At 35.0% G+C, this 45180-nt stretch carries 39 protein-coding genes and 1 tRNA gene (1 of these 40 only partly in view); 23 read left to right on the top strand and 17 right to left on the bottom strand.

Annotation, left to right across the window (positions count from 1 at the left end; genetic code table 11):
• The first annotated feature begins 6 nt into the window (after positions 1–6).
• A complete protein-coding gene (locus H601_RS16925; RefSeq protein ID WP_425402337.1) occupies positions 7–168 on the top strand; it encodes a T9SS type A sorting domain-containing protein in 162 nt (53 codons plus the stop codon).
• A 120-nt stretch (positions 169–288) separates the two neighbouring features.
• Positions 289–1191: a T9SS type A sorting domain-containing protein gene (locus H601_RS15915; protein ID WP_051220775.1), complete on the top strand. Its 903-nt coding sequence runs from the start codon at positions 289–291 to the stop codon at positions 1189–1191.
• A gap of 112 nt (positions 1192–1303) precedes the next feature.
• Here H601_RS15915 and H601_RS0114805 read toward each other — a convergent pair whose 3' ends face one another.
• Both H601_RS0114805 and H601_RS0114800 read right to left on the bottom strand, forming a co-directional pair.
• Positions 1304–2647 (bottom strand): HTTM domain-containing protein, encoded by a 1344-nt coding sequence (locus H601_RS0114805; protein ID WP_026712221.1) that lies wholly within the window; start codon positions 2645–2647, stop codon positions 1304–1306.
• On the bottom strand, positions 2644–3573 hold the full coding sequence (locus H601_RS0114800) for a bifunctional riboflavin kinase/FAD synthetase (RefSeq protein ID WP_026712220.1): 930 nt from the start codon (positions 3571–3573) through the stop codon (positions 2644–2646). Before H601_RS0114800 ends, H601_RS0114805 begins: the two co-directional genes overlap by 4 nt.
• A 163-nt stretch (positions 3574–3736) precedes the next feature.
• Between H601_RS0114800 and H601_RS0114795 the strand changes: the two genes are divergently transcribed.
• Complete coding sequence (locus tag H601_RS0114795) at positions 3737–6382, top strand: zinc-dependent metalloprotease (protein ID WP_026712219.1); 2646 nt, start codon at positions 3737–3739, stop codon at positions 6380–6382.
• A gap of 43 nt (positions 6383–6425) precedes the next feature.
• Here the strand turns inward: H601_RS0114795 and H601_RS0114790 are convergent, their stop codons facing one another.
• From H601_RS0114790 to H601_RS0114770, 4 genes are all read right to left on the bottom strand, one after another.
• The gene (locus H601_RS0114790) at positions 6426–6935 is read right to left on the bottom strand and encodes a hypothetical protein (RefSeq protein ID WP_026712218.1); all 510 of its coding nucleotides are present in this window, start codon (positions 6933–6935) and stop codon (positions 6426–6428) included.
• A gap of 20 nt (positions 6936–6955) precedes the next feature.
• Entirely contained in the window at positions 6956–7579 is a 624-nt protein-coding gene (gene pth, locus H601_RS0114785) for an aminoacyl-tRNA hydrolase (protein ID WP_026712217.1), read from the bottom strand.
• A gap of 519 nt (positions 7580–8098) precedes the next feature.
• A complete protein-coding gene (locus H601_RS0114775) occupies positions 8099–8707 on the bottom strand; it encodes a 50S ribosomal protein L25/general stress protein Ctc (RefSeq protein WP_026712216.1) in 609 nt (202 codons plus the stop codon).
• 150 nt (positions 8708–8857) lie between these two features.
• Positions 8858–9799, bottom strand: a complete 942-nt coding sequence (locus H601_RS0114770; protein ID WP_026712215.1) for a ribose-phosphate pyrophosphokinase — start codon at positions 9797–9799, stop codon at positions 8858–8860.
• A 154-nt stretch (positions 9800–9953) separates the two neighbouring features.
• On the opposite strand from H601_RS0114770, the gene H601_RS0114765 reads away from it, so the two are divergent.
• Together H601_RS0114765 and H601_RS0114760 are read left to right on the top strand one after the other, a co-directional pair.
• Positions 9954–10033 (top strand) — tRNA-Leu (locus H601_RS0114765).
• Between the two features lie 148 nt (positions 10034–10181).
• Positions 10182–13250, top strand: a complete 3069-nt coding sequence (locus H601_RS0114760) for a CHAT domain-containing protein (protein ID WP_026712214.1) — start codon at positions 10182–10184, stop codon at positions 13248–13250.
• On the opposite strand, the gene H601_RS0114755 is transcribed toward H601_RS0114760, so the two are convergent.
• Genes H601_RS0114755 through H601_RS0114745 form a run of 3 tightly spaced genes read right to left on the bottom strand, consistent with a single transcriptional unit; the run spans position 13247 to position 15158 of the window.
• A complete protein-coding gene (locus H601_RS0114755; RefSeq protein ID WP_026712213.1) occupies positions 13247–13858 on the bottom strand; it encodes a hypothetical protein in 612 nt (203 codons plus the stop codon). The genes H601_RS0114760 and H601_RS0114755 overlap by 4 nt on opposite strands.
• A 52-nt stretch (positions 13859–13910) precedes the next feature.
• Entirely contained in the window at positions 13911–14615 is a 705-nt protein-coding gene (locus H601_RS0114750; protein ID WP_026712212.1) for a tetratricopeptide repeat protein, read from the bottom strand.
• Between the two features lie 6 nt (positions 14616–14621).
• Positions 14622–15158 carry an RNA polymerase sigma factor gene (locus tag H601_RS0114745; RefSeq protein ID WP_026712211.1) on the bottom strand — a complete coding sequence of 179 codons (537 nt, stop codon included), beginning with the start codon at positions 15156–15158 and terminating at the stop codon, positions 14622–14624.
• A gap of 128 nt (positions 15159–15286) precedes the next feature.
• On the opposite strand from H601_RS0114745, the gene H601_RS0114740 reads away from it, so the two are divergent.
• From H601_RS0114740 to H601_RS0114670, 15 genes are all read left to right on the top strand, one after another.
• A complete protein-coding gene (locus H601_RS0114740) occupies positions 15287–16588 on the top strand; it encodes an OmpA family protein (RefSeq protein WP_026712210.1) in 1302 nt (433 codons plus the stop codon).
• A 5-nt stretch (positions 16589–16593) separates the two neighbouring features.
• The gene (locus H601_RS0114735) at positions 16594–18744 is read left to right on the top strand and encodes a T9SS type A sorting domain-containing protein (protein WP_026712209.1); all 2151 of its coding nucleotides are present in this window, start codon (positions 16594–16596) and stop codon (positions 18742–18744) included.
• Positions 18741–19463, top strand: coding sequence for a hypothetical protein (locus H601_RS0114730; protein WP_026712208.1), 723 nt, complete (start codon positions 18741–18743; stop codon positions 19461–19463). Before H601_RS0114735 ends, H601_RS0114730 begins: the two co-directional genes overlap by 4 nt.
• A 2-nt stretch (positions 19464–19465) precedes the next feature.
• Positions 19466–20083 carry a hypothetical protein gene (locus H601_RS0114725; RefSeq protein ID WP_035656100.1) on the top strand — a complete coding sequence of 206 codons (618 nt, stop codon included), beginning with the start codon at positions 19466–19468 and terminating at the stop codon, positions 20081–20083.
• A 4-nt stretch (positions 20084–20087) separates the two neighbouring features.
• Complete coding sequence (locus H601_RS0114720) at positions 20088–20477, top strand: hypothetical protein (protein ID WP_026712206.1); 390 nt, start codon at positions 20088–20090, stop codon at positions 20475–20477.
• A gap of 9 nt (positions 20478–20486) precedes the next feature.
• Complete coding sequence (locus tag H601_RS0114715; protein WP_026712205.1) at positions 20487–20972, top strand: hypothetical protein; 486 nt, start codon at positions 20487–20489, stop codon at positions 20970–20972.
• Between the two features lie 189 nt (positions 20973–21161).
• Positions 21162–21785 carry a response regulator gene (locus tag H601_RS0114710; protein WP_026712204.1) on the top strand — a complete coding sequence of 208 codons (624 nt, stop codon included), beginning with the start codon at positions 21162–21164 and terminating at the stop codon, positions 21783–21785.
• Positions 21775–23655 carry a tetratricopeptide repeat-containing sensor histidine kinase gene (locus H601_RS0114705; protein WP_035656098.1) on the top strand — a complete coding sequence of 627 codons (1881 nt, stop codon included), beginning with the start codon at positions 21775–21777 and terminating at the stop codon, positions 23653–23655. The genes H601_RS0114710 and H601_RS0114705 overlap by 11 nt, the downstream gene beginning before the upstream one ends.
• A 119-nt stretch (positions 23656–23774) precedes the next feature.
• Positions 23775–25310 (top strand): T9SS type A sorting domain-containing protein, encoded by a 1536-nt coding sequence (locus H601_RS0114700; protein ID WP_084139994.1) that lies wholly within the window; start codon positions 23775–23777, stop codon positions 25308–25310.
• A gap of 43 nt (positions 25311–25353) precedes the next feature.
• A complete protein-coding gene (locus tag H601_RS0114695; RefSeq protein WP_026712201.1) occupies positions 25354–27000 on the top strand; it encodes a hypothetical protein in 1647 nt (548 codons plus the stop codon).
• 130 nt (positions 27001–27130) lie between these two features.
• A complete protein-coding gene (locus H601_RS0114690; RefSeq protein ID WP_026712200.1) occupies positions 27131–27757 on the top strand; it encodes a response regulator transcription factor in 627 nt (208 codons plus the stop codon).
• A 9-nt stretch (positions 27758–27766) separates the two neighbouring features.
• Positions 27767–29521, top strand: coding sequence for a sensor histidine kinase (locus H601_RS0114685; RefSeq protein ID WP_026712199.1), 1755 nt, complete (start codon positions 27767–27769; stop codon positions 29519–29521).
• Positions 29522–29767: 246 nt separating this feature from the next.
• Positions 29768–33487 (top strand): tail fiber domain-containing protein, encoded by a 3720-nt coding sequence (locus H601_RS0114680; protein ID WP_026712198.1) that lies wholly within the window; start codon positions 29768–29770, stop codon positions 33485–33487.
• Between the two features lie 15 nt (positions 33488–33502).
• Complete coding sequence (locus tag H601_RS15910; protein ID WP_035656096.1) at positions 33503–33934, top strand: hypothetical protein; 432 nt, start codon at positions 33503–33505, stop codon at positions 33932–33934.
• Between the two features lie 195 nt (positions 33935–34129).
• Positions 34130–35011: a DUF808 domain-containing protein gene (locus tag H601_RS0114670; RefSeq protein ID WP_026712196.1), complete on the top strand. Its 882-nt coding sequence runs from the start codon at positions 34130–34132 to the stop codon at positions 35009–35011.
• A gap of 14 nt (positions 35012–35025) precedes the next feature.
• Here the strand turns inward: H601_RS0114670 and H601_RS0114665 are convergent, their stop codons facing one another.
• From H601_RS0114665 to H601_RS0114655, 3 genes are all read right to left on the bottom strand, one after another.
• The gene (locus H601_RS0114665; RefSeq protein WP_026712195.1) at positions 35026–35460 is read right to left on the bottom strand and encodes a LexA family protein; all 435 of its coding nucleotides are present in this window, start codon (positions 35458–35460) and stop codon (positions 35026–35028) included.
• 79 nt (positions 35461–35539) lie between these two features.
• Positions 35540–36844 carry a Y-family DNA polymerase gene (locus H601_RS0114660; RefSeq protein WP_342663367.1) on the bottom strand — a complete coding sequence of 435 codons (1305 nt, stop codon included), beginning with the start codon at positions 36842–36844 and terminating at the stop codon, positions 35540–35542.
• Between the two features lie 80 nt (positions 36845–36924).
• Positions 36925–37428 (bottom strand): GNAT family N-acetyltransferase, encoded by a 504-nt coding sequence (locus tag H601_RS0114655; RefSeq protein WP_026712193.1) that lies wholly within the window; start codon positions 37426–37428, stop codon positions 36925–36927.
• A gap of 226 nt (positions 37429–37654) precedes the next feature.
• On the opposite strand from H601_RS0114655, the gene parS reads away from it, so the two are divergent.
• Positions 37655–38149, top strand: coding sequence for a type II RES/Xre toxin-antitoxin system antitoxin (gene parS / locus H601_RS0114650; RefSeq protein ID WP_156900424.1), 495 nt, complete (start codon positions 37655–37657; stop codon positions 38147–38149).
• Positions 38149–38619, top strand: a complete 471-nt coding sequence (locus H601_RS0114645; protein ID WP_026712191.1) for an RES family NAD+ phosphorylase — start codon at positions 38149–38151, stop codon at positions 38617–38619. Before parS ends, H601_RS0114645 begins: the two co-directional genes overlap by 1 nt.
• Positions 38620–38940: 321 nt before the next feature.
• On the opposite strand, the gene H601_RS0114640 is transcribed toward H601_RS0114645, so the two are convergent.
• From H601_RS0114640 to aspS, 3 genes are all read right to left on the bottom strand, one after another.
• On the bottom strand, positions 38941–39138 hold the full coding sequence (locus H601_RS0114640; protein WP_026712190.1) for a cold-shock protein: 198 nt from the start codon (positions 39136–39138) through the stop codon (positions 38941–38943).
• An 84-nt stretch (positions 39139–39222) separates the two neighbouring features.
• Positions 39223–39456 carry a hypothetical protein gene (locus tag H601_RS0114635; RefSeq protein ID WP_026712189.1) on the bottom strand — a complete coding sequence of 78 codons (234 nt, stop codon included), beginning with the start codon at positions 39454–39456 and terminating at the stop codon, positions 39223–39225.
• A gap of 4 nt (positions 39457–39460) precedes the next feature.
• Positions 39461–41212: an aspartate--tRNA ligase gene (gene aspS, locus H601_RS0114630; protein WP_026712188.1), complete on the bottom strand. Its 1752-nt coding sequence runs from the start codon at positions 41210–41212 to the stop codon at positions 39461–39463.
• 509 nt (positions 41213–41721) lie between these two features.
• Between aspS and H601_RS0114620 the strand changes: the two genes are divergently transcribed.
• Positions 41722–42075, top strand: coding sequence for a toxin-antitoxin system YwqK family antitoxin (locus H601_RS0114620; RefSeq protein WP_026712186.1), 354 nt, complete (start codon positions 41722–41724; stop codon positions 42073–42075).
• Positions 42076–42130: 55 nt separating this feature from the next.
• Here the strand turns inward: H601_RS0114620 and H601_RS16255 are convergent, their stop codons facing one another.
• On the bottom strand, positions 42131–42700 hold the full coding sequence (locus tag H601_RS16255; RefSeq protein ID WP_026712185.1) for a hypothetical protein: 570 nt from the start codon (positions 42698–42700) through the stop codon (positions 42131–42133).
• 81 nt (positions 42701–42781) lie between these two features.
• Positions 42782–45180, bottom strand: the 3' portion of a protein-coding gene (locus H601_RS0114610; protein ID WP_026712184.1) for an efflux RND transporter permease subunit. The gene runs 778 nt beyond the window's last position; only the last 2399 of its 3177 coding nucleotides appear in the window; its start codon lies beyond the right edge, outside the window — the gene reads right to left on this strand; it ends in the stop codon at positions 42782–42784.

Genomic DNA, 45180 nt, shown 5'->3' with positions numbered 1-45180 from the left:
ATTAGTGTGGCCATCTACGATATGGCAGGACGTTTATTAGAGACAAAAGACATCCAAGCAGATGATTTATCATCACAAAAAATCGGAGAACGTTATCCAGCAGGCGTATACAATGCAATTGTTACCCAAGGAGACGAAACCCGCGTAATTCGTGTGGTGAAACGATAATTTAAATTTTCGTAATAACATTAAAACCTCCGAGAAATCGGAGGTTTTTTTATTTACAATTTGATAACCTATTTAAATTAATTTTACTATACTTTTGTAAATAATTTAATTGTGAAGTTTATGAAAAAAAATTACAATCTTTTAACGTTTACATTTTTGCTATTAACTAGCTTAAGTGTTTGGTCTCAAATTACAGTAACACGTTGGAACTTTAATGGAACAGCTGCTGATGCTGTTGCAGGAGGAACAACTTCACCTTCACCTTCAGAAGGCAATGGTTCTGCTTCTTTGTTAAATGGAGTCACTGCTACTTTTGCATCAGGAACGGCATCAGGTGGTTCAAGTGATCCGGTAATAACAACTCCGGATAACTATGGTTGGAATACTTCAACTTATGCAGCAATAGGAACAGAAAACAAATTACGTGGAGTACAATTTAATGTAAGTACAGTAAACTATGAAGGTATCAAGTTTTTATTTGATCAACGTTTAAGTAATACCGCTAATAATACTTATGTGGTACAATACACAACAGATGGCTCAAATTGGATTGATGCTGAAACATTCACATTTACGCCTGCTGAAACAGGAACCGGTGATGTTTGGTACAACCAAAGAACCGTTAATTTAACATCAGTTTCAGATTTAAATAATAATCCAAATGTTGCATTCAGAATTGTTAGTGCTTTTGACCCTACTACAAATGATTACAGAGCAGCTAGATCAACTTCTACATATGGAACTGGCGGAACTGTACGTTTTGATATGATAACTGTAACCGCTGAATCTTCTTTAAGTTTACCTAGTTTTGAAAATCAAAACACATTATTGATTTCACCAAATCCTGCAACTAAAGGAATTGTGAAATTGAATCAATTGTTGTCTTTTGATGTGTATGACTATAATGGAAAGAAATTATTTAGTGTACAAAATTCTGATGAAGTTGATACATCAAACCTTTCAACGGGTATATATTTTATAAAAACTGATTCTGGTTTAGTTCAGAAAATTATTGTGAAATAAGATTATTCTCATATAGCTTTAAAACCTGCCTTGTGCAGGTTTTATTTTTTTAAAATCAAGCTAAATAGTGGTTCTTTTGAAATGAGAATTGAAATTATGCTAATAAGAAGCATTAATTCTCTTTTTTTGATTGTAGTTCACCTTTTGAGTCATACAACAAAATCCAGTCATTATGGAAAAAGTAATTCCATTCGGCTTGAGCAAAATCAACTTCAGGGTCGATAAAGCGTTTGTATGGTTTTCGGTTAACAGATAATTGTGAATCTACAAAAATTTTAACTAGGACGCCTTGTTGAGCAAATTCCTTTTTAATATGCTGTGCCATTTGCCAAATTCCATCAGGTTTACTTGTAACCAAAGACAATTGTTTCTTTGTTAATTTTTGACCAATATCATAAGGAATTTCCAAGTTTGTTTTTGCATCTATTACTTTAAACCGAGTGATACCATTTTTGTCACGTAACATCATTCTCCAGCTTAACCGATGACCTTCTTCAGTCCAAAGAACATCTCCTTTAATGAACCAATGTCTAACAGGTAAAATCAATTGAAGAACAAGAAGTGGAATAAAGAAAAAAGCAATTTTATTTTCAAATTGAAATGAAGTATGAAGCCCTTGATCAAGGATTGGTTTTTTTCTCAAAAAAAGAGCTCTGATTTTTTCAGGAGAATAAAAGAACAAAACAAAACTAAGTGCAAAATAGGGAAAAATACCTATTTTTAGAGTAACGGAGTTAAATAAATGAAACAACAACGAAGCTAAAAAGGCAACATTCCTTGTTTTTTTCCACAATAAAGCGGGAATAATCAATCCATCAAATAAGATACCTGCATAAGCAATAAACAGGTGAAACCATTTTTCTGTAAAAATTGTACCCAAAATTGGAAAGCCCGAAAGATTTGAAAATAAAATTCCGGTGAAGGTTCCATCAAGCCAATCTGGATAAAATTTTGCAATAGTTGCAAAAAAATACACAATGGTCATTTGAATAATCATTACCCAACTAGTCCATCGTGGCATACTGTAACGCTTTATTTCGGGTTTGATTTTTGCGTCTATTGAAGCATACGTATTAGCCGGTAAGAATAACATAATTATACTTACTAATAATAGTAAATAGTAGTGATTGTTATAAGAGGCTTTTTGCATAAAATATACCCCTGCCCATAAAATGGTAAACAAACCTACACTAAACCGATATTTGTATCCAATTGCAATTAAAATTCCTGTTAATCCCATCAAAATATAGTAATAGTACATTCCGTTACCTGGTAGCGGAACTAAAAAGTCCATTCCAATATGAGGAAGATTAACGATGGTGTCAACAAGGTTTTTTTTAACCCATCCTGTAGTTAAGGCAACCAAACTTTCAGCAAAAATCAAAAGCCCAAATAGAATTCTAAAAACTATTAATGGTGAATTGTCAATGGGTTGATATGCTTTTTTTAAAATCATTTAGAAGTGAAATAGTCTAGGGCTTTTTCTTTATCAAGCTGAATTTGCATTTTAAGTTTTTCCAATGATTCAAACTTAATTTCATCTCTTAATCGATGAATCACTTGAATTTGAATTTTTTTATCATATAGAATTTCATCAAAATCAAAAAAATGAACTTCTATGGATAGTTTTTCCCCATTTACCGTGGGGTTAAATCCAATATTCATAATCCCTTTAACAAGTTTGTCTTTCCATATGGATTGAATCACATATACACCTTGTTTGGGGATAAGTTTATACGATTCTTCAACAACAAGATTGGCCGTTGGAAAGTTAATGGTTCTTCCTATTCCTTTTCCTTTTTTAATTTTTCCGGTTAATAAATAGTTATAACCTAGATAAGAATTGGCTAAAGTTATATTCCCTTCTTCTAATGCTTTGCGAATTTTTGTAGAACTTATAGTCACATCATGTATTTCTTCGGCAGTAATTTGTTCCACATCAAAATGAAATTTTTCACCATAAACGATTAAGTCATCAATGGTAGCTGTTCTGTTTCTTCCAAAACGATGATCATAACCAATAATCATTTTTTTACAATTGAATTGTTCAACAATGATGGTTTGAACAAATTCTTCTGCCGTTAATCGCGAAAAGGCATGATCAAAAGGGTGTATGACAAGATTTTGCAATCCACAATCGGATAATAATTGTGTCCTTTCTTCAATCGTGTTCAATAACTTAAGTTCTTGATTATCCTGCAAAATCATTCTTGGATGAGGGAAGAAGGTGAGTACTAAACTTTCGAAGTCAGTATTTTCAGATGCTTGAATCAATCTTGATATGATTTTTCGATGTCCAATATGAACGCCGTCAAAGGTTCCAATTGTAACTACTGTAGGTTTCTGGCCGGAAAATTGAGAAATGGATTGAAATGTTTTCAAAAAATCTTTTTTTACAAAATTAAACAATCGATATCATATATCAAGAAAAGTAACCTATCGATTTCACATTGTTTTTTTGTTAAAAAGGAATAGAATGTAAAAAATATTGAAAATTTATAAAATTGTGATATATTTGTGTTTTAATTAATTACAAAAACTAAAAATGAAAAAAACATTACTAATTGCCTTGTTTTCTGTTTTTTCGCTATCCGGAATAGCACAAACAGATAAGTATTGGAAGGCAGCAACTTCTGTGAGTGAAGTGGCAAAAAATGCACAGAGAGAATCTTTTCCTTCTGATTTTAACTTGTATGAGCTAAATGTAAATGCTTTCAAACAAGCATTAAATAATGCTCCTGACCGTTTTTCTAACGAAAAAGGATTAGTTGTTACAATGCCTAATGAAAATGGAAAATTCGAGCGTTTTGAAGTGTTTGAAGCTTCAAACTTCGAGCCTGAATTACAAGCGCAGTTTCCTCAAATTAGAGCATATGTAGGAATCGGTATTGATGATGTTAAAGCACAAGTACGTTTTAGTGTGGATCCAAAAGGCGTTCAAGCAATGACGTTTAGATCAGGAAAAAGAACTGAATTTATGGAGCCTTACGCTGCAGACGGTAGTGTTTATGCTTTTTATGTTTCTTCAAGAACCAAAGGAAAAATGCCTTTTACTTGTTCAACAGTAGATCACAATACAGCTTCAGGTATTTTATCGGATAAAAATATTAATGTAGAACAAGCATCTAACTTAGTATTAAAAACATTTCGTTTAGCCCTTTCATGTACCGGTGAATATGGTGTTTACCATGGAGGTACAGTTGCAGGAGCTTTAGCAGCGATGAATGCAACTATGACACGCGTAAATGGTGTTTTTGAAAAAGATTTTGCAGTGAGAATGAATATTATTGCTAATAACTCTGCTGTTGTTTATATTAATGCAGCTACTGATCCTTATTCACCGGCTTCTGGAATGAATAACTGGAATAGTCAACTTCAAACCACACTTACAAACGTAATTGGTGAAGCAAACTATGATGTAGGTCACTTATTTGGTGCTACAGGTGGTGGTGGTAACGCTGGTTGTATCGGTTGTGTTTGCGTAAATGGTCAAAAGGGAAGCGGAATCACTTCTCCAGCAGACGGTGTTCCACAAGGTGATACATTTGATATCGATTATGTTGCTCATGAGTTAGGTCACCAATTTGGTGCAAACCATACTTTTTCTGTAAACGTTGAAGGTTCTGGAGTTAATATTGAACCGGGTAGTGGTTCTACTATTATGGGATATGCCGGTATTACGGATTATAATGTTCAAAATAACAGTGATGATTATTTTGCTTACAGAAGTATTTTACAAGTACAAACCAACTTGTTAAATAAAACGTGTCCAACAAATACAACACTTACTAATCCTGCTATAACACTTACATCAGGTGGTAACTGGACAATTCCTCAAGGAACAGCATTTATTTTAACGGGTACAAATCCATCAAATAATCCGGGTGCAACCTTTACGTGGGAACAAAATAATAATGCAGATAACTCAGTAACGGGAGCTAATAGTGTTTGTTTTCCAACAAAAGCGTTAGGGCCAAACTTTAGATCGGTAATTCCTTCTGACACTCCGGTTCGATATATGCCGGCATTTAGCTCTGTGTTAAACGGACAATTATCAACAACTTGGGAATCTGTTTCTACGGTTCAAAGAACATTAAGTTTTACTTTGACAGCTAGAGATAATATTGCAAATGGAGGTCAAACAGCTACCGCTACTGCATCAATTACGGTAAATGCTGCTGTTGGTCCATTCTCAGTATCCTCTCAAAACACTGATGGAATTTCTTGGAATCAAGGTTCAACTCAAACCATTACTTGGAATGTGAACAATACAACATCATTAGTTGGTTCTACAAATGTTGATATTTTACTTTCAACAGATGGAGGTCAAACTTTTTCAACTGTTTTAGCTTCAAACACAGCTAACGACGGTTCTGAAACGATTACAGTTCCAAATGTAGCAGCACCATTCTGTAGAATCATGATTAAACCAACAGGGAATATTTATTATGCCTTAAATAGTCGCCCTTTCGCGATTGGCTATACGATTACAAATACTTGTAATACCTATAACTTTACAACACCATTTGCTATTCCAGACAATACTACAACATTTACAACAAGAACAATTGCAGTTCCGGATAATGTAACCATTAGTGATGTAAATGTTGGTGTTAACTTAACGCATACTTATTTAGCTGATGTGCTAGTAGCGGTATTAAGCCCGGGTAATACTCAAGTAAATGTATTTAGCAGACAATGTGGTAGCAATGATAATTTAAATTCTACGTTTGATGATTCAGGTGCTGCGATTGTTTGTGCTACACCAACGCAAGGAACGTATGCTCCTTTCCAAGCGTTAAATGCTTATAATGGTCAATCTTCTGCCGGTAACTGGATAGTAGGTTTTAATGATAATGCAGCACAAGATACAGGAAATGTAACTTCTTTCTTTATTCAAATTTGTTCTCAACAAGTTACGTTATCTACACCAAATTATGGTTTTGATGATTTTGCAGTGTATCCAAATCCAAGTAATGGTAACTTTACAGTTCAGTTTAGCAATGCTACTCAAAACGAAGTAAAATTAGCAGTTCATGACATGAGAGGTCGTTTGGTAATGGAAAAAACGTATGAAGGTGGAAATTCATTTAGCCAAAACATTCAATTAGATAATGCTCAATCAGGAGTATATTTATTGAGTGTAACAGATGGTGAAAGAAAAGAAGTAAAACGTATCGTTGTAAACTAATTTAAGTTTAAATAACATAATAATAGCCTTGCATTTTGCAGGGCTATTTTTTTTGAGGTAAGGATACACGACGAATGAGTTGTGGCACTTTTTCGGTTTCAAATTCCAAATCAAATGCTAATGAAGAGTGTTGAATTAATTGCAAGCTTCCTTTGTTGATTTGAAAATATCCGGTTTGACCTTTACAAAAACAATGACGCCCAAAAATCAGTTTGGTTTGTTGAAGTTCAACATCACTTAAATTTAATGATTCATCTGAAGTTTTAATTTCAAAAAGAACATCTTCTCGATAATGACCATCTTGTAAATTAGCTTGTGTGGTTTTATTGTGTTGATAGTGAATTACAGTTGTTCCTTCATTTTCTTTAATATCATAATATAACCCACCCAAATCATCTTTTAGTAAAATAAGTTGCTTATTATTTAAAACAGAAAGGGTACATAAACCTTCAAGAGGGCATTCTTTTTGAATTGGAATATCAATAATGTCACTATGCTTTTGTGATGAACATGAAAGTAAAAGTAAACTAAATAAAACTCCTGTCTTTTTCATGTTTTTAACGCATTCTAATTTTATTTGCCATTAAATTCATTCATCGTATTATTCAGTCCCGCTAATGCAAAAGATTTTATGATTTCAGCCGATTTCTCCAATCGTTCAGGAAGTTTTGCATTTTCGTCCTCATTCCATTCGCCAAGCACATAATCAACTTGCTGCCCTTTTTTAAATTGGTCACTAATACCAAAACGAAATCGCGGATATTCAGACGTGTTTAGTAAGCTTTGAATGCTTTTTAATCCGTTATGTCCACCGTCACTTCCTTTGGTTTTGATACGGATGGTGCCAAAACTTAGGTTTAAATCATCGGTGATAACTAAGATATTTTCTTTTTCTATGTTTTCTTTTTCCATCCAATATTTCACTGCTTTGCCACTGAGGTTCATATACGTATTGGGTTTTAAAAGTAGTAATGTTCGTCCTTTGATTTTGAATTCGGCTACATCGCCCAACTTGGCGGTTTGAAAACTGATGCTTTCTTTTTTGGCAAAATAGTCGAGTATTTTGAATCCGATGTTGTGGCGAGTATTTACGTATTCGGCTCCAATGTTTCCGAGTCCGACGATTAGAAATTTTTTCATATCCAGTGCTGTGACGGTTTTTTGATTTTGAAAAAGTGACGTAAACCAGTTAATCATGTTGCAAAAGTACAAAAGTTTCTAATTCAAGCCGATTTTGATTTGAAGCACGTTCTACCCCTGATGGTAACGGATAGCCTTGTGCAGCCAAAACCGATTTTTTCTTGCTGACCCAAAGCGACCTTAGAAGCTCTTGGGGCGGCTTAGAAAAAACGGTTGTGGCAAACAAGCTTGTGTGAACAGCAGGATTAGGTTCTTGAAAAAGTGGACAGTTTTCAGTCTCAGTTTGGAGTTTGGAGTTTGTAGTTTTCAGTCACGGTTTCCCGTAATCTTGTCATCCTGACGAAGGAAGGATCTTCGCAACACAGTTTTCATTCACGGTTACCCACAATCTTGTCATCCTGACGAAGGAAGGATCTCAATGAAACGATTATAGTAAAACAGTCATAAATGCCGTATCATTTACGAAGAAGACCCGAGCGATTGCAAACAGACGAAGCAAATCACATAACGATATGTAAATATTCAAAAAAAAAGCACCGGCGTGAACCGATGCTTTTGATATTGAGAAAATGGATATTATTTTTTCTTTTTTGCTCCACCTTTTTCTGCTTTTGCAGCTTCTTGAGCAGCTTTCATGGCAGCACGTGAAATTCTCACTTGACAAACCACAGTGTTGTCAGGGTGCATTAATTTGAAATTGTTGGTTTCAATTTTAGTAACATATAATTTGTTACCCATTTCTAATTCTGAAATGTTAGCTTCTACATAATCCGGTAAGTTTTTTGGTAAAGCTTTCACTTTTAAACGACGTTGGTTTAAACGTAAAACACCACCACCTAATACACCAGGAGAAGTTCCGGTGATTTTAACCGGGATTTCCATCATGATTTCTTTATCGTCTTTTAACGCGTAGAAGTCAATGTGTAAAATTTTGTCTGATACCGGGTGAAATTGGATGTCTTGTAAAATCACATCCGCTTTTTTACCGCTATTTAATTCAATTACAACAGTGTGTGCGTTTGGAGTGTAAACCAAGCCTTTGAACGCTTTTTCTTCTGCTGCAAAATGTACTGGTTGATTTCCTCCGTAAATAACGCAAGGAACCATTCCAGCATCACGTAAGGCTTTTGTTGACTTTTTGCCTACGCTTTCTCTTTCTGATCCTTTAATCGTAATCGATTTCATTGTAAAATATATATAATTAATAAATAAAAATTCGTTTTCTGTTGTCGGTTGTCGGAAATTTGTTTTCTGTTATCAGTTGTCAGTTGTCAGTTGTCAGTTGTCTGTTTTTTACAATTACCTTTTACCAATTACCCATCACCATTCATAAATCTACATCAAAAATTTTCCACTAATGGAATTGTTGTGTTGCACCATGTGCATTACTTCTGCAAAAAGCGGTGCACAACTCACCACTCTTATTTTGTTTGATACTTTCTTTAACGGAATAGAATCGGTTACTATTAATTCGCTCAATTGTGACTTTTCAATTTTTTCGTATGCATCGCCGGATAAAATGGCATGTGTACAAATGGCTCGAACGCTCAGAGCTCCTTTTTCAATCATCAAATCGGCGGCCTTTGCTAAGGTTCCTCCTGTATCAATCATGTCGTCAACTAAAACGACGTTTCTTCCTTTTACTTCACCAATCAATTCCATTGTGTCAATTACGTTGGCCACTTTTCGTTGTTTGTAACAAATTACAACATCCGATTCTAAAAATTTAGAGTAGGCGTAAGCTCTTTTGGAACCGCCCATGTCGGGTGAAGCAATGGTTAAGTTCTCCAATTTTAAACTTTTTACGTATGGTAAAAAGATGGTAGAAGCAAACAAATGGTCAACCGGTTTTTCAAAGAAACCTTGAATCTGATCAGCGTGTAAATCCATCGTCATGATTCGTGTTGCTCCGGCAGTTTCCAGTAATTTAGCTACTAGTTTTGCTCCAATTGGCACTCTTGGTTTGTCTTTTCTGTCCTGACGAGCCCATCCGAAATAAGGAATTACTGGTGTAATGTGTCTGGCCGATGCTCTTTTTGCAGCATCAATCATTAACAATAGTTCCATCAAGTTGTCTGCACTTGGAAAAGTGGAACAAACGATGAACACCCGCAATCCGCGAATGGATTCTTCAAAAGACGGTTGAAACTCGCCATCACTATATTCAGAGAACGTTACTTTACCTAGCGGAATTCCATAGTGTTGAGCTATTTGTTCAGCTAAGTATACACTTTTTGAACAAGCAAAAATTTTTGCTTCCGGTTCGTTGTGTGACATTTTAAATGGTTGTTTTGTAGTTAGTTAGTTGTGTGTCGCCGAAACGAGGTGCAAATTTAGAAATAAAAATCAACTTAGAAAGGAATTTTTACACAAATTTCTTGAAAATGTCTCAAAAAATTATTTACATTTGCACCCACAAATAAGCATCCTTGCCCGGATGGCGGAATTGGTAGACGCGCACGACTCAAACTCGTGTACTTAGGTGTGTGGGTTCGATTCCCACTCCGGGTACAAAACCTCTCAGAAATGGGAGGTTTTTTGTTTTCAGAGAACTCCTATCAAAATTGTAACAAATCAAATTTTCTTCAAAAAAAAATAGTATTTTTAGCTGTTTACTTTTATCGAATAATGACACTAACGAATCTAAGCAGGTTTGGACATGAAAAAAATATTTTTTATCTATTTTATACTTTTTAACAGTTCCATTTTTAGTCAAAAAAGCGAGATTGATGAAATGGTGAAAAGAGCAGATTCGTTAGACCAGCTAAAAGAGTACGAAGAGTCTATGCTGCTATGGAAATCAATTGTTTTAAAAACTAAAGATGTTAATTTTGAATATTATTCAGGTAGGTATGCTTTTGTAAAAGGATTTTTACAATCAAACAATAGAGAATATGAACAAGCCAAACAGCTATTTTATCAAGCAGAAAATCATTTTTTAAAATGCAAGAAAACAAAAGAAATACAAAAATGGTTGAGCAATACTTATTTGCAGTTAAGCTATTGTTTTGGGGATTGGGAAGAAGCATTAAAAATCAATAAAAAAGGTTTAGAATATACTCAAAAATATCTTCCAAATGATCAAAATATGATTAGTTTTTTGGTGGATCAAGGAGATATGTACAGAAGATTGAGAAAGCATGAACAAAGCATTGTTGTGTTAGAAAAAGCCATCAAAAAAATCAATCGTTTAACACCAAAAGATTATGAAAATTTAGGCTATACACACAATTTACTCGGTATTGCGTATTCTGATTTGCATATTCATAATCAATCACTCTACCATTATACTAAAGGTATGGAATTTCATCAAAAAGCCAATTCTGAAGACAAAGCGTATTTGGTCAATTCGATGAACAATGTAATTTGGGAAAATTTAGATTATGGTGATGTGAACAAGGCTAGAGAAGTGTTAACTACGTTAAATAAAAATTTCTACCGTTGGTATAAAAACAAGAATTTTGCCACTACCGATGCGGGAAATTTTAAGGAGTATCATCTTCATTTTAGGGCATTAATGTATTTGTCTAATCTACGAATTCAGATGTATGATGAAAAGGTAGAAGAGTCAAAAAAATACTTGGATTCTATCGCATTCATATTTGATAAATATCCGGATAGCAGAAAAAAAATAGATAATACACTACTTTTAGCACGTTATGATTTTGATTATTTATATGCTACACTCGTAAAAAAAGAGCAAAGCAAGCAAGATGAACATATAAAATTTTTAAAGAAAACAATTGAAATCGCAAAATTTAGTGAATCAAAACATGATGAATTAGTGGCGTATTTAAAATTGGCAATTGCCTATAATCGCTATCAGAAATTGGATGAAGCATTAACCGTAATCGAAGCGTCAAAAAAAATTAATGAAACCTTCTTTAATGCTTCAAGGTTTACGATCGAAGTGCTGGAAGCTAACGTTCATGAAGCAAAAGGAAATAATGAAAAGGCTCGACAAATATTGGTAAACACCTTTCAAAAATTATTGCCGAAAGACAAAAAAATTCAATCGTTGAGGAAAATCAAATATACCGATTTCAAAAATTTCAATAGTAGCACATTTTTAAGGAACACAGTAAATGCGGCAGCAATTTATTTTTTACTGTATGAAAAAACGAAGAATAAAGAAGATTTAGTAGTCTCAAATACGCTTTATTTTTTAGCCTCTGATATGTTTACGGAATTTTATCAAAAAGGGAAATACAATGCTTCTTTAAAAATGTTTAACCAAGAAATTGCTTCCGGACTATTAAAAACGCAATTAGTAATAAATCCGAATGACCAACAAAAAATAAAATCCATTTTAAACCGAATTGAAAATAATGCTTCACAACATTTATGGAATGTTTTTGAGTCTAAAAATAGTCAACAACTGAAAATACCGGCATCACTAATCAGAAATTTGAATGAACTGGTTTTTGAACGAAATACAATAGAACAGCAGCTTGAACTTTCAAATGAAACGAAACAACTTAAAAACGAATTAGCGGTTTTAGATACAAAAATTGCTCAACTCAAAGCAAAAATTTCCCAAAAAGACCCTTCTTTTGAAACGTTTAAATCAGCTAATTTTTCGATTGACAACGTTCAAAAAAAATTGAAGAAAGACCAAGTAATCATCAAATATATAGTAACAAATAAAAAAGTGTATGCCTATTCCATTCAACAGGATGCTTTAAAAATGGTTGAAATAGGAGATACTCCCGAGCTAAATACGTTGGTTAAAAATCATTTGGCAAGCATCAATTCTATTCAAGCACATTATATAAAAACAGGAAAAAAACTGTATGATGCATGTATTACTCCGCTTATGCAATCAAGTTCAACTTCTAAGATAATTTTTATACCGGAAGATTTTTTAACGGCTTTGGCTTTTGAAACTTTGGTAGATAAAAAGGGGAAATTGTGTATTGAAAAACATCAGCCAAGTTATGCGTATTCTTTAAAACTATGGGAAATACTCAAAGATAAAAAAGGTACGGACGGCAAAAAACAAATGGTGTCATTCGCTCCGAATTATCCAAAAATCCCTTCTGAAACGCAAATGAGAGGTCTTCGAAGAGCCGATCTGTTCGATTTAGCCGAAGCAAAGAAAGAAGCGAAAAAGATCAGTGCAATGTTTGAAGGAAAACTTTATTTGAATGAAGAAGCGAATAGAGCAAATTTTTTACAAGCTACTACGGATTTTTCGCTTCATCATCTGGCCATGCATTCTGTTGTAGAGGAGGATTATACCAAATCTTCATTGGTTTTTTCCGGCAATCAGAAAGTGCTTTTTGATGAATTGTATCAATTGAATTTCCCTTCTGATTTAGTGGTTTTAAGTGCATGCAACACTGGAATTGGAGCAATGGAAAGTGGAGAAGGAATGATGAGTTTGTCAAGAGCCTTAACCTATTCAGGAGTGAAATCATCGGTTTACAGCCTTTGGCAAGTGCCCGACAAAGAAACGTCAGAAATCATGATTGCGTTTTATGAAAATCTAAAAGAGGGGCGGCCGAAAGATGAAGCCTTAGCCAATGCCAAACGTGATTTTATTCTAAAAAATCCATTGAAAAACCACCCGTTTTATTGGGCCGGATTTGTAGTAAATGGAGACATTTCGCCCATTGTAAAGGATTATTTTTGGTGGAAAATCGGGGGTGGAATTATCATTTTTATACTAATTGTTTTTGTCCTCATGGCAATAAAGAAAAAAAACAATAGTGATTCAAACACCTAATTCATTAATAAGCGTAAGTTTTTTTCTGAAATACTGTCAAAAGTTGCCTGATCGATGGCACCTTCCAACAATTCAATTTCTTTATCAATAATACCAATTGTTAGCTCCAATTGTTTTTTATAATCTGCCTTATCTTCTTTAATCGCTTCAATTTTTTTATTTTTAAAATCTGAACGCATCATTTTAATATCAAAAACTAAATTTTCTTTAATGATATTGAATTGTTCAATACTTGTGGGTTGAAGCATTTCAACTAAAAGCTGTGAACGCAATGTCTCTGAAAAAAAAGGTGGCACATCAAGGGCTAAAAATTGATCTCTTTTTCGGTTGGGTAAAGTATCAACAGTTTCGGCTATTACATCACATCTTTTTATCAACCACTCCAATTCTTCTTTTCCGGCTTGTAAAATTTTTACAGTAGCCTCCTCATCTGACTTTTGTTCTTGTATATCGGTAAAATAAAGCCCCAAAACAATACCTACAAAAGTTCCAACAAGGGAAAGAATATACCCAAAAGTATCCGGATATTTTTCTCTAAACTTTTTGGTCCAATTTAAAAATAATATAATGGGTAAAAAACAAATAAGAATGATAAAGGTTATACTCATAAAGCCTCTAATTTATGTAGCAAAATAAAACAAATCTTTACGGTAAAAAAAATTATTTTAACACATCCAGCAATTCTTTTGCTTTAAATTGTTGCGGATTTTCTTCTTTAGCCAATTCTTGCAAAAGAAGAACCGCTTTTTCTTTCTCATTTAGTTTGAGATATGACAATGCTTTATACCATTTGACAAAAGGGGAAAAAGCGTTGTTATCAGCCGTTTTAAATTGGTCAAATGAAGCAATGGCTTCCTCATGTCGCTCCAATTCCAACAACGACATGGCTTTATAAAAAAGTGCATAATCTACACCTTCATCAGCATAAATTTTAGAAAATAAGGTTAGCGATTTTTCATAATTCCCGCTGTCATATTCATAAAAAGCATCCGATTTTAGATTGCGTTCGTTGTCACCACGAACCGTTGGAGCCACCACATTCGGATAGGATTGATAATATTCTTGATACAGTTTTTCTGGAGAAGTACGTTGTAATTGAAACCAAGTTATTCCTCCTAAAAACAAAATAACTACTGCTGCACTATACCAATAAGCGGTGCGGAATTTCGGTTTTGCTTCATACGACTTCAGTTTTTGTTTAAGTGCTTCACGTTCGTTTAATGTAATGGCTTTCTTTACATTTTTTTGGTATTCAACTTCCTTTGCAAAGGCAGCATCATTTTGCAATAAAGAGGTAAACAACACTTTTTCTTCATCAGAAAGTTGTTGTTCAAAATATTTATGTAGTAAGGTTTCATTTTCCATGTTATTTTATTTTTTTGTGAAGTCTTTCAGTTGCTTCAAACAACGTGATTTTTGACTTTTTAAAACATCTTTGTTGCTATATCCTAATAGCGTTTGAATCTCGTCTAACTTTTTCTCCTCATAATAAAATAAGGTCAATACTTTTAAGCACTGTTCTCCTAATTTTTTTAAACTTTCTCGGAGTAAAATGAGTTGAATATTGATTTCATCTTCTGAATAGTCATCGTATTCCAATTCAAAATGCTCCAGTTCATCACTCGGTATGGTTTTGTTTTTTTTCTTTAATCGTTGAAAAATCATAAACTTTCCAATACCAAATAAATAAGTAGTCAAACTACTTTTCAACTCATCTATCTTTCCTTTTTTGGCATTTTCAATCAGGGCAATTACGGCATCTTGATAAATGTCAATCAATTCTTCTTTATCCAAAGCATACCGGCTCGCAAATAACAAAAAACCATTTTTATGGTCTTCATATATTCTACGAATGGTTTTTTCATCTCCGCTTTTCAACTGCTCAATCATGTTCGGGGCATCTATCATTAGTGTGCTACTTTTTTGAAAGTAAACAAAGCTAATTAAAAAAAAAATTTTTCATCAGCATGTTTACCTTTTTTAATTCTGTACACTAAATGGAAAAAAGTGGAATGTTTAATTAAAATTTGATACCAATGAAAAAATTTTTGACCGTGTTCGTTTTACTGCTTTTTATTCAGATTTCCTATACGCAAGAAACAGTAGGAGGAAGAGTAATTAAAAATGCTAAAGACAAAACCTATGGCAGAGGTGAACAAAAAAGCGATGAAGCTGTAGATAAAGCTTTGAGCAAAGTGGAAGAGGGGATAAACGGACTTTTCAAGAAAAAAGAGAAAAAGAAAAAAGGTGAAAAAGAAGCAGATGTTTCATCTTCATCAAAAACCGTTTTGTACGAACCACCAATTACCCAAACAGATGAATCCGGGAATACGGATTATACTACGTATAAAGATTTTGATTTTGTGTCAGGGGAAAATGTACTCTTTTTTGAGGATTTTGCCGATAATTCAAAAAAACGTTGGGGAGCGTATGATGCGAACGAAATGGCAGTCGTTTCAATTGATGGCAAAAATTGGATAGAAGTAAAATCGGGAAGTTTTTATCCGTTAGGGTTAAAAGTTTTACCTAAAAATTTTACCTTAGAATTTGAGGTGCATACACCGGATAAATATACGGGATCTCTTGGTTTACGATTTTTAGACAATTCACAAGCCAATTCCTTGCAAGATCCTTACTTAGACAATTGTACTGAAATTACCATAAGTCCAATTACACAAATGCCTAAAACGGGGTTGGCTACTTTTGCTATAAAAACAAATAATGAACAAATAAACCCGGAGAATGAATTTCAGTTTTATTCGTGGCAACCGGAATTGAATAATTTTTTTGCCAAAATAAGCATGAAGTGTGAGAGCAATAAATTGACACTGTGGATTAATAAAGAAAAAATCATTGAAAATGCGGAATTTTTAGTAGCAAGTAGAGAACATGTTTTGGCGTTTCATTTGCAAAATTATTTTGTTGCTGAAAACAGAATGTACTTAACCAATTTTAGACTGGCAACAGGTAGTGCAAATCCTAAAAATGAAATAGCTACTAAAAAGAAATTTGTTACCCAAAACATTTATTTTGATGTGAACTCAGATGTGATTCGTCCTAATTCGTATGCTACCTTAAAACAAATCGCTGAAAGTATGCAAGCTATCGATGGAAACATCAAAATTGTTGGGCATACCGATAGTGATGGAAAAGATACCGATAATATAATCTTATCTCAAAAAAGAGCCGAATCAGTTAAAAGAGCTTTGGTAAATGAATTTGGAATTGATGCCAACAAACTTTCTACAGACGGAAAAGGCGAAAGTGTACCGTTGAATAAAAACACTACACCTGCCGAAAAAGCCCAAAATAGAAGAGTAGAATTTATTAAAATCTAATTACAATGAAAAAAGTATTCACGCTTTTATTGGTGCTGATAAACCTATGTTTGTATGCACAAACAATTGATTTCACGGATATTAATTTTAAAAATTATTTGTTGTTGTCGAGTCCAACAGGCACCCAAATTGCTAAAAATCTATCAGGACAATTTGTAGCAATTGACGCAAATAATGATGGACAAATTCAAGTAGCGGAAGCTCAACAAATCAGCTATCTGAATATTTTATGTGGTTATAACATTTCAAACCTTGGTGGAATAGAGCACTTTACAAACCTTAAATTCCTAATTCGTAATTGTTCATCGGGTTTAATTCAATCAGTAGATATTTCACAAAATACCTTATTGGAAGAGGTCGTATTAAATGGTAGCCCCTTAACTTCACTGGATGTTTCTGCAAATAATTGGATTAAAATCTTGGAGGTTGATAACACGAATATCACAACTTTAAACGTTTCAAATTTAGCACAACTCAACCGTTTACGGGTAGTAAATACCCAACTCACGGAGATGAACCTTCAAAATAATCCGTTGTTGTATCATTTTGCCTCAACAGGAGCTCCGATTACAGAATTGGATTTTTCGAATAATCCAACTCTATATGTCTTGTATGCGGGTAGTCCTGAATTAACCTATTTAAACATAAAAAACGGTGCGTTTAACCAAAGTGCAGATACGATACTAGCGAACCTAACAAACCTGAATTACCTTTGTTGTGATGATTTTGAAATTCAAAATTTTCAAATTTATACTACTTTGTTTCCCAATATTCTGTTGGGGACTTATTGTTCATTTAATCCCGGAGGGGTTACATATGAAGTAAGAGGAAACAATAGAATGGATACAAATTCAAATGGTTGTGATGAAGAAGACGGAATTTACCCGAGAATGAAATTTAGTGTGTACAGCCCTTTTTTCTCCGGATTCTACTATGCTGATGCTACCGGAAATTATGTCAATAAACTACCGGCCGGAAATTATGCTATAAGCCCGATTCTGGAAAACCCAACCTATTTTAATGTGTCGCCTTCGAGTATCAGTCCACAATTTCCGGGAAGCAATAATCCTTTTGAACAAGATTTTTGTTTAACTCCAAATGGAATAAAAAGCGATTTGGAAGTCATAGTTGCTGTCGTAAGTCAGCCAAGTCCTGGTTTTGATGTGGAATATAAAATAATCTACAAAAACAAAGGAAATCAATTGGAGTGCGGAACCATAAACTTCATATATCAAGATGAATTGATGGATTTTGTTTCATCAAGTTTGTCACCCACTTCCAATACATTTGGTCAGCTTACTTGGAATTTTGAAGGCTTACAACCCTTTGAAACACGTGAAATCAATTTTGTGATGAATTATAATTCTCCAACAGAAACGCCTCCTTTAAACAGTTTAGATCAACTGAATCATACATGTACGATCACTTCATGTGCTTTTACAGATAGCACTCCGGAAGATAATACTAATCCGTTATGGGTTTTGGTGAGAAATGCATTTGACCCAAATGATATTACGTGTTTACAAGGTGATGTGGTAGCCCCAAGTTATATTGGGAAATATGTATATTACAAGATTCGTTTTGAAAATTTGGGAAATGCTCCGGCAAGAAATGTAGTGATAGAGAATAATTTGGACACTTCTAAATTTATAGTAGATTCAGTTATTCCACTTTATAGTAACTATGATTTTACCGTTCGAAATAAGAACAATAAATATGAATTCATTTTTGAAAATATTAATCTTCCGTTTGAAGATGACCTAAACGATGGATATCTGATTTATAAAGTAAAATTGCGAAATAATCTAACGGTGGGAACTACTTTTACCAATCAAGCAAACATCTTTTTTGATTTCAATTTTCCCATTCAAACCAATGTAGCTTCTACGATTATTCAAACGCTTTCTGTAAATGAGCAACTTGGAAATACTGAGGTGAGAATATATCCAAACCCAACAATTGATGTTGTGAACATCATGAATAGCAACCCGGAAGAGCTAAAAATAGAAGTTTTTAATGCTCTTGGTCAACAGTTACCGATAGCCTTACAAAATAACCAACTTGATTTTTCAGCCTTCAAAAATGGGATGTTTGTAGTAAAAGTTCACCATGTACAACAAAATAAAACAACACACTTTAAAATCATAAAACAATGAAAACCGTAAACGTAACGTTCTTGTGTTTCTTTTTATTGGCCTTTACGTGTAAGGAAGAAAATAAAGAAGAACTGGAAAGTCAATTGGAAACAGCAATAGCATCTTCCGGTGGCAAAACAGCCAAAGAATGGAAGGGAAAATTAGACCAATTTTTTACTTTGGAAATGGCAGCAGAAGCAACCGGTTATGATGCATCCGAAGCAACAAAAGAATACAACCAAGTGTTGAAAAGTCCTGAAACCCACAGTATGCAATACAAATGGGATAAAGGGAGGATTGAAATGTCAGATAAAATCAAAAATCCGATTACCGGAAAACCAATGGAGATACCAACAAATGATTATATAGAAGTTTCTTGGGTTCGAAATACAACTTTAGAACAATTTAAACTCAATTATCATACGCCAACCCCGAAAGAAATAGCCAATGCTTCTAAAGCCATGAAAGAGAAAATGCAAGAAATGCAAAATTCTGGTAAAGCAACTGCAGAACAAGCTAGTATGGCCAACGAAATGGCATCTGCTCTTGGTGAAGGATTGAGCTTTGATGAAATTCCAAACTTGGGAACTTATTCGGTTTGGAACAACAAAGACAAGCAGCTCAAAGTGTTTTTCAATGGATTAGAATTTCAAGTATATGCCAATTTAGGGGCTGAAACAAAAAATAAACAAGCCTGCATAAAAGCAGCACAATTAATAATAAATCAACAAAGTAAATAAACATGAAAACAATTCAATTCTCAATTTTGGTTGTAGTATTCTCAATTACAACTTCTTTTTCACAATCGCTGCCTCAAATGGTAAAATATGATTTCAAATTCGATTGGTTGGCGGCCCATACCATTAATCAAAATATAAATGTGGGTACAGAAAGTGTACACGGGATAGGCTGGTGTCGCTTATTCGTAAAAAATAAAATTACTGGAAACGAAGACCAAATTCAACCCACCGGATTCAGATACATTGGAAACTACGGTCGTGTTTTTGAAGTACCAAGAAACGGTGGAATGAGAGTAAGTAACGGCGATGTAAAATCGTTGATGAACACCAAAGTTCGTTTTCAATTTGAACCTGCAAAATACGGATACAAAACAATGAAAGAATTGGAAGATAATGCCTATTTCAAAGTCGTTTATGAAATAAAAGTGTATAAACCTATAAACGATGAAATTGTTGGAAAACAAGATGTTATAATTTTTCTTAAAGATGCTAAAATAAATCCGGTTTCATTAGCCCAAGCGAAGAATTCAGCCAATTCATCTACTCGTCCGGGTTACATTCGATTCAATAAAGCAAAATACAATTTAGGTATTTTATACAGTATTGTTCCTGTAAATTAAGAATATGAAAACAATAATTATTGCTTTTTTGTTTTGTTGGAATGCCAGTGCTCAACTTCAATTTTGGAATACAAACGCAACATCCAACATGCCTCTTTTTGAAGTAAAATGGGGTGAAAAAACGACCATACATACCAAAGTAGGTTATGAAGTCAAGCCCACTTATGTTTTCAATCAAACGGCTCAACAAGTGTTTAACGGCGATGGGAAAACCAAATATAAAATGACGGTTCAAACTACGGATAAGATAGCCAAACGTACCTTTGAAATGAGTTACACGCATTACCGGCAAACCAATTCTTATTTGGGTTATATCAAGGCAACGTATGTATATCATGACAAACGACCTACAAAAGTGTTGGAAGAAATTTTTAAAAGTGTTAAAAATCCTTAAACAATACGTATGAAAAAATTTACCTTACTTTTATTCATTATCGTTCAATTTTCCGGTTTTGCTCAATTAGTTCAGGGCGAAATAAAGGTGAAAGAACAATCAAAAATGGAGGTTCAAGCTCGAAACAATTTAGCCGTAAATCTTTATGCGGATTTTCGAGAAAATAAATATCCAATTCAATTTAGTTTTACCGGGAATGCCATTCCGTTGAACAGCGATAAAAAAATGGTGGTACAATTTGTGTTTACCACCATTGTTAAGAAGGATGGGAAAGTGGTGGGAACCTCCAAACGAAGTCCGATTCCGTTTTTTCCGGGTGATATGCTCATGCCGGTGGAAACATTTGATTTTATTTCGATACTATCAACACTTCAAACGGGTTCTGAAGACAGAATTTCTGAAATTCCAAAAGGAAATTACGAAATTATTTTAGAAGCAAAACCACTCAATGTGAAAGGTGAAATAACTTCAGCCAAAATGTTTTTGAAAATATAAGCAGCATTCATCTACTTGCAATTGTGGAAATTTAGTCAGTAGTTCATCCCCTTTCGTTTAATGGTTTCGAAAGGGGATTTTAGTTTTATAAAAAAACAAGTTCAATTTTTATACTTTAAAATCAACCCTTTGTACTATTTTTTATAGCTTTACTTTTTCTACTTTTATTGGCGTAAAAAAAAAGTTAGTATGATTTCAATTTGTATAGTGGAAGACACTATTGATATATTACAAGGACTCGAATGTATTATTCGAAAAAATCCCTCATTCAAACTTTTGAAATCGTTTACCAATGCTGAGGAGGCGATTAAGGAGATTCCAACTTTAGAACCGGATATTGTGTTAGCTGATATCAATTTGCCTCAAAAATCGGGTATTGAATGTATGCGGGAAATTAAAGAGAATTGTCCGGATATGCAGTTTATTATGTTTACAATTTATGAAGACAGCGATCAAGTTTTTGAAGCTTTAAAAGCCGGAGCGAGTGGCTATATTTTAAAAAATACACCTCCTGAAAAAATTGTAGAATCTTTATTGGAACTGAATGAAGGCGGAAGTCCGATGTCGCCAAAAATCGCCAGAAAAGTGCTGAATTCGTTTAACGTTGAACCGAAAAAAAATAAGTTCAATGATTTACTCACCAAGAAAGAAATTGAAATTTTAGAACAACTCAGTAAAGGCTATTTGTACAAAGAAATTGCAGAGAAGGAGCATATTTCCATTAGTACCGTAAAAACGCATCTCAATCATATTTATCAAAAATTACAAGTGCAAAACCGCACCGAAGCCATTAATAAATTATATGGGAAGTAAAAAAATTGCATTCATTCTGTTGCTGATTGGTTTTCAATGTAGCTTCGCTCAACAAGTCTTGAACAAAGACAGTTTATTGCGTTTATTGCCCAAAACGAAAGATAAAGAATTGGTTTTTCTATACATTCATATCGGGCAACAATATGAAGGTACAAGCTTAGATACGGCCAAAAATTATTATAAAAAAGCTGAAAAATTGAGCAAGAAACTTCAATTTGATGAAGGAATGATAAAATTTATTGCCAATTATACTTATGTTTTAAATATAGAAGGAAAACTTCAAGAAGCATTAGAGCTCAATTTAAAAAGCATTAAAATGGCTCAAAAAACCAAATCACCTGAATTACTTTTATCTGCTTATGGTAATACAGCTGCTTCTTATCAGTATTTGGAAAATTATAATGCAGCAATTCAATATAGTCTTCAAGCGATTGAATATGCCAAACAACTCAAAGATGAGGTAAAACTTTCGACTATTTATGGGAATCTTTCTGCATTATACGAGGATATTGGTCAAAACGAAAAAAGTATAGAATACGCCATTTTGGCGGAAGAAAATGCTCGAAAAAATAAATTATTGCACAGATTAACGAATGCATTAATCAATAAATCAATAGCCCTAACTAACCTCGGAAGATTTGATGAAGCGAATAAAGCCATCGAGGAGTCCTTACAGTTGTCCATTCAACTTGAAAATGATTATTTGAAATTGATGAATTTATTAAACAAAAGTGATGTTTTAGTAAAGTCCAATCAATCACAATTCATTAAACCTTATGCAGAAGAGGCTTTGTTGCTATCCAAAAAACTGGAAAATAAAGACGGAGAAATTTTTAGTTACCTGGGTTTAAGCAGTTATTATTTATACAAAAAAGATCATGCAAATGCTCATTATTATGCTTCATTAGCCTTAGAAAAAGCAAAAGTCTATGAATCCAAAGAGTTGTTGCAAAAGTGCTACAAGTTGATGGCTACAGTTTCTATGGCTGGAAACGAAGTTGAAAAATGGCATGCCTATACCATGTCTTCTGATTCGGTTAAGTCCATCATTGACATGGAAAAAACCAACAAAGCCATTGTGGAAGCAACGACCAAATATGAAACGGAAAAGAAAAATTTACAAATCCAAAACTTGGAAGCCCAAAATAAAAAGCGATTATGGATTTCGATTGCTCTTGGACTAGGAATTATTGGTGCAGGAGGATTAGCTTTTTCGTTGTATAAAAACTACAAAGCCAAAAAAGCCATTCTGTTATTAGAACAGGAAAAAGCGGTTGCGGATGAACGGCTTCGTATTGCACAAGACATGCACGATGATGTGGGAACCGGTTTGAGTAGAATTCGATATATCGTAAATGCCATCAAATCAGAAGAAACCATTAAAGAAGAACGCCTTGATAAAGTAGCAGAAATCAGTGATGATACAATTTCTAAAATGAGTGAAATCATTTGGGCGTTAAATGAAACCAATCAAACCTTAGAAGAACTCATCTTTTTTATTCGTTCACAAGTAAGTGAAATGGTAGAAAATGCCAAAATGAAGTTCATCGGTTCCATTCCGGATACCATTCCCGAGTTAAGTTTTGGATGGATGCGAAACCGCCACACATTTTTATTAGTCAAAGAAACCGTAAACAATGCGATTAAACATGCAAATGCGAAGCAAATAAGTTTATCCTTCGCTATAAAAGACGGCAACTTGATGATAACCGTTTCAGATAACGGAAAAGGGTTTGATACCTCCCAAAGTTATACCGGAAACGGACTCCGAAACTACCAAAAACGGATTCAAAGTATCGGCGGAAAATATACGATTTCATCGACCATTGGGGAAGGAACTCAATTGGTATTCACCATTCCTTTGCAATAAGCTGTGTTACGGCAAACCATTCAAAATCAACCAAAAGGTTGATTTTTTTTATGGCTACAGGTTCTACTTTCGTAGTGTAAAATTACATCACTCGATATTGAAATTTAAAACCTATCACCATGAAAAAAATAATATTGAATTCTTTTATGTCTTTCATCATAATTTTAGGATGTAAGGCATACGCACAAATGGGAACTTTAGATTCGAATTTTGGTAATAACGGTGTAGTAATTTCACCTGTTATGCAAACCGGACTGGGAGATGTCCCGAGAGCAATAACGGTATTGCAGAATAATAAATTAGTTACGGCTGGCTATTCCATTGGGACTAATTTATACCATGCGTACTTAGCTAAATATAATACAGACGGCACTATGGATACAACTTTTGGTGATGGTGGGAAAGTGATTAGCAACGAATCTTTTTTCACGCAGTATTATGACATTATTGCAGAACCTGATGGGAAAGTAGTGGTTTGTGGTATAAAGTCAAATTCATTTTCTTCACAAGGTCATGATAGTTTTGTTGCTCGGTATCTTGCTAACGGGTCTTTAGATAGTTCATTTGGAACCGGAGGATACTTTACAATGGCCTTAAGCACTTCAACAGACTATATTTTTAGGATAGTAAGATTATCTGATGGAAGATATATCACATTAGCCCGTTATGGTTCTGGGGCAGCTGGAATTGCAGCTCTGATGATGCTAACTTCAAATGGAAATTTAGATAGTTCGTTTGGGAACGGAGGAATTAAAACACATTTATTTGGCAATGCGGGCCCTCAAGGTGCTACTGATTTGGATTGTTCTAATGATGGAAATATTTTGGTTTTAGGTGGAGGAGATGGCGTAATCAAAATGGCAAAGTTCAATTTAAGTGGAAATACGGTAACCAATTTTGGAAGCAACGGAACAGTAGTCGTACCAACAGGCAGACACATGAGAGAACTCACAGATGGTACTATACTTGTTTTGGGAGAAATAGTGACAGGGCCGGTGCAAATGACAGCCCATAAGTTTCTGCCAAATGGTGTGATAGACACGAGTTTTGGCTCTAATGGTACTTCAACATACTCGGCAACAGGAATGACAAATGTATCCGGATTTGCTTCGAGACCTTTACTTTATCCCGATGGTAGGTTTATGAGAGGTTGGAGACACACAATTGTAATGAATGACGAAACCGAACATAAAACAGCTATTACATGGTTCAATGCCGATGGTAGTGTTTCTAATATAGGCGAAACCATCCATGATATCAATCCTAATCCAAATGAATTCTCCAGTCAAATGCCTGAACATATTATTATGGATGGCAATGGTGATGTTTTTTCACTCGGATATATAGACACCCCTAATGAATCTAAACAATTTGTAATGAAATTTAAGGGTGACATGAATTTAGGTACTCAGGAGTTGAATGTCAGCAGTATAAAAGTATATCCCAATCCATTTACGGATAAAATCAATTTTGACCTTGAAGATTCGGTTTCAATTAATTCTATAGAACTTTTTGATTCACTTGGCAAAAAAGTGAGTATTCCCAATTGGGAAAACAATCAAATTCAACTGGCTGGATTAGCATTAGGTTTATATATTTTAAAAGTTTCAACGATGGATAATCAACAATTTTCATTTAAGGTTATTAAAAAATGATAATAATAAAATAGAAGTTTCATTTTCCAATGCAATAAAACTAATGAAAACGTATGTAATAATATTTATTTCCCTTTTCGTAACGATAACTAAAGCACAAGTAGGTATCAACACCACTAACCCAAATGCTTCTTTAGAAATTCGTTCTGAAAATCAGGCTAATCCAAGCAATACGCAAGGGATTTTAATTCCAAAAATAGATGCTTTCCCGGCAATCAATCCAACAGCTGCCCAAGAAGGAATGATGGTCTATTTGACAACTACAAACGGAAGTAATGTACCGGGTTTTTACTTTTGGGATAATACATCAACTACTTGGAAACCGGTTGGTAATGAACAAGACAGGGATTTTTTAAAAGTAGGCACATCTGAAGCCTCAACCAATTTTTTAGACAACAAATATACATTTGGGAACAATGGATTTGGAACGACCACCCCGGCAAGAAGACTGCATGTTTCCAATGGAGTGAGTGGAGCAGTTTCAAGTGGGAGTACAGGTATTTTAGTGGAAAGCAACGCAAATGTATACCAGCATTTTTTAACGCCTTCTACAGCTGAAAACGGCTTATTGTTTGGTACTGATACTAATTCTCTTGGGTCTGGAATAATTTACAATAATGTTAGTAACCCTGACGGTTTTCAATTTAGAGCGGGGGGCAATTTTACACGTATGACCTTGACAAATACCGGTAACCTTGGAATTGGAACGGTAGCTCCGGCTAGAAGACTCCATGTTGCCAATGGAGCAAGCGGTGCTACATCAAATGCCAATGCAGGTGTTGTGGTAGAAAGTAACGGAAATGTATTTCAACATTTTTTAACTCCGTCAACAGCGGAAAATGGGTTGCTTTTTGGAACGAATGCAAGTTCTATTGGAGCAAGTTTAATTTTTAATAACACAAGTACATTAAATGGATTCCAATTCCGAACAGGGGGTAATTTTACTCGAATGACTTTAACGAATAATGGAAATTTAGGTATTGGAACTACAACTCCAAATGGAATCTTAGACCTTAATGCAAACAATAGAGGAGTATTAATTCCAAGAGTGGCATTGACAGCTTCAAATGTAGCTTCACCTATTATAAATCCAAATGGAGGTGCAATTCTGGAAAGTACGTTAGTGTATAATACTGCTTCAGCCGGAACAACTCCAAATGAGGTAGTACCGGGATTTTATTATTGGGACAATACAAAATGGGCTCGTTTAGGAAATGAAAATAAAACGAGATATTATACAGCTGTGGGTACAACTAATTCAATTTATACAGTCGGTTCCGGTCCTCAAACAATTGCTCAAATGACTTTAACTTTTACTCCCACCAATAATATGGTGGTAGTGAACTTTAATGCTTCTGGGTCAGTTTTCTCCAATTTTTTACAAAGTACAAATGTTGAAAGTGCCCCCTTGAATTTTGGTTTAGTACTCAATGGGACATTAGTTCGTCCATTTTTTACCATGGTAAATACAGTAACAAGTGCTGCAAATATTGGCCACTGGAATGTGGATTTTAAATTTCCAATTACGGTTCAAGCCGGAATAAGTCAAACGGTTTCCATACAATACTTACCAACCGGTAACAACCCTTTTATTACCGGTGATGTAATTCGCTCTCTGGTAGTTCTTGATGGAACGGAAGCAGGAACAACTATATTACACCACCGTTTATTAACCGTTATTGATCCTTAAACAAAAATTTAGTTTTAGTGGTTGATCCCCTTCCGGTAGTGGTTTGCGGAAGGGGATCTTTTTTATACGCACAATTACGTATTTAAAAAAAGATTTACTATTTTTAATATTGCTTAGTAATTCTAAACGCATGAAAAAACGAATTGGGATAGTAGAAGATGACCACGATTTGCGAGAGGCATTGGGCATGATGATTCAATTTACGGATCAATATGAATTAGCCGGAAGTTTCGAAAACGCCGAATTGGCGTTAAAAGAATTACCCACTTTGGATGTGGATGCCGTTTTAATGGATATAAATTTACCCGGTGAAAACGGAATTATTTGTGTGAATAAATTAAAAAATGCTTGTCCGCACATATTCGTTTTAATGTGTACTTCTTATGAAGATGATGCTAAAATTTTTCAAAGTCTGGAAGCAGGAGCCAGTGGCTATATTCTCAAAACAGAAGGACCAGCCAAAATAATCGGAGCATTAGATGAGTTATTTGAAGGTGGAAGCCCCATGAGTAGTAGTATTGCCCGAAAAGTAGTAGCCAGTTTTTCTAAAATGGAATCGCAAAACAAATTAACGGAATCGTTAACTTCCAGAGAAAAGGAAATTCTGGAATTGTTGGCCAAAGGACAAATGAACAAGGAAGTAGCCGCAGTTTTGGAGATTAGTGTAGGGACGGTCAGAAAACACATTCAAAATATTTATGAAAAGTTACATGTCAATACAAGAGTTGAAGCGGTAAATCTATTTTTAAAACGCTAAAATAAGGATATGAAAATTTTTTTAAACGTGTTTTTAGTATTGATTTTCGCTCTTGGAAAAGCTCAAAACGTTTCTGAAAAAAATAAAATACAAGAACTTAAAAACTGCAAAACAGCAGATTGCAAAATTGCCAAATCATTCCTGTTGGCAGAACATTATTTGGAAACAGATGATATTCAAGCTTCCCAAAAATGGTTAAATCACACAAAAGATTTGATATCTCCCAAACAGTCAGATACTACTATTGTTTTTATTCACAGTCTTCAATCAGAACTTTTTTACTACGATGGATTATTTCAATTTGGCACAAACGAAGGGGATAAAGCTATACAAAAAGCAAAACAACTAAAGGATAGTTTGTGGACGGCTAATGGTTATTTCTTTAAAGGAATCAACCAAATAGAAATGAATGAATTGAAATCTGCCGAAAAATCGCTTTGGAAGGCAAGGGATTTCCAACCGATTAAGGTCAATAAGAAAAGCATGAGAAGCATCATTCAACAAGAACACATTTTCAATAATATTGCACAATTAAAATTAAAATTAAAACAAACGGATTCCGCTGCCTGGTACAACGAGAAAGCTTATCAATATGCCAAAATTTCCAACAGTAAAAGAGGTATACCAAACACGGAACAAACATTTGGTCAAATTTATTTACAAGAAAAGAAAACAGACAGTGCGGTTTTCTATTTTCAAAAGAGTATTCTTTCTGCACAAAAAAGTGAGTACTTTGATATTGTTTTGCTAAACTATGGTTATTTAATGCAATGTTTTGAAAATAATCCAATTGAATATAATCGATGGTTTGAAGCAGGATTGGTACTCATCAATCAAAAAATTATTAATGCAACGTTTCAGCATTATTTTTATTCGATTGCTTTGGAGGTTTTCAAAAGAAATAAGCAAATGGAGAAGGTTTCTGTAGTACAGGAAAAACTAATTCAAATCAATGAAGAGACTAGACTAAAAGGAAACATAAACATTCAAAACATTTCAGAACAATATGCCAAAAGCGAAAATAAATTACTTTTGTTGCAAGTAGAAGAATTGCAAAAACAACGAAAATTTGCCATCCTTCAATTAATTGTTGCCTTACTTTTTGTAATTATTTTATCGTTAATCATCATCATTATCAGAAGAAAAAATAAAATTCAAAAAACCTTATTACAACAAAAAAACGAAATCAGTAAAGATTTGCATGACGATATAGGTAGCGGACTAAGCAGCATCCTCATTCATGCGGATTTAATGATGAAAAATGAAGACGCCTCCGATAAGCAAAAAATTTTAGCCTCCAAAATTAATCATACCGGAAAAGAAATTTCACAGCGTTTGAATACATTTATTTGGTCTTTAAATACGGAACAGAACACACTACAACATTTTTCGGAATATGTAAAAATGTATGGTGCAACACTTTTCGAACAAACACCTATCGAATTTTCATTTAGCTCAACCATCAAAGAGAGTGATTCAATAAAAATGAATGGTCATTTAAGAAAGAACTTATTTTATGCCATAAAAGAAGTACTGAATAATTCCCTCAAACATGCTCAGGCAACCAAAATAGGACTGAATATGGATTTAGTTTCATCTAAGCAAATTCAAATAACTATCCATGATAACGGTATTGGAATTAAGAAAGAAAATGTTTTTGGGAATGGGTTGAAAAACATCCAAAAAAGAGTGGAGGCAATGAAAGGAACTTTAAATATAAAAACCCAAAACGGATTACGTACCGTTTTTAAAGTTCCATTATAAATCAGTTAAAATAAGTTTGTAAGAAAATTGGAATACGCTAAATGGCGTATTTTTTTATGCTTGAACAGATACAATATGGGATAAAAAAAGGATGAAGATGATTCAAAGTATTGATTTTACTAATGTATTTAATTTTTCTGGCAGATAAACTTATACGGATAATATCGTATTGTACTAATGGTTTGATTAAGTGAATTTTACAAATGAAATCACTAAAAGAGTTTTCTTTTTTCAACCACCACTATTATGAAAAAATGTTACGTATTACTTTCTTTGTTTTTTTCCACTTATCTTTTGGCACAGGTGGGAATCAACACCACCACACCTAACGCACAATTAGACATTCAATCGTCAAATCAAGTGACTCCTGCAAACACGGACGGACTATTAATTCCAAAAGTAGATACTTTTCCGGCAACCAATCCAACTACAGCCCAACAAGGGATGTTGGTGTATTTAACCACAACAGTTGGCACAAATCAACCGGGATTTTATTATTGGAATAATCCAACAACTTCTTGGGTTCCGATAAAAGGGACAGATACCGGAACATTAGACCAAGCTTATGACTTCGGTGGAGCAGGAAATGGAAGAACGATAACTGCTGATGCAGGAGCGGTATTAATTGATGGTACAGATGGCTTATTGTCCACAGGAACATTAAATAGCGGTGCAATTGCACCAAGTGGAGGAGGAGTTAAGATGTTTTGGAATCCAAGAAAAGCTGCCTTTCGTGCTGGGAGTGTAAGTGGAACACAGTGGAATGATACAAATGTTGGCAGAACATCTGTTGCGATAGGAATTAACACAACTGCATCTGGAGTTAATTCTGTTGCATTGGGAAATGGTACCACTGCTTCGGGCATATCATCAACTGCTCTGGGTAATGGAAGTTTAGCAACTGGGAATTTTTCAACAGCATTAGGAGCCGCTACAAGTAATGGATTATATTCAACGGCAATGGGAATAAATTCAATTAGTTCAGGTTTATACTCAACAGCAATAGGTAACAATTCAATATCTAACGGAAATGCATCCACATCTATTGGTGAAAGTAATACGGCAATAAGTTACGGAGAAACAGCTATTGGGATAGGTGCAACAACCTATACGCCTTCACTAAACGGTGATTCACAATTTAGAACCGCCAATGCAAACGATAGATTGTTTGTTATAGGAAACGCTATCGATAGCAATAATAATAGTTTTGTAGATGCCGCTGAACGCAGTGATGCAATGGTCGTTTTAAAAAATGGATTAACGCGTTTACCTTCAACTACTAACACAATGATAGATGCCGCCGATGGTAAAACAGTAGTGACCAAAGAATATTTACAAAGTAGCACATCTGGTACGTTAGACCAAGCGTATGACTTTGGAGGAGCGGGTAACGGAAGAACCATTACTGCCGATGCAGGGGCAGTTTTAATAGATGGAACAGATGGTTTGGTTTCCACTGGTGCTTTTAATACGGGGGCGGTTGCTCCATCAGGTACCGGAGTAAGAATGGTTTGGAATCCAAGAAAAGCAGCATTTAGAGCGGGAAATGTAACTAACACAAATTGGGATGATGCTAATATTGGGACTTCTTCAGTAGCCCTTGGTAATAATCCGCTTGCCACTGGATTAGCTTCGGTAGCAATTGGAAATGTTGTTACAGCATCTGGACTTGGCTCTTCCGCCTTTGGAACTAGTTCTCTTGCGATTGGACGGGCTTCAACAGTTTTTGGGAGACAAAATATTGCAAATACGAATGAATCTACGGCTTTTGGGTATAATAATGTGGCATTCAGTTATGGTGAAACCGTATTAGGATTAGGGGCAACTTTTTATACACCTTCAACAAATGGTGCAACTCAGTTTGGTATAGCTAATGCAACCGATAGATTGTTCGTTATTGGAAACGCTATCGATAGCAATAACAATAGTTTTATAGATGCCACTGAACGTAGTAATGCCATGGTGGTATTAAAAAATGGTAATACTGGTATTGGAAGCTCCGCACCGCAAGAACGGCTTCACGTTGCTGGAAGATCACTCTTTACTAATGGTTTTTCAACTGATAATGCGGCTCTTTTGTATAGAGACAACACCGACTATATGTTCCTTGGCCCACAATCAGGGAGTAGTGCAAACGGTGCGGCAATGGCACTTTTTGGAAGTACTAATGCCGTAGGAGGAAATCTTGGTGGAATTGATTTTAACGTTCCAATAGGTCAACTTAGAATGAACCATACTAATGGTAATTATGTTTTTAGAGCAAACAGTTCTAGTGGATATACGGCAACGTTTGAATTGAATGATATTGGGCTACAAATGGGACACAACTCGGCTAGTAGAGCTATTCTATTTAATACGGCCAGTACTGAGCAGATGCGTTTGACGGCTACAGGACAATTGGGGATTGGGACTCCAACTCCATTAGACAAACTTCATGTGGTTGGCAATATTAGAATGGTTGACGGCAACCAAGCAATAGGTAGAGTATTTACGAGTGATGCTAATGGTACCGGAACATGGCAAAATGTATCTAACATTGCTTGGGGTTTAATTGGTAATGCAGGAACCAATCCCGCTACTAATTTTATTGGAACTACTGATGATAATGATGTTGTGTTAAAAAGAAATAATGTTATAGCAGGAAAAATAGCAAGTAGAAATACATCTCTAGGTCTCTCGGCGGCAGGTTTAATAACAACTGGAGTGAATAATAATGCATTTGGAGATTTTGCCCTGAGTGCAAATACTTCGGGTAATGATAATAATGCTTTTGGAACAGGATCATTACAACTAAATTCAGGCGGTTTTAGAAATTCTGCTTTTGGCTCTTTTGCATTAGATAATTCAGTAGGTGATATCCAAAATTCTGCTTTTGGAGCTTTTGTATTAGGAAACAATAATGGTGGTAATAGTAATTCGGGATTTGGGTATAATGCTTTAATAGCCAATTCAAATGGCTCAAATAATACTGCTGTAGGGGCAACGTCTATGATTTTAAATACTACAGGTTCTAATAACACTGCAGTAGGATTTAATTCCCTTTCAACGATAAACCAGGGAAGTAATAACACAGGAATTGGAGTAGATACAGCAACAACTTCAACTTTACTAACTAATGCAACTGCAATAGGTTACAAAGCAATTGTTGGTGCGAGTAATTCTGTAGTGATAGGAAGTATAAACGGTCAAAATGGAGCAACTACATCAGTCAATGTTGGGATTGGTACAGTTTCACCTCAGACCGCTTTAGAAGTTGTGGATACAAATACAGCGACTAGTGCTACAGTGGAGGGGATTGTAAATATAATGACTAATGGACCACAAGCCATAGACGCTGGTGGTTCTATAACTCTTGGAGGAACAACTACAGATGCTGGAACTACTTTTAGACATTTTGGTTCAATAGAAGGGAGAAAAGCTACTGCAACTACAGGTGCTTCTTCTGGCTATCTCCATTTTAAGACTAATTCTGGTACCGCTTTACTCGAAAGAATGAGAATCACAAGTGCTGGAGATGTTGGTATCGGAACAGCATTACCCGGAGGACAATTTGAGCTTTCTCTCAACGAAGGCAGAAAACCGGGAACAAGCACTTGGACGATTGTATCTGATCAACGCCTTAAAACAATCAACGGAAATTACACCAAAGGATTGAACGAAATACTTCAACTGAATCCTATACGATTTAATTATAAAAATAGTGGTGAACGCACTTTTGAAAAAGAGGTATTGGACTCTGAATTTGCTGGTTTTATCGCCCAAGAAGTGCAGCCACATTTTCCGGAAGCGATAGGAACAGATGATGATGGATTTTTAAACTTCAATATTCATCCAATCATGATTGCATCTATTAATGCTTTTAAAGAATTAAATAACAAATACGAAGAATTAAAAAATAAAAATGAAGAACTGGAAGCTAAATTAAAATCATTATTGAGCAGAATTGAATCATTGGAAAATAAATAAATAATATCAAAAACAATGAAAAACAGTATAATTATAGCATTACTCTTCATTATTTTTATAAGCGTAAATGTCTTTTCTCAAAACAATCAGGCCACAATAAATTTTAATCTTTCAAAATCATTGAGAGAGCAAGTTGGTGGTGATTTGGTTATTCCAGATAATAACGTTTGTGTGGTTAATAGTAAAACGTTTCAAAAACTCTTTGAATCTACTACCGCCGCAACGGTATATTTTGACATCAACAATCGTGGAGGAGGAAACAGTTGTGTGACCTTAGTTGTGGAAACAGCAACCGGTACGATTAATACTGTGATACCGGAAGAAGCACAATCCGGTGTACTGAGATTTAATAGGGTAAGACGAGCATATTTAACAATAATAAACAGACCAAGAGAAATAACTGTGCAAGTGGCTACTAGTATAGGAACGGCAACGGTTTGGTTTTAAAGAACAAGTTTAAAAAATTGGAAATTTAGTTTTAGTGGTTGATCCCCTTCCGGCGAGTGGTTTGCGGAAGGGGATTTTTTTTATTCACTTTCCTTAAATTGGCACATTGCCATATTGGCGAATGGACACATTACTATATTGACGCATTGCCACATAAATAAAACTATTGTACTTTTACACTCAAATTTAAAAAAAATGGCATCAGGATTTTTCGCATTATTAGATGATATTGCCGCTCTAATGGATGATGTGGCAACCATGAGTAAAATGGCGACCAAAAAAACAGCCGGAATTTTAGGGGATGATTTGGCAGTGAATGCCGAAAAAGCATCAGGTTTTGTATCCTCTCGTGAATTACCGGTGTTGTGGGCAATTACTAAAGGTTCAGCTCTCAACAAAGTAATTATTTTACCCATTGCTTTTTTATTGACCTATTTTGTACCCTGGTTGCTTACGGTAATTTTAATGTTAGGCGGACTCTATCTAGCGTATGAAGGAGCAGAAAAAATTTACGAATATTTTTTCCCACACCCCAAAGCGGAAAAAATAGAAGTATTCAAAGAACTGTCAGAAACAGAAATTTTAGCCTTGGAAAAAGGGAAAATTAAATCAGCCATCGTAACCGATTTTATTCTTTCTGTTGAAATCATTATCATCGCTATGGGAACGGTTGTTGGTCAAGATTTTTGGATGCAAGTTATGGTCGTAAGTATCGTTGCGTTTATTGCAACTGTTGGTGTTTACGGCATTGTTGCCCTGATTGTACGAATGGATGAAGCAGGCTATAAACTAATTCAGTTAAGTGCCGGAAGAAATAATGTACTCCAAAAAGTAGGAACACTTTTGGTAAAAGCTTTACCACGCGTGATTCAAATCTTAGCGGTGGTGGGAACACTTGCCTTATTGCTGGTTTCCGGTGGAATATTTTCACATCAATTTCCTGCTTTACATCACGCAGTCGAGTTCATACCAAGCATGTTGCTCGAATTTTTACTAGGCTTAATCGTGGGGTTAGTTTGTGTTTTTCTGGTGAATGTTGTTAAGAAAATAGTAAAGAAAGAGAAAGTTACACAGTAGTTTTTAAAAAACCTTTAATACACTTTCTTAATCACATACGTTACGATTCCCCAAATGATCAATTGGTTTTCTTCCGTGATTTTGATGGGGTCAAATAGTTTGTTTTCGGGCATTAAAAAGACTTCTTCTTGGGTTACTTTAATGCGTTTTACGGTAAACTCTCCATCTAAAAAGCAAACGGCAATTTTGTTGTTTTTGGGTTCCAAACTGCGGTCGATGACCATAATGTCACCATCGTCAATGCCCGCTCCAATCATTGAAGTACCCGAAGCTTTCGCATAAAAAGTGGTTTCCCGATGCTTAACCAAAACAGCATCCAAACTGATTTTACTTTCATCAAAATCGGCCGCCGGCGAAGGAAATCCGGCCTTAATTCCCGCTTTAATAAACGGAAGTTCGATGGGATGTTCTAAATCCGGTATAAAAAAGGTAAGCTTCGTTTTTGTCATACACTAATTTTCAAATTTTCAAATGGACACATTACCAAATTGACACATTGCCGAATTGTCGAATTGTCGAATTGCCACATTAACCCACATTAACCCTAAACACATCCCGAATATCCGTCGTGTATTTTGGCGAAAGCAAATTCTGTCGCATCTTCCAAGTGCGTTGCAAGTCTTGATTGCCTAACCGAATTTTTCGTTCACCGGTTTTCTTGTGAAAAGCGTCCATCACTTCCATAATTTTTTGATGCTTTGGATTTTCTTCTTCAAACAAATGAAATTGCTTTTGGTCTTGCGGAATAATTTGCGTGACAATAATGCCTGCTTTTTTATAAATTTCGCCTTCTTCAAAAAGCTCTTTCAACATTTTTATCGCCAAATGACTGATCGTGATGGAAGAGTTGCTGGCAAACGGCAGGGTTTCCATGCGGTAAAAGTTATACCGTTCACGTTCTACTTTGTGCTTGTCTTTTCTGAGGTATAAAATGACGCCGTAACAACACGATTGTTGTTTACGAAGCTTTTCCGCACAAACGGTGGCAAAAGTAGAAACACGTTCTTTCATTTCGTCAAAAGTGGAAATGGTACCATCAAAACTGCGGGTTACGGCAATATTCTTCTTGTCTTTCGGTTCTTCTAATTCCAATACCGATTGGCCCAATAACTCCAATCGCAAGCGGTTACCTACTACACCCATTTCTTTTTTGATAAAAGCTTCATGTTGCGGTAGCGTAAAATCAAAAGCAGTATGAATGTTTTGAGCCTTCATCTTCTTGGTCAATCGAAAACCGATGCCCCAAACGTCTTCAATTTTGGTCCATTTCAATCCTTTGATGCGTTTTTCTTCGGTATCCATTACATAACTTCCCAAGGTTTCTTTAGGAAATTTTCGGGCAATTTTGTTCGCTACTTTGGACAAGGCTTTGGTTGGAGCAAAGCCCACAGAAACAGGAATGCTCAACCATTTCAACGTTCGCCTTTTCATTTCTAAACCGTATTGCTGGTAATCCGGAATGGTCATGCCGTCAAAGTTGAGAAAAGCTTCGTCGATACTGTATACTTCTATGTTAGGAGTGAATTGTCCTAAAACCCCCATCACCCTGCTACTGATGTCGCCATACAACGCATAATTGGAGGAAAAAACGGTAACCTGATGTTGTTTCAATACGTGTCGCATTTGAAACTCGGGAGCTCCCATCGCAATACCAAGAGCTTTGGCTTCGTCACTACGGGAAATGATGCATCCGTCGTTGTTGGACAACACGACCACCGGTTTTCCATTGAGTTGAGGTTGAAACACCCGCTCACAGGAAACATAAAAGTTATTACAATCCACTAATGCATACATGGTATAAAGATAGGAGATTGTTCCTTTTTTTGGAAACATACGAATGTTAATGTTGATAAGAAAATAGAATATAGAGAATAGAAATATAGACGGTCAGCTTTTAACCGATAACAGACAACTTACAACACTTTTTCATACGCCCGTCTCGGACTTCCTCTAAAATGCACAATCCCACAAAAAACAAATCCGGCTTTTTCAAAGATTTTCATCATGGCAAAATTGTCGTGGTTCGTGTCGGCTTTTAAGCTGTGAATGTTGTTTTTTAAGGCGAATTCTTCAATGAAATCAATGATTTTTTTTGACAAATTTTGACCGGTATAACCTTCAGCAATCGCTACACGATGAAAAACGACAAAATCACCGTGGGTCAACCATTCGCCTTGTAGATTATCATATTCCGGTTCGTGGTTGATTAAAACGGCACTGTAACCTACAATTGTTTCCCTATCGGTTAGTACATAACCAATTCCTTTTTCAATGTCTTGTTGAATGATTTCCGGGTTGGGATAACCGTCTTGCCATTGGTTACTGCCGTCGGCTTTTCTTCGAAGGATGGCATTTTGTAGGATGGTCCAGATGTGTGGAGCATCAGCGGGAGTAGCTTTTCGGAAGAGGTGGTTCATGGGGTTAGGTTCTGTTTACTGAATCTTTTACCTATATTGATTTTTTGCACTTACTTCACAAATTTAGACAAAATTTTTAAAGCCAGCCAAACTTCCTAATTTGACCTAATCTCGCCATTCGTAATAATTTTTTAATATGGTTTACAAAAATTTCAGAAAAATAGCTTGGTATAAAAAAATTATTGTAATTTTACAATCATATAAATGGAATAATACAATTTTGAGTATGAAAACAACTGCTAAAGATGTAGGAAAACCTAAAACTACAAATGTTAGAGTATCAAGAAAAGTGCCTAAAGAGTTAAGTCTGACAAAATTTTCACCTTCTTGGGTTGTTGTAAATGGTAAAGACGCACCGGGATTTAAAATGGAATTAATAGGTAAAATTCGACAAGGCGTAAAAAAAACGGATTGGAAGCAATTGATACAGTATACTGGATCTACTGAAAAAGAATTTGAGCATATTTTGCCGGCCTCTATTAGTAGTATGCAAAAGAATACGGTTTATAATAAGGAAACCTCTGAAAGAATTTATGAATTGGCAAGGTTATTTGGATTAGGTTACGAGGTTTTTGATTCTAAAGAAGATTTTAAAAGATGGTTAATGACTCCATCAAAGACGCTTGGTAATAGAATTCCTTTTGAATTATTAGATAGTAGTTTTGGTTTTGAGATGGTAGAAAATGAAATTGTTAGGATTCAATATAATGTGTATAGCTAATGATTGTTTACAGAATAACCAATCTTAAATATAAAGAGTCAACCCTTTCAGGAATAGGAGCTGAAAAAGTGGGGGGAAGGTGGAACGAAGTTGGGACAAGAGCGGTTTATTGTTCAGAAAATATTTCTTTAGCCTTGCTCGAATATTATGTACACTCAGAAAATATTGCCTATTTACCTAAAGAAATAGTAGTGGCAAAAATTGAATTTCCAGATGATTTTGTTATTGAAGAACTGAAAAAAATTCCTGAAAGATGGAACCAATATCCCTATTCATCAAAAACAACTGAAATTTTTACTAAATTGTCGAAAGACCGAAATTTTTTTGCTTTGAGAGTGCCTTCTTCAATTGTTGGATTAGAATATAATATTATTCTGAATCCGCTTTACAAAGATTTTGGCAAAGTTGAAGTTGTAGAATTTATCAATTTACCAATTGACGAAAGACTCAAAAGTGATATACATGAATGATAACAGTTTGTTATTCTGGTTAAGTTTATGAATTTGTTTGAATTAGGTAACTAATTAACATCTAGAAAATAAGTCTACAATTAGAACAATTTTCTATTGAAGCACAGCTTGCGTGAGTGATTGAGCCATTGTTTGAGCTCTTTTTGTTTCAGCCCATCGGGGTTGAACAAAAAAGCGAGTGGCGAAAGCACGACCCTTGGGGGCACGCCCCAATTATTTTATCAATTTCTCTAATTTTTTAAATCTGTGTTCTATATAACAAAAAAACGTCCCGATTGCTCGAGACGTTAACCATTCATTCGGTAATCTAAATAATGTATATTATTCGATCACAGCTACTTGAGCTGCTACTTTACCTTTTCTGCCTTCTTCTTCTTCGTAAGAAACTTTGTCACCTTCTTTAAGCTCTTCAGCTTTTAATCCGGTAGCGTGAACGAAGATGTCTTTACCTGTTTCGTCATCAGTAATGAATCCAAAACCTTTAGACTCAATGAAAAATTTAACTGTACCTGTACGCATTGTGTAATAAAAATTATTAATAATGGTCAAAGGTAAACTATAATTGAATACGAATGTTAAAACAATGTTACTTTTTTGTGAAAATTATTGATTTTCAGTATTTTCAGTCTTTTTGTTGTTGTTTTTTAAAACGAAGTCAGTTAATTTCTTGTTTTTATAGCGATGCCACAAAAAAAGAGGCATCCAGACCAATGCAATGATTAGTACGCCAATTCCAACCCATTTATCGCCCGATGTTCCGATGGTGTTTTTTTCATAATAACCGAATGCAACAAAGGCTAATGCAACGAAAAAGAGTAGGCGAAGGATATTTTTCATAGTGCTATTTTATGTCTAATTTAATATGCAATTCGTTCAATTGTGCTTCATCAATAAAAGATGGAGCATCAATCATTACATCGCGACCGCTGTTGTTTTTTGGGAAAGCAATGAAATCACGAATGGTTTCTTGTCCGCCCAAAATGGCTACCAAACGATCTAATCCGAATGCTAAACCTCCGTGTGGCGGTGCACCAAATTGAAACGCATTCATTAAGAATCCGAATTGGTTTTCGGCTTGTTCCGGTGTGAATCCTAACAACGAAAACATTCTGCTTTGTAAATCACGGTCGTGAATACGGATAGAACCTCCGCCGATTTCGTTTCCGTTTAACACCATATCATAAGCATTGGCACGCACTTTTCCGGGTTCGGTTTCGATCAATTTCATATCTTCCGGTTTTGGTGATGTGAACGGATGGTGCATGGCGTGGTAGCGTTGCGAATCTTCATCCCATTCCAACAACGGAAAATCGACTACCCAAAGTGGAGCAAATTCGTCCGGTTTTCGCAAGCCTAAACGAGTGGCCACTTCCATACGAAGTGCTGATAATTGTGTTCTGGTTTTATCTGCTTTTCCGGAAAGAATTAAAATTAAATCGCCCGGTTTGGCGTTGGTGATTTCGGCCCATTTTTTTAAATCGGCTTCGTCATAAAATTTATCTACGGATGATTTTAGACTTCCGTCTAATTCGTATTTCACGTAAACCATTCCGGTAGCACCGATTTGCGGACGTTTGATCCAATCAATCAATGCATCAATTTCTTTTCTGGAATACGATGCACAGCCTGGAACGGCAATTCCGACTACTAATTCGGCTGCATTAAATACCGGAAAATCTTTGTGTTGAGCAACGGCGTTTAACTCTCCGAATTTCATCTCAAAACGAATGTCCGGTTTGTCGTTTCCGTAGGTTTTCATAGCATAATCGTAGGTAATTCTCGGGAATTTATCTACTTCTACTCCTTTTATTTCTTTAAGTAAATGACGGGTCAATCCTTCAAAAACATTCAGAATATCTTCTTGTTCCACAAACGCCATTTCACAATCGATTTGAGTGAATTCCGGTTGACGGTCGGCACGCAAATCTTCGTCTCTAAAACATTTTACAATTTGAAAATATTTATCCATTCCGCCCACCATCAACAATTGTTTGAAGGTTTGTGGCGATTGCGGAAGAGCATAAAATTGTCCTTCGTTCATTCTACTTGGAACAACGAAATCACGAGCTCCTTCGGGAGTTGATTTAATTAAATAAGGTGTTTCTATTTCGCAAAAACCTTGATTGGATAAATAATTTCGAACTTCCATCGATACTTTATGACGGAAAATCAAGGAGTTTTTTACCGGATTTCTACGAATGTCTAAATAGCGATATTTCATTCGAATGTCTTCACCACCATCGGTCTCATCTTCGATGGTGAAAGGTGGAAGTTGAGCAGCATTTAATATCGTTAGTTCTGAAACTAAAATTTCAATATCTCCTGTTGGAATGTTTTTGTTTTTGGCTTCGCGTTCAATAACGGTTCCTTTTACTTGAATTACGAATTCACGACCAAGTGTTTTAGCGGCTTCAAAAACGGATTTTTCGGTACGGCTTTCGTCAAAAATTAATTGTGTGATGCCGTAACGATCACGTAAATCTACCCAATTCATAAAACCTTTATCACGCGATTTTTGCACCCATCCGGCTAAGGTAACTTCTGTATTGATGTGCGAACTGTTTAATTCGCCACAAGTATGACTTCTATACATTTTGATTCGAAATTTTTTGAAATGCAAAAGTAGTATTTTGTTTGAAGAAATTGGATTTTTTGTGGTAAAAGGTGATGGGTGATGGGTAAAGGGTTTTTCTGATTATAATTTGTTTCAAATCTTTATCAAAATAGAACGCGGATTGTCTAGATTAAATGGATTTACGCTGATTTCTTTGTTCGCAAGCGAAAATGGATTTGGATGGATTTTATTCTGCTTACTTTTTTCCATAAAAAATTTTCTCCTAACTCTAAACTATCAACTCCAAACTTATTTTTATGGAACATGGATTGTCTGGATTGAATCGGATTTCTTGGCTTGTAGATGGATTTCTCAACTATTTTTATAGAATTTTCGAAGTTCCGATTACCCATTACCAATCACCCATCACCATTTTTACAATGTTAAGTTTTCATTTAATGTTACCAAATTGTTACCAAAAAGTTTTTTTAATGTAAATTTTTGCATAAATTTGTTTAGTAATTGTTAACCTGCTAAAACAAAAGAGTATGAAAAAGTTATTTATTGCAGCAATGCTGGTAGTTTCTGGAGCTTTATTTGCTCAAGATAATAATGCAAAACACGAAGTGGTTGACCAAATGGTTAAATCAACTTTTTATCATGATAATGGTCAAGTGCAACAAGAAGGTTTTTATAAAGACGGAAAAGTGCACGGACAATGGGTTTCGTATGATGAAAGCGGAAACAAAGTATCGATGGGTCAGTATAAAGACGGAATGAAAATTGGCAAATGGTTCTTTTGGACCGGAGCTGATTTAACAGAAGTTGATTATTCTGATAGTAGAATTGCACAAGTGAAAAAATGGTCGCAAGGTGCAGTTGTTCAGGTAAATAAAAATTAACTACCTTAAATATTCAACCGAAAAAAAGAGCTTCATAATCGAAGCTCTTTTTTTTTTATTGTATTTTCTTTTTGGAACGATTGAGTTCCTTGAAGGAAGAGATGATTTTGGCCATAACTTTTGAATGATCTTCTTTTCTGCTGAGTTCTGTCCAGTTGACGATTTGGTAGTATCGATCTCTCCCTTTTACAAATCCAAATTGATAATAAACATCTATTCCGTCAACAGTTCCGGTCACGTTCATGAGTTTTGCTTCCATTCCGTTGATTTTAGTATCTTCAAACTTGGAGAATTTACCATTTTTTATAGTAGCTGATAAATTATCTTTTAATAAGTTGGAATATCCGGTTAAATTGGGTTTGTAACTTTCTGCTAAATACTCATCTTGAGTAACTAAATCATTGAAATCAGAAATTGGTTCATCAATCACAATCGTATAAAATTCGTTAAAAATATTTTGGTATTGCAACGAAGCATCTTCATGCAAATTATCGGCTTTGGAAAGTGTTTTGGGTAAATTAATTTCATATTGCCCTTTAATTTTGATGGATTGAATTTCTTCATTGGCACAACTTACTATCAAGAAGGAAATTAAAATACAACAGCTCATTCTGATTTTTTTCATATAAAAATTTTATGCAAGATAAAAAAAACCACGCTTTCACGTGGTTTAATTGGTTGATTTGTTTGTGGAATTAAAAATAGTTTATGAATGTTTTGGCGTGAACCCGTCATCACTTAACTCCTTATGCTCATAATCAGCAATCATTTCTTGAGCATAATCTGTTTTTTGTTTGTTTTTTCTGAACCTGTTTGTGATTCCTTCAAATACAGAATATACAACAGGAACAATAACAAGAGTAAGGAATAATGACGAAATAAGTCCTCCGATAATTACCCAAGCCAGTCCGTTGTTCATCTCGGCTGCAGCTCCTTTTGCAATTGCAATCGGAATCATACCGAAAACCATCGCAATAGTAGTCATCATAATCGGACGTAACCTTGCGTGATTCGCCTGAATAAGAGCTGTTTTTGTTGTTTCTCCCGCTTCTTTTCTGTGGTTGGTAAAATCGACAATCAAAATTGCATTTTTGGCAACCAATCCGATTAGCATAATCATACCCAAGATAGTGAATATGTTTAGCGAATTATTTGTAAGTGCCAGAATTGCCATTACACCTATCAAAGCAAGCGGAATTGAAAACAATACCACAAACGGATGCACGTAACTGTTATACAAAGCAACCATTACCAGATAAACCAAGATGATCGCAGCCAGTAAAGCAATTCCTAATGTTCCGAAACCTTCTCCTTGCATTTCCATATCTCCACCCCAAACATAGCTTACTCCGACAGGTCTTTCGAGTTGTGAAAATGCTTTTTCCCATTCTGCTGCCACGTCTCCAACAGCACGTCCGATAACTTGAGAACGAACCGTTACAGAAGGACTTTTGTCTCTACGTTCCAAAACACTTGGTCCTGAACCTTGTTTTACATCGGCAAATTGTTCTAAACGGATTTTTTCTCCGTCTTTATTGACAAATATAATATTGCTTACATCATCAATGTTTGAGCGGTTAAATTCATCATATCTGATGTTGATGTCATATTCGTATTCTCCTGCTCTGAATTTTGCATCGGTATTTCCTGAGAAAGCAGTTTGCATTGTCATACCGACTGTTGATAAATCCAGACCTAAACGGGACATTTTATCTCTATCTACTTTTACTTCGATTTCCGGATTTCCGTCTTCGACAGAAAGTTCTACTTCTGATGTTCCTGCAATTTTTAATAATTCTGCTTCTGCTTTTTTGGCAAAATCCATAGCACTTTCAAGATCAGAACCCACCACAACCAACTGCAAAGGTGCATCATCAGCTCCCATAATTCCGATAGGTACAATTGTGATTTTGGCATCAACTAAGTATTCTTGTAATTCTCTTTTTAGTTTGGCTGCATAAATAAACGTGTTTTCAGCTCTCAAAGATTTATCGACCAATTTTACGCTAACCTCAGACTTATAAGCAGTAGCTTGGGTAGAACCAAATCCTCCACTTGTTTCGCCGACTTTGGTAATCATATTAACAATTTCGGGCTTTTCTTTAAGATACTTCTCTGTTCTTTGCGTAATAAAATTGGTTTGTTCGATTGAAGCATCTTTCGGAAGTTCTATCTGAACCAAGAATTCTCCTCTATCCATTTTCGGGAAAAATTCTCCTCCTACAAATCCTCCTAATCCAAAAATAGAACCAAAGAATAAAAATACAGCTATCAATAATGTGGTAAGTTTCGTTTTCCAGTTTTTCAAAGCCCATTCCAATATTCCTGAAATCCAGTGTGTAAAAGCAGTAATTCTTGCTTCAAACCAAAGGATAATTTTTCCGAAAATGGTTTTGTCTGATACGTGTTCTAATTTTCCGAATCTTGAAGAAAGCCAAGGAACGAGCGTAAACGAAGCCAAAAACGAAAAAGCTGTTGCAATCATTACCGTTACAGCAAACTGACGGATAATATTTGATACCAAGTCGTTACTCAAAGTAATCGGTAAGAATACCACAATAATAACGAGGGTAATACCCACAACGGTAAATCCGATTTCGGAAGCTCCGTCATAAGCAGCACGAACCTTGTTTTTACCCATTTCCATATGCCTGTGAATATTCTCCAAAACCACAATAGCATCATCGACCAAAATACCTACAACAAGAGAAAGAGCAACCAAACTCATCAAGTTCAGGGTGAATCCCATAAAGTAGATTCCGATAAAAGTTGCAATAAGCGAAGCAGGAATCGTAACCATTACGATAAACGCATTTCTTAAACTATGTAAGAATAAAAGCATTACGGCAGCAACTAAGAAAATAGCTAAGAAAATATCAAAAATTACGTTGTTGGCAGCAGTTAGGGTAAAATCACTTGTATCATCTGCAATAGCTAATTTCACGTTGTTTACTTCGTAATCTTTTTCGATTCCTAAAGCTGTTTTTCTGACCAATTCGCTTACAGCCACAGCATTGGCATCAGATTGTTTCATAACCTGAATCAAAATAGTATTCTGTTGGTTGTTACGAGCTAATTTTTCAACGTCTTTTTGAGTATCTCTAA

This window comes from Flavobacterium filum DSM 17961 (genome assembly GCF_000425465.1).
GTDB lineage: Bacteria > Bacteroidota > Bacteroidia > Flavobacteriales > Flavobacteriaceae > Flavobacterium > Flavobacterium filum.
This window is presented reverse-complemented; position numbering and strand designations above follow the sequence as displayed.

Excerpts from the sequence above, each read along its gene's own strand:
- H601_RS0114725 (WP_035656100.1), top strand. The coding sequence starts at position 19,466 with ATGAAAACAATTCAATTCTCAATTTTGGTTGTAGTATTCTCAATTACA.
- H601_RS0114680 (WP_026712198.1), top strand. The coding sequence starts at position 29,768 with ATGAAAAAATGTTACGTATTACTTTCTTTGTTTTTTTCCACTTATCTT.
- H601_RS0114660 (WP_342663367.1), bottom strand. The coding sequence starts at position 36,844 with ATGTTTCCAAAAAAAGGAACAATCTCCTATCTTTATACCATGTATGCA.
- H601_RS0114620 (WP_026712186.1), top strand. The coding sequence starts at position 41,722 with ATGAAAAAGTTATTTATTGCAGCAATGCTGGTAGTTTCTGGAGCTTTA.
- H601_RS16255 (WP_026712185.1), bottom strand. The coding sequence starts at position 42,700 with ATGAAAAAAATCAGAATGAGCTGTTGTATTTTAATTTCCTTCTTGATA.
- H601_RS0114655 (WP_026712193.1), bottom strand. The coding sequence starts at position 37,428 with ATGAACCACCTCTTCCGAAAAGCTACTCCCGCTGATGCTCCACACATC.
- H601_RS0114705 (WP_035656098.1), top strand. The coding sequence starts at position 21,775 with ATGGGAAGTAAAAAAATTGCATTCATTCTGTTGCTGATTGGTTTTCAA.
- H601_RS0114715 (WP_026712205.1), top strand. The coding sequence starts at position 20,487 with ATGAAAAAATTTACCTTACTTTTATTCATTATCGTTCAATTTTCCGGT.
- H601_RS0114775 (WP_026712216.1), bottom strand. The coding sequence starts at position 8,707 with ATGAAATCGATTACGATTAAAGGATCAGAAAGAGAAAGCGTAGGCAAA.
- H601_RS0114735 (WP_026712209.1), top strand. The coding sequence starts at position 16,594 with ATGAAAAAAGTATTCACGCTTTTATTGGTGCTGATAAACCTATGTTTG.
- H601_RS0114720 (WP_026712206.1), top strand. The coding sequence starts at position 20,088 with ATGAAAACAATAATTATTGCTTTTTTGTTTTGTTGGAATGCCAGTGCT.
- H601_RS15915 (WP_051220775.1), top strand. The coding sequence starts at position 289 with ATGAAAAAAAATTACAATCTTTTAACGTTTACATTTTTGCTATTAACT.
- H601_RS0114670 (WP_026712196.1), top strand. The coding sequence starts at position 34,130 with ATGGCATCAGGATTTTTCGCATTATTAGATGATATTGCCGCTCTAATG.
- H601_RS0114795 (WP_026712219.1), top strand. The coding sequence starts at position 3,737 with ATGAAAAAAACATTACTAATTGCCTTGTTTTCTGTTTTTTCGCTATCC.
- H601_RS15910 (WP_035656096.1), top strand. The coding sequence starts at position 33,503 with ATGAAAAACAGTATAATTATAGCATTACTCTTCATTATTTTTATAAGC.
- H601_RS0114745 (WP_026712211.1), bottom strand. The coding sequence starts at position 15,158 with ATGATAGATGCCCCGAACATGATTGAGCAGTTGAAAAGCGGAGATGAA.
- parS (WP_156900424.1), top strand. The coding sequence starts at position 37,655 with ATGAAAACAACTGCTAAAGATGTAGGAAAACCTAAAACTACAAATGTT.
- H601_RS0114645 (WP_026712191.1), top strand. The coding sequence starts at position 38,149 with ATGATTGTTTACAGAATAACCAATCTTAAATATAAAGAGTCAACCCTT.
- H601_RS0114760 (WP_026712214.1), top strand. The coding sequence starts at position 10,182 with ATGAAAAAAATATTTTTTATCTATTTTATACTTTTTAACAGTTCCATT.
- H601_RS0114755 (WP_026712213.1), bottom strand. The coding sequence starts at position 13,858 with ATGAGTATAACCTTTATCATTCTTATTTGTTTTTTACCCATTATATTA.
- H601_RS0114805 (WP_026712221.1), bottom strand. The coding sequence starts at position 2,647 with ATGATTTTAAAAAAAGCATATCAACCCATTGACAATTCACCATTAATA.
- aspS (WP_026712188.1), bottom strand. The coding sequence starts at position 41,212 with ATGTATAGAAGTCATACTTGTGGCGAATTAAACAGTTCGCACATCAAT.
- H601_RS0114690 (WP_026712200.1), top strand. The coding sequence starts at position 27,131 with ATGAAAAAACGAATTGGGATAGTAGAAGATGACCACGATTTGCGAGAG.
- H601_RS0114685 (WP_026712199.1), top strand. The coding sequence starts at position 27,767 with ATGAAAATTTTTTTAAACGTGTTTTTAGTATTGATTTTCGCTCTTGGA.
- H601_RS0114770 (WP_026712215.1), bottom strand. The coding sequence starts at position 9,799 with ATGTCACACAACGAACCGGAAGCAAAAATTTTTGCTTGTTCAAAAAGT.
- H601_RS0114730 (WP_026712208.1), top strand. The coding sequence starts at position 18,741 with ATGAAAACCGTAAACGTAACGTTCTTGTGTTTCTTTTTATTGGCCTTT.
- H601_RS0114790 (WP_026712218.1), bottom strand. The coding sequence starts at position 6,935 with ATGAAAAAGACAGGAGTTTTATTTAGTTTACTTTTACTTTCATGTTCA.
- H601_RS0114740 (WP_026712210.1), top strand. The coding sequence starts at position 15,287 with ATGAAAAAATTTTTGACCGTGTTCGTTTTACTGCTTTTTATTCAGATT.
- H601_RS0114710 (WP_026712204.1), top strand. The coding sequence starts at position 21,162 with ATGATTTCAATTTGTATAGTGGAAGACACTATTGATATATTACAAGGA.
- H601_RS0114695 (WP_026712201.1), top strand. The coding sequence starts at position 25,354 with ATGAAAACGTATGTAATAATATTTATTTCCCTTTTCGTAACGATAACT.
- H601_RS0114640 (WP_026712190.1), bottom strand. The coding sequence starts at position 39,138 with ATGCGTACAGGTACAGTTAAATTTTTCATTGAGTCTAAAGGTTTTGGA.
- pth (WP_026712217.1), bottom strand. The coding sequence starts at position 7,579 with ATGATTAACTGGTTTACGTCACTTTTTCAAAATCAAAAAACCGTCACA.
- H601_RS0114665 (WP_026712195.1), bottom strand. The coding sequence starts at position 35,460 with ATGACAAAAACGAAGCTTACCTTTTTTATACCGGATTTAGAACATCCC.
- H601_RS0114635 (WP_026712189.1), bottom strand. The coding sequence starts at position 39,456 with ATGAAAAATATCCTTCGCCTACTCTTTTTCGTTGCATTAGCCTTTGTT.
- H601_RS0114750 (WP_026712212.1), bottom strand. The coding sequence starts at position 14,615 with ATGGAAAATGAAACCTTACTACATAAATATTTTGAACAACAACTTTCT.
- H601_RS0114700 (WP_084139994.1), top strand. The coding sequence starts at position 23,775 with ATGAAAAAAATAATATTGAATTCTTTTATGTCTTTCATCATAATTTTA.